52 protein-coding genes and 1 pseudogene are annotated in these 56563 nt (G+C 67.4%); 30 read left to right on the top strand and 23 right to left on the bottom strand.

Features of this window, described 5'->3' with window-relative positions; genetic code table 11:
• Positions 1-100: 100 nt before the first annotated feature.
• Both AC3FNH_RS20420 and AC3FNH_RS20415 read right to left on the bottom strand, forming a co-directional pair.
• A complete protein-coding gene (locus AC3FNH_RS20420) occupies positions 101-316 on the bottom strand; it encodes a hypothetical protein (RefSeq protein ID WP_276102192.1) in 216 nt (71 codons plus the stop codon).
• A 217-nt stretch (positions 317-533) separates the two neighbouring features.
• On the bottom strand, positions 534-1130 hold the full coding sequence (locus AC3FNH_RS20415; protein WP_276102191.1) for a helix-turn-helix domain-containing protein: 597 nt from the start codon (positions 1128-1130) through the stop codon (positions 534-536).
• 88 nt (positions 1131-1218) lie between these two features.
• Between AC3FNH_RS20415 and kbl the strand changes: the two genes are divergently transcribed.
• The 3 genes from kbl to AC3FNH_RS20400 all read left to right on the top strand — a co-directional run bounded on the left by kbl (position 1219) and on the right by AC3FNH_RS20400 (position 4275).
• Positions 1219-2421 carry a glycine C-acetyltransferase gene (gene kbl, locus AC3FNH_RS20410; RefSeq protein WP_276102190.1) on the top strand — a complete coding sequence of 401 codons (1203 nt, stop codon included), beginning with the start codon at positions 1219-1221 and terminating at the stop codon, positions 2419-2421.
• On the top strand, positions 2418-3365 hold the full coding sequence (locus tag AC3FNH_RS20405) for an L-threonine 3-dehydrogenase (protein ID WP_488721382.1): 948 nt from the start codon (positions 2418-2420) through the stop codon (positions 3363-3365). Before kbl ends, AC3FNH_RS20405 begins: the two co-directional genes overlap by 4 nt.
• Before the next feature lie 145 nt (positions 3366-3510).
• Positions 3511-4275 (top strand): GntR family transcriptional regulator, encoded by a 765-nt coding sequence (locus tag AC3FNH_RS20400; protein WP_276102188.1) that lies wholly within the window; start codon positions 3511-3513, stop codon positions 4273-4275.
• A gap of 89 nt (positions 4276-4364) precedes the next feature.
• Here AC3FNH_RS20400 and AC3FNH_RS20395 read toward each other — a convergent pair whose 3' ends face one another.
• From AC3FNH_RS20395 to AC3FNH_RS20350, 10 genes are all read right to left on the bottom strand, one after another.
• A complete protein-coding gene (locus tag AC3FNH_RS20395) occupies positions 4365-5435 on the bottom strand; it encodes a porin (RefSeq protein WP_488721381.1) in 1071 nt (356 codons plus the stop codon).
• Between the two features lie 159 nt (positions 5436-5594).
• Complete coding sequence (locus AC3FNH_RS20390; protein WP_488721380.1) at positions 5595-6950, bottom strand: 3-hydroxyacyl-CoA dehydrogenase; 1356 nt, start codon at positions 6948-6950, stop codon at positions 5595-5597.
• A 13-nt stretch (positions 6951-6963) separates the two neighbouring features.
• Positions 6964-7761 carry a crotonase/enoyl-CoA hydratase family protein gene (locus tag AC3FNH_RS20385; protein ID WP_488721379.1) on the bottom strand — a complete coding sequence of 266 codons (798 nt, stop codon included), beginning with the start codon at positions 7759-7761 and terminating at the stop codon, positions 6964-6966.
• A 42-nt stretch (positions 7762-7803) separates the two neighbouring features.
• Entirely contained in the window at positions 7804-8772 is a 969-nt protein-coding gene (locus AC3FNH_RS20380) for a PDR/VanB family oxidoreductase (RefSeq protein ID WP_488721378.1), read from the bottom strand.
• 61 nt (positions 8773-8833) lie between these two features.
• Positions 8834-10117: a Rieske 2Fe-2S domain-containing protein gene (locus AC3FNH_RS20375; RefSeq protein ID WP_488721377.1), complete on the bottom strand. Its 1284-nt coding sequence runs from the start codon at positions 10115-10117 to the stop codon at positions 8834-8836.
• A gap of 18 nt (positions 10118-10135) precedes the next feature.
• Positions 10136-11131, bottom strand: a complete 996-nt coding sequence (locus AC3FNH_RS20370) for a tripartite tricarboxylate transporter substrate-binding protein (protein ID WP_276102182.1) — start codon at positions 11129-11131, stop codon at positions 10136-10138.
• 38 nt (positions 11132-11169) lie between these two features.
• On the bottom strand, positions 11170-12408 hold the full coding sequence (locus tag AC3FNH_RS20365) for a Rieske 2Fe-2S domain-containing protein (protein WP_488721376.1): 1239 nt from the start codon (positions 12406-12408) through the stop codon (positions 11170-11172).
• Position 12409: 1 nt separating this feature from the next.
• Positions 12410-13414 carry an amidohydrolase family protein gene (locus tag AC3FNH_RS20360; RefSeq protein WP_276102180.1) on the bottom strand — a complete coding sequence of 335 codons (1005 nt, stop codon included), beginning with the start codon at positions 13412-13414 and terminating at the stop codon, positions 12410-12412.
• 5 nt (positions 13415-13419) lie between these two features.
• A complete protein-coding gene (locus tag AC3FNH_RS20355; RefSeq protein WP_276102178.1) occupies positions 13420-13821 on the bottom strand; it encodes a RidA family protein in 402 nt (133 codons plus the stop codon).
• A gap of 29 nt (positions 13822-13850) precedes the next feature.
• On the bottom strand, positions 13851-14570 hold the full coding sequence (locus tag AC3FNH_RS20350) for a GntR family transcriptional regulator (protein WP_488721375.1): 720 nt from the start codon (positions 14568-14570) through the stop codon (positions 13851-13853).
• A 431-nt stretch (positions 14571-15001) separates the two neighbouring features.
• Between AC3FNH_RS20350 and AC3FNH_RS20345 the strand changes: the two genes are divergently transcribed.
• From AC3FNH_RS20345 to AC3FNH_RS20285, 13 genes are read left to right on the top strand one after another with little or no spacing between them, the layout of a single operon-like run.
• A complete protein-coding gene (locus AC3FNH_RS20345) occupies positions 15002-17167 on the top strand; it encodes an acetate--CoA ligase family protein (protein WP_488721374.1) in 2166 nt (721 codons plus the stop codon).
• 18 nt (positions 17168-17185) lie between these two features.
• Complete coding sequence (locus AC3FNH_RS20340) at positions 17186-18373, top strand: acyl-CoA dehydrogenase family protein (RefSeq protein ID WP_488721373.1); 1188 nt, start codon at positions 17186-17188, stop codon at positions 18371-18373.
• A gap of 15 nt (positions 18374-18388) precedes the next feature.
• A complete protein-coding gene (locus AC3FNH_RS20335; protein ID WP_488721372.1) occupies positions 18389-19525 on the top strand; it encodes an acyl-CoA dehydrogenase family protein in 1137 nt (378 codons plus the stop codon).
• Between the two features lie 45 nt (positions 19526-19570).
• The gene (locus AC3FNH_RS20330; protein ID WP_488721371.1) at positions 19571-20557 is read left to right on the top strand and encodes a Bug family tripartite tricarboxylate transporter substrate binding protein; all 987 of its coding nucleotides are present in this window, start codon (positions 19571-19573) and stop codon (positions 20555-20557) included.
• A gap of 48 nt (positions 20558-20605) precedes the next feature.
• Entirely contained in the window at positions 20606-21769 is a 1164-nt protein-coding gene (locus AC3FNH_RS20325; protein ID WP_488721370.1) for a thiolase domain-containing protein, read from the top strand.
• A gap of 5 nt (positions 21770-21774) precedes the next feature.
• The gene (locus AC3FNH_RS20320) at positions 21775-22209 is read left to right on the top strand and encodes a Zn-ribbon domain-containing OB-fold protein (RefSeq protein ID WP_276102171.1); all 435 of its coding nucleotides are present in this window, start codon (positions 21775-21777) and stop codon (positions 22207-22209) included.
• Positions 22210-22227: 18 nt separating this feature from the next.
• Entirely contained in the window at positions 22228-23454 is a 1227-nt protein-coding gene (locus AC3FNH_RS20315; protein WP_488721369.1) for a CaiB/BaiF CoA transferase family protein, read from the top strand.
• Between the two features lie 15 nt (positions 23455-23469).
• The gene (locus AC3FNH_RS20310; RefSeq protein ID WP_488721368.1) at positions 23470-24468 is read left to right on the top strand and encodes a DODA-type extradiol aromatic ring-opening family dioxygenase; all 999 of its coding nucleotides are present in this window, start codon (positions 23470-23472) and stop codon (positions 24466-24468) included.
• A gap of 29 nt (positions 24469-24497) precedes the next feature.
• Complete coding sequence (locus tag AC3FNH_RS20305) at positions 24498-25160, top strand: RraA family protein (protein ID WP_276102168.1); 663 nt, start codon at positions 24498-24500, stop codon at positions 25158-25160.
• Positions 25161-25165: 5 nt separating this feature from the next.
• Complete coding sequence (locus AC3FNH_RS20300; RefSeq protein WP_488721367.1) at positions 25166-25828, top strand: RraA family protein; 663 nt, start codon at positions 25166-25168, stop codon at positions 25826-25828.
• A gap of 2 nt (positions 25829-25830) precedes the next feature.
• Positions 25831-26493 (top strand): 4-carboxy-4-hydroxy-2-oxoadipate aldolase/oxaloacetate decarboxylase, encoded by a 663-nt coding sequence (locus tag AC3FNH_RS20295; protein ID WP_488721366.1) that lies wholly within the window; start codon positions 25831-25833, stop codon positions 26491-26493.
• Positions 26494-26508: 15 nt separating this feature from the next.
• Entirely contained in the window at positions 26509-27279 is a 771-nt protein-coding gene (locus tag AC3FNH_RS20290; RefSeq protein ID WP_488721365.1) for an enoyl-CoA hydratase/isomerase family protein, read from the top strand.
• 13 nt (positions 27280-27292) lie between these two features.
• Positions 27293-27715 (top strand): PaaI family thioesterase, encoded by a 423-nt coding sequence (locus tag AC3FNH_RS20285; protein WP_488721364.1) that lies wholly within the window; start codon positions 27293-27295, stop codon positions 27713-27715.
• Between the two features lie 178 nt (positions 27716-27893).
• Here the strand turns inward: AC3FNH_RS20285 and AC3FNH_RS20280 are convergent, their stop codons facing one another.
• Together AC3FNH_RS20280 and AC3FNH_RS20275 are read right to left on the bottom strand one after the other, a co-directional pair.
• Positions 27894-30512: a winged helix-turn-helix domain-containing protein gene (locus AC3FNH_RS20280; protein WP_488721363.1), complete on the bottom strand. Its 2619-nt coding sequence runs from the start codon at positions 30510-30512 to the stop codon at positions 27894-27896.
• On the bottom strand, positions 30485-30634 hold the full coding sequence (locus AC3FNH_RS20275; protein ID WP_488721362.1) for a hypothetical protein: 150 nt from the start codon (positions 30632-30634) through the stop codon (positions 30485-30487). The genes AC3FNH_RS20280 and AC3FNH_RS20275 overlap by 28 nt, the downstream gene beginning before the upstream one ends.
• 291 nt (positions 30635-30925) lie before the next feature.
• Between AC3FNH_RS20275 and AC3FNH_RS20270 the strand changes: the two genes are divergently transcribed.
• From AC3FNH_RS20270 to AC3FNH_RS20225, 10 genes and pseudogenes are all read left to right on the top strand, one after another.
• Positions 30926-32482, top strand: coding sequence for a long-chain-fatty-acid--CoA ligase (locus tag AC3FNH_RS20270; protein WP_488721361.1), 1557 nt, complete (start codon positions 30926-30928; stop codon positions 32480-32482).
• 44 nt (positions 32483-32526) lie between these two features.
• Positions 32527-33714 (top strand): lipid-transfer protein, encoded by a 1188-nt coding sequence (locus AC3FNH_RS20265; RefSeq protein ID WP_488721360.1) that lies wholly within the window; start codon positions 32527-32529, stop codon positions 33712-33714.
• Positions 33715-33734: 20 nt separating this feature from the next.
• A complete protein-coding gene (locus tag AC3FNH_RS20260) occupies positions 33735-34178 on the top strand; it encodes a MaoC family dehydratase N-terminal domain-containing protein (RefSeq protein ID WP_488721359.1) in 444 nt (147 codons plus the stop codon).
• A 10-nt stretch (positions 34179-34188) separates the two neighbouring features.
• Positions 34189-34605 carry a MaoC family dehydratase gene (locus AC3FNH_RS20255; RefSeq protein WP_488721358.1) on the top strand — a complete coding sequence of 139 codons (417 nt, stop codon included), beginning with the start codon at positions 34189-34191 and terminating at the stop codon, positions 34603-34605.
• A gap of 53 nt (positions 34606-34658) precedes the next feature.
• Positions 34659-35489 carry an SDR family NAD(P)-dependent oxidoreductase gene (locus AC3FNH_RS20250; protein WP_488721357.1) on the top strand — a complete coding sequence of 277 codons (831 nt, stop codon included), beginning with the start codon at positions 34659-34661 and terminating at the stop codon, positions 35487-35489.
• An 18-nt stretch (positions 35490-35507) separates the two neighbouring features.
• Positions 35508-36651 (top strand): annotated as a pseudogene (locus AC3FNH_RS20245) (acyl-CoA dehydrogenase family protein).
• Between the two features lie 129 nt (positions 36652-36780).
• Complete coding sequence (locus tag AC3FNH_RS20240; protein WP_488721356.1) at positions 36781-37782, top strand: Bug family tripartite tricarboxylate transporter substrate binding protein; 1002 nt, start codon at positions 36781-36783, stop codon at positions 37780-37782.
• 101 nt (positions 37783-37883) lie between these two features.
• Complete coding sequence (locus AC3FNH_RS20235; protein ID WP_488721355.1) at positions 37884-38798, top strand: TauD/TfdA dioxygenase family protein; 915 nt, start codon at positions 37884-37886, stop codon at positions 38796-38798.
• A 29-nt stretch (positions 38799-38827) separates the two neighbouring features.
• The gene (locus AC3FNH_RS20230; RefSeq protein ID WP_488721354.1) at positions 38828-40264 is read left to right on the top strand and encodes an aldehyde dehydrogenase family protein; all 1437 of its coding nucleotides are present in this window, start codon (positions 38828-38830) and stop codon (positions 40262-40264) included.
• A gap of 16 nt (positions 40265-40280) precedes the next feature.
• Complete coding sequence (locus AC3FNH_RS20225) at positions 40281-41921, top strand: GMC family oxidoreductase (protein ID WP_488721353.1); 1641 nt, start codon at positions 40281-40283, stop codon at positions 41919-41921.
• A 593-nt stretch (positions 41922-42514) separates the two neighbouring features.
• Here the strand turns inward: AC3FNH_RS20225 and serA are convergent.
• The 4 genes from serA to AC3FNH_RS20205 form a co-directional block, all read right to left on the bottom strand.
• Positions 42515-43717 (bottom strand): phosphoglycerate dehydrogenase, encoded by a 1203-nt coding sequence (serA, locus tag AC3FNH_RS20220; protein ID WP_488721352.1) that lies wholly within the window; start codon positions 43715-43717, stop codon positions 42515-42517.
• A gap of 140 nt (positions 43718-43857) precedes the next feature.
• Complete coding sequence (locus AC3FNH_RS20215; RefSeq protein WP_488721388.1) at positions 43858-44382, bottom strand: hypothetical protein; 525 nt, start codon at positions 44380-44382, stop codon at positions 43858-43860.
• A 99-nt stretch (positions 44383-44481) separates the two neighbouring features.
• Complete coding sequence (locus tag AC3FNH_RS20210) at positions 44482-45483, bottom strand: zinc-dependent alcohol dehydrogenase family protein (RefSeq protein WP_488721351.1); 1002 nt, start codon at positions 45481-45483, stop codon at positions 44482-44484.
• A 25-nt stretch (positions 45484-45508) separates the two neighbouring features.
• Complete coding sequence (locus AC3FNH_RS20205) at positions 45509-45964, bottom strand: universal stress protein (protein ID WP_276102150.1); 456 nt, start codon at positions 45962-45964, stop codon at positions 45509-45511.
• Between the two features lie 316 nt (positions 45965-46280).
• On the opposite strand from AC3FNH_RS20205, the gene AC3FNH_RS20200 reads away from it, so the two are divergent.
• Positions 46281-47111, top strand: coding sequence for a universal stress protein (locus AC3FNH_RS20200; RefSeq protein WP_488721350.1), 831 nt, complete (start codon positions 46281-46283; stop codon positions 47109-47111).
• A gap of 68 nt (positions 47112-47179) precedes the next feature.
• Here AC3FNH_RS20200 and cysK read toward each other — a convergent pair whose 3' ends face one another.
• Both cysK and AC3FNH_RS20190 read right to left on the bottom strand, forming a co-directional pair.
• On the bottom strand, positions 47180-48097 hold the full coding sequence (gene cysK, locus AC3FNH_RS20195) for a cysteine synthase A (RefSeq protein ID WP_488721349.1): 918 nt from the start codon (positions 48095-48097) through the stop codon (positions 47180-47182).
• A 121-nt stretch (positions 48098-48218) separates the two neighbouring features.
• On the bottom strand, positions 48219-49958 hold the full coding sequence (locus tag AC3FNH_RS20190) for a cation:proton antiporter domain-containing protein (RefSeq protein ID WP_488721348.1): 1740 nt from the start codon (positions 49956-49958) through the stop codon (positions 48219-48221).
• A gap of 300 nt (positions 49959-50258) precedes the next feature.
• On the opposite strand from AC3FNH_RS20190, the gene AC3FNH_RS20185 reads away from it, so the two are divergent.
• The 3 genes from AC3FNH_RS20185 (at position 50259) to AC3FNH_RS20175 (ending at position 51943) form a co-directional block, all read left to right on the top strand.
• The gene (locus AC3FNH_RS20185; protein ID WP_488721347.1) at positions 50259-50855 is read left to right on the top strand and encodes an AraC family transcriptional regulator; all 597 of its coding nucleotides are present in this window, start codon (positions 50259-50261) and stop codon (positions 50853-50855) included.
• A 144-nt stretch (positions 50856-50999) separates the two neighbouring features.
• A complete protein-coding gene (locus AC3FNH_RS20180; protein WP_276102145.1) occupies positions 51000-51473 on the top strand; it encodes an OsmC family protein in 474 nt (157 codons plus the stop codon).
• A gap of 203 nt (positions 51474-51676) precedes the next feature.
• Positions 51677-51943 (top strand): hypothetical protein, encoded by a 267-nt coding sequence (locus AC3FNH_RS20175; protein ID WP_488721346.1) that lies wholly within the window; start codon positions 51677-51679, stop codon positions 51941-51943.
• Positions 51944-52228: 285 nt separating this feature from the next.
• Here AC3FNH_RS20175 and AC3FNH_RS20170 read toward each other — a convergent pair whose 3' ends face one another.
• The 3 genes from AC3FNH_RS20170 to AC3FNH_RS20160 form a co-directional block, all read right to left on the bottom strand.
• The gene (locus tag AC3FNH_RS20170; RefSeq protein WP_488721345.1) at positions 52229-53281 is read right to left on the bottom strand and encodes an alpha/beta fold hydrolase; all 1053 of its coding nucleotides are present in this window, start codon (positions 53279-53281) and stop codon (positions 52229-52231) included.
• A 146-nt stretch (positions 53282-53427) separates the two neighbouring features.
• Entirely contained in the window at positions 53428-54579 is a 1152-nt protein-coding gene (locus tag AC3FNH_RS20165) for an ABC transporter substrate-binding protein (protein ID WP_276102142.1), read from the bottom strand.
• A gap of 18 nt (positions 54580-54597) precedes the next feature.
• Positions 54598-55911 (bottom strand): CitMHS family transporter, encoded by a 1314-nt coding sequence (locus AC3FNH_RS20160; protein ID WP_488721344.1) that lies wholly within the window; start codon positions 55909-55911, stop codon positions 54598-54600.
• Positions 55912-56563 lie beyond the last annotated feature (652 nt).

Here is a 56563-nt window from a genome sequence, read left to right as displayed (position 1 = left end):
GCGGGTCAGTATAGGCGTTCGGTGATATGAGCCGGCGCGGGCGGACTGGCGAGGTCGGCGCCGCGCCGGGCGCCCTTCTGCGGACTGGAGCGCGAGTGGCTCAGCGGCCACAACCCATGGCGCGCAGCATCGAATGGCCGTTGCTCGTCAGGCGCGGACTCTGCCTGTGGCCATGCAGGATCTCGAGCTGGACGAGTTCCTTGTCTACAAGTGCGTGGAGGTCGACCGGGTCGATCTGCCGGGAGTCAGTGGTATCGAGGGATTCGGGGCCGCCGCTGATCAGCAGCAGTGTCGCGAGTTCATGCGGGCTCAGCACGTTCGTCTCCTTGGATGCAGGGGGTCGCTTTGCTGGGGACTGGCGCGGCGGAGTGCCGCGCGTTCGAAGCCACGGGGATTACGCAAGACGCATGCCTGCGCCATGCACCGATGCGGCGCGATGCTGCGGGCGCGTCGGCACATTCCGAGGACTAAGCCGTTTGACGCCGGGACAGTGGCCCGGTTCCGCATGTAATGACGTTCTGGGCTTGCCGCAGTTAAGCCGGGTGCACTACAACCAATAAAGCGGTCGATGTCGCCTTGCCGCCGTTGCGGATCGCGTGTGGCACGTCAGCCGCATAGCGTGCCGTTTCACCATGCCGCAGCTTCTTTTCTTCCGTTCCGGCCTGCACCGACATGGCGCCACTCAGCACCGAAAGATGCTCCTGCGTACCGGCCTCGTGGGCCTCGGACGCCAGTACGCCGCCGGCCTGGATCGTCAGCTCGTACCACTCGAAGCGCCCGGCCAGTTCGATCGGGCCGAGAATCTTCAGTTCGCAGTGCCCGTCGGGGCTCTTGAGCGAGGGGATGGCGTGCGGCTGCACCAGCGCGATACCGCTTGCCGCACGGCCGCCCGCGTCGGCGGACAGCAGCTCCGCGAGGTTGATGCCCAGCGCGTTCGCCAGGCGCCACAGCACCGCCACGGTCGGGTTGGTCAGGTTGCGTTCGATCTGCGACAGCATCGACTTGGACACGCCGGCCCGGCGCGACAGGTCGTCGAGCGAAAGCTGCTGCTGCTGGCGCAGCGCCTGCAGTGCGGCGCCAACGGCGGGCGGCCCATCGGCCTGCGAATTCTGGACGGGGGGTTGCGTCACGGCGTGTCGTTCGTTATATTGCACAAAACGTTCTTTATGACGAACGTGTTCGATTTATCGATCAGATCCTAGCATCGGGAGCCAAACCATGTCGAGTGCCGAGGCATTCTACGCATCCGTGCGTGCCGAGCTTGATGCCATCCGCCAGGCCGGGCTGTACAAGGAAGAGCGCGTCATCGCCACGCCGCAGGGCGCGCGCGTGCGCACCGTTGACGGCCGCGAGGTCATCAACCTGTGTGCCAACAACTACCTTGGCCTGTCCTCGCATCCGCGCGTGATCGAGGCCGCGCACGAGGCGCTGCGCACGCACGGCTTCGGCCTGAGTTCGGTGCGCTTCATCTGCGGCACGCAGGACCTGCACAAGACGCTGGAAGCCAGGCTGGCCAGTTTCCTCGGCACAGAGGACACCATCCTCTACGGCTCCGCGTTCGATGCCAACGGCGGGCTGTTCGAAACCCTGCTGGGCGCGGAAGACGCCATCATCAGCGACGAACTCAACCACGCCTCCATCATCGACGGCATCCGCCTGAGCAAGGCACGCCGCTACCGCTACAAGCACAACGACATGGATGATCTGCGCGCGCAACTGGCGCAGGCCGAGGCCGATGGCGTGCGCTACAAACTGGTGTTTACCGACGGCGTGTTCTCCATGGACGGCACCATTGCGCGCCTGGACAAGATGCGCACCCTCTGCGACGCGCATGGCGCGCTGCTCGGCATCGACGAATGCCATGCCACGGGTTTCCTGGGCGCGCGCGGGCGCGGCACGCATGAACTGCGCGGCCTGTTCGGCAAGATCGACATCATCACCGGCACGCTGGGCAAGGCGCTCGGCGGCGCGTCCGGCGGCTTCACCAGCGCGCGCAAGGAAGTGGTCGCGCTGCTGCGCCAGCGCTCGCGGCCGTACCTGTTCTCGAATACCGTCGCGCCGGCCATCGTGGGCGCGTCGATCGCCGTGCTCGACATCCTGGAAGGCAGCACGGAACTGCGCGACCGGCTGGAGCGCAACACCGCGTTCTTCCGCAAGGGCCTGGCAACGCTGGGCTTCGACGTGAAGCCGGGCGAGCACCCGATCATCCCGATCATGGTCTACGACGCGGAAAAGGCCCAGAAACTCGCGCAACGGCTGCTGGAGCTGGGTGTGTACGTGGTGGGCTTCTTCTATCCCGTGGTGCCGAAGGGGCAGGCGCGCATCCGCGTGCAGATGAGCGCGCTGCACGACGAAGCGGCATTGCAGGCCGCGCTCGATGCGTTCGGCCAGGCCGGCCGTGAACTGGGGCTGGTCCGATGAGCGACGCGGCACCGAAAATCCTGATCGTCGGCGCGAACGGGCAGATCGGCTCCGAGCTTGCGCTGGCGCTGGCCGAGCGTTATGGCAGGACCAGCGTCATCACGTCCGACGTGGTGCCGACCGGGCGCCATGTGCACCTGACGCACGAGATGCTCAACGCCACCGACCGCGGCGGGCTGGCGACGATCGTCGAACGCCATGGCATCACGCAGATCTACCTGCTCGCGGCAGCCTTGTCGGCCACCGGCGAGAAGGCGCCGCAATGGGCGTGGAACCTCAACATGACCAGCCTGCTGAACGTGCTCGAGCACGCGCGGCAGTTCGGCATCGAGCGCGTGTTCTGGCCGAGTTCCATTGCCGCCTTCGGTCCCACCACGCCGCGCGAGCACACGCCGCAGAAGACCGTGATGGAGCCGACGACCGTCTATGGCATTTCCAAGCAGGCGGGCGAGGGCTGGTGCCGCTGGTATCACGACAACCATGGCGTGGACGTGCGCAGCCTGCGCTATCCGGGCCTGATCTCGCACAAGACGCCGCCAGGCGGCGGCACCACCGACTACGCCGTGGACATCTTCCACTCGGCCGTGAAAGGCGAGCCCTATACCTGCTTCCTGCGCGAAGACGAGCGGCTGCCGATGATGTACATGCCCGACGCCATCCGCGCGACCATCGAACTGATGGAGGCGCCGGCGGACAAGCTCACCGAACGCGGCAGCTACAACATTGCCGGCGTCAGCTTCACGCCGGCCGAGATTGCCGCGGCGATTCGCAAGCAGGTGCCGGGGTTCGAGGTGCGCTACGAACCGGACTACCGGCAGGCGATCGCGCAGGGCTGGCCGGATTCGATCGATGATTCGGTGGCGCGCACCGACTGGGGCTGGGCACGGCAATACGGGCTGGAGGAAATGGTCCGGGACATGCTGGAGAACCTGCGCCACGCGTGATGCACAAACGTGCAGGGTGAGGCGGTCGGGACCAGCACGCGGGGCATGTCATGTCTGTTTCGTCTGTTTCTTTTCGGCGCCGGATGGCATGCCAGTATCCTGTTTCGGTATACTGTGCAGCAAAGACGGCTTACCCCCAGACCAGATGACACAGTCCGAGAAGAAGAGCATGGCCGGCGAGATCAAGGCCACGATCCAGCGCGAGATCGAGGATGGCGACATGCCGCCCGGTACCCCGCTGGACGAACGCATGCTGGCCGAGCGCTTCGGCGTTTCCCGCACGCCGGTGCGGGAGGCGCTGCAGCAGCTGTCCGTGCAGAACATGGTCCGCATCGTGCCGCGCGTGGGCGTATTCGTGTCGCGCCTGTCGATCACGCAGTTGCGCGAAACCCTGGAGCTGCTTGGCGAGCTGGAAGCCGTGGCGGCGAAGCTGGCCGCGCGCCGCATGGACGATGATCAGCGCGCCAGCCTGAAGGCGGCCCGCGCCGAATGCGAGCAGGCGCATGCCGAAGACGATGGCAAGCGCTTTGCCAAGGCCAATGCGGAGTTCCATGACACGGTCTATGCGGGTAGCCACAACGAATACCTGGTGGCGCAGATCCAGGGTATCCGCCGGCTGATGCAGCGCTACCGCCCGCGCATCTTCCAGACGCCGGCGCGCCGGCAGCGCGTGCTGGAAGACCACCAGCGGCTTGCCGAGGCCATCCTGAGCGGCGATGAAGCCGCCGCGCACGCGGCCATGCTTGAACACGCGCCGGTTGGCACGACCGGATTCTCGGAGTTCCTTTCCACCTTGCCGGCCAGCTACCTCGAGGGCGAGGGCGGCGGCGAGGCGACCACCGCCAAGAGCGCCGCACCCCGCGGCGGCGCCAGGCGTGGCCGCAAGCCCGCCGCCCCGCGGGCGGCCTGATCCGCCAGCGGGCGGCCCGAATGCTGCCCCTCTCTCATAGGCTCTCATAGGAGGGGTGAGCCCTTCGCGGCGCCCCCTCGGGCGGCAACTCAGAACTTGTGCCGCATGCCCATCGCGATGCCAAACTGGCTCTTCTCGTTCGGCGCGATCTGGTAAGCGGCTGCGGCGCCATTCAGGCTTTCGAAGTTCAGCGACGCATTCTTGGTGTATGCCGTGCTGAGGTAGACATCGGTGCGCTTGGACAATGAGTAATCCGCGATGAAGGTGACCTGCCACGGGTTGCTCGGATTGGTCTGGCTGGTTGTTGTGTACTGCGACTTGACGTTGTCGTAGTAGAACGCGCCCGTGAGCTGCAACGCCCCGGTTGCCTGGTAGTTCAGCGCAAACCACCACAGGTCGTCGCGCGCAGCGGTATTGGCCGCGCGCGTTCCGTTGTTGTTGTACCGGTACGCCGCCTGGGCCAGCAGCGCCGGCGTGATCTGGTAGCGCAGGCCCAGCGCTGCCTTCTGCGTGCGGGTGTAATCGGCGGTCTTGGCGCTGTTGAGGCTGTCATAGGCACCGGCAACGCCGAACGAGCCGAAACGGTAGTCGAAGCCGCCGCCGAAGGCCGACGAACCCGTGACCGTTCCGGGCTGCTCGCCAAAGGCCCAGTGTGCTTCGGCCGTCAGCGGGCCCAGGTCGACATGGTATTTCACCATGTTGTCTTCGCGCAGGTTCGCGCCGGCAATGCCGACCACCGGTTCATACGTGGTGGCATACGCCGTGGGCGAGTAGTTGGCCATCATCAGGAACAGCGAAGTATATTGCCGGCCCAGCGTCACTTGCTGCGTGCCGCTGCGCAGGCCGACCCATGCCTGGCGGCCGAACAGACGTCCGCCTTGCGTGGAAACGCCGTTATCCAGGCTGAACCCGCTTTCCAGTGCAAAGATCGCCTGATTACCGCCCCCCAAATCTTCAGTGCCGCGCAAGCCCCAACGGCTGGGGGATAAGCCCCCCGAGTTCACGCCGACCTTGGAATGGCCGTCAGGGCCAGTCCCGAGGTTGTTGTTGGTGTATTCCATGTTGGCATCGGCCACACCGTACAGCGTGACGCCCGACGTCTGCGCGGCCGCGGTGGCGCTGGCGATGACGCAGGCAAGGCCGACCAGGTTTCTTTTCATGCTGTTCTCCTCCATGTTTTGGCTGTCATTTCCGCGATTCGGGAAGTGGCAGAACTATCGCTTACTGGTATGTTTATAAAAAATAGTGGTATACGTTAGTCCGTATTAGGAATGCAACGAGAGTGCGGGACCAGGTCGTGAAAATGGCTGCCCGCGGCTTCACGCGTGACCGCGCTGGTAGTCGGCGAAAGTCTTCCCTGCGCGCGCCAGCCGGGCCAGCAGCGGTGCCGGTTCCCACCAGTAGCCGTGCTGCGCGTGGAAGCGCTCGATGTCGGCGTACACCTCGCGCAGCCCGATGCGGTCGGCGTAGTACATCGGGCCGCCATGGCGCGCGGGAAAGCCGTAGCCGGTCAGGTAGACGGTGTCGATGTCGCTGGGCCGCAGCGCCACGCCGGCTTCGAGCAGCTTCGCGCCCTCGTTGACCATGCCGTAGACGCAGCGCTTGATGATTTCCTCGGCGCCGATGGGGCGCCGTGCGATGCCGAGCCGCGCGGATTCCTGTTCGATGAAGGCTTCGACCTCCGGATCGCGCAGCGGCTGGCGGCTGCCGGGTTCATAGCGGTACCAGCCTTTGCCGCTTTTCTGTCCCAGGCGCCCAAGTTCGGTCAGCTTGAGGATCAGGTCGTTCCAGCGCCGGTCCTGCGGCCGTGTCGCCATCTGCGCCTTGCGGGTCTGGTAGCCCACGTCATTGCCGGCCATGTCGTGCACGGCGAAGATGCCCATGGCATAGCCGAAACCGGTGAGGGCCTGGTCGACCTCATGAGGAAGCGCTCCCTCCTCGAGCAGGAAATGCGCTTCGCGCGTGTAGTTGCGGAACAGCGCATTGCCGATGAAGCCGGGGTAGACACGGGCCAGCACGGCGGTCTTTCCCATGCGCCGTCCCAGGTCCATCAGCGTGGCGATCACGTCCGGCGCGGTGTCGCGGGCACGCACCACTTCGAGCAGGCGCATCACGTGTGCCGGGCTGAAGAAATGGGCGCCGACCACGTCTTGCGGGCGGCGCGTGACCGCCGCGATGGCATCGACGTCCAGCCCCGATGTATTGGTCGCCAGGATGGCGCCGGGCTTGCACCGCGCGTCGAGTTCGCGGAACACTTGCTGCTTCAGCGACATGTCCTCGAAGACGGCTTCGATCACCATGTCGGCGGACGCGGCATCGGCCAGGGTAACGGAGCCTTTTATGAGCGAAAGCCTGGCTTCCATGGCTGACGCTTCCAGCTTGCCGCGCGAGACGCTGCCGGCGTAGTTGTCGCGCACGCGGCGCAGGCCGGTATCCAGCCCTTGCTGGCTGCTGTCGATCAGCGTGACCGGAATGCCGATATTGGCCAGCGCCATCGCAATGCCGCCGCCCATGGTGCCTGCGCCAATCACGGCAACGTGGTTGACGGGGCGCAGCGGCAGGTCCTGCGGGAAGTCCGGGATATGGGCCGCTTCAGCCTGGGCGAAGCGGACATAGTCTGCCGTGGCCTGTGCTTCGGCATCGGCGCTCGATGGAATCGTGGTGGTGGTCGTCATGGCGTTGCTTGGCTCATTCTGATTTCGCGCCGGAGGCGGCGAGGGGTTTGGCACGGCCTTCGACGAAATCGCGCAGGCGTTCTGCCGCCTCTGGCGGGCGCGGGATGTTCGAGGTCAGGTACTCGACGAACAGCCCGTCGTCGTGCGACAGGTCGTTGATGCGCGGCAGCACGTTGGTGATGCGCCAGTTCGTGTCGGCGGTATTGCGCGCGGCCAGCGCGGCCAGTTCGCGCGCCTTGGCCAGCGCCTGGCCCTGCGGTACCACGTAGCGCACGATGTGTTCGCGCTCGCCTTCCTGCGCATTGAGCAGGCGGCCGGTCAGCATCATGTCGGCCATGACGGTGTAGCCCACCACGCGCTGGATGCGCACGGTGCCCCCGCCGCCGACAAAGATGCCGCGCTGTCCTTCCGGCAGGCCGAACAGCGCCGATTCGTCCGCGACGCGGATATGCGCGGCCGTGGCCAGTTCCAGCCCGCCGCCCACCACTGCGCCGTGCAGCGCCGCGACGAACGGGATGGGGCCGCGCGCGATGCCGTCGAACACGGTGTGCCAGGAATGGCGCGTGCGCTTGCGCGGACGCGGCTGCTCGCCCGAGGCGCGCGCCAGCGCTTCCTTCAGGTCCAGTCCTGCGCAGAAGTTGCTGCCGTGGCCGAACAGCACGCCCACGTCGGCTTCCTCGCCGGCGCGCACCACGGCGTCGTGCAGGGCCCACACCACGTCTTCGTTGATGGCATTGCGCTTGTCGGGGCGGTTAAGGCCGATCAGGGCGACGTTGCCGTCGAGTTCATAGGTCACCAGTTCATTGCTCATGGTCTTGCTTCCTTCTTGAATATGGGGGCTGCCGCGCACCGCTCAGAGATCCAGCACGAGCTTGCGGCTCTTGGCGCCGGAGCAGCAGATCATCATGCGCTGGTTGGTGGCGCGCTCGGCTTCGCTCAGCACGAGGTCGCGGTGATCCGGCACACCTTCCAGCACGCGCACCTCGCAGGTGCCGCATACGCCTTCCTGACACGAGTAGGGTGGTTCGATGCCCTCGCTGAGCAGGCAGTCCAGGATGGTCTTTCCGCTTGGCACTTCGAGGCTGCGCTTGCTGTGCGCCAGTTCCACGACGAAGCCCCCCTCGGTGGCGGCGGCCTCGCGCGCGGCGAAGTACTCGCGGTGTACGCGCGCTGGTGGAAGCGCCTGGGTTGCCGCCTCGAAGGCGTCGAGCATTGGCACCGGGCCGCAGCAATAGATGTGGGCGTTGCCTGGCAGGTCGGCTGCAATGGCAGGGATGTCCAGCATCTTGCCCCCCGCCTCGCGGTCGAAGGCGACGTGCACGTTGGCGCAGTCGCGGCCATCCATGGCCTCCAGTGCGTCGATGAAGGCAGCCTGCTTGCGCGTGCGCGCCGCGTAGTGCAGGCGCCAGGGCCGGCCGAGCGTGCGCAGGCGCTGGATCATGCCGAAGATCGGCGTGATGCCGATGCCGCCCGCGATGAACACGCTCAGCGGCGCGCCTTCTTCCAGCGGGAAGTTGTTGCGTGGCGGGGAGACGGTGAGGATGTCGCCGGGGCGTAGCGTTTCGTGCAGGTAGCGCGAGCCACCGCGGCTCTGGGGATCTTTGTTGACGCCAATGACGTAGCGGTGCCGCTCGTCGGGCCTGTTCAGCAGTGAGTAGCTGCGGATCAGCCCGTTGGGCAGGTGCAGGTCGATGTGGGCGCCGGCGTCGAAGACTGGCAGTTCCTTGAGCGGCGGCTCGGCGCGCAGTTCGTAGCTGAGGATGCCATCGGCCTCCCAGGTAATCGACCTGACGCGCAGTTGCAGGGTTTCGGTAGGGTTCATTGATTCTCTCCAGGCTTGGCACCAGCGGCCATGGGCTTCGCAGCGGGGCAGGTGCCGGCGCTCAGATATCCACGACGTCGATGTCCTCGATCGCGACGCCAGTGGCGGCCTCGTAGGCACGCCGGACGGCTTCCGGCTGTCCGGCGTGGAAGATGAAGTGGCGTAGCAGCTTGTTCCACTTCGGATGGCACTCGTATTCGGCGCGCGGCAGCCCGTTGAGGAAGAAGTCGCGTGAATCGCACGGCAGCACCAGACGGTGGTTGGCCTGCGCGTCGCGGATGACGCCCTTGGGGTCGCGCCCTTGCGCTACCGAGTCGATATCGTCGAGCAGCCGCCGGCGGATCATGGCGATGCCCTTGTCGCTGGCGCCCAGGTTCTCGCGCGTGCGGTCCGTCACCGGTCCTTGCCCGACCCAGGCGATGATGTCCTGGTTGATGACGTGGCTGGAGATCCAGCGCCCCGTGGCCGGATCATGGGTGGGGCTCGTCCAGCTTGGAATCTCCCGCTGCACGAAGGGCTCCGCTTCGCGCGGGACACGGATGAAGGACCAGGTGACGCTCAGCGTGTTGGTGTCGTCGACCGGCACGCGCCATTCGAAGTGGTCGCCGAGGAAGAAGCCGTTCGGCCACAGGCAGACGCGTCCGATGGTCCACAGCGGGTGGCACTCGTCGGTATCCTCGCTGATGCGCTTGTAGAGAAAGCCGTGCTCGAACTCTTCGAAGGCGAGCTGCAGGTGCCGCGGCGCCCGCTGTCCCAGGTCGCCGCGCAGCCGCCGTCCCCAGTTCGCATGCATCCACTCGAAGTGCACGGGGTCGATGGAGTTTTCCTGCGCCTGCAGCCAGTTGCAGGGGACCTCGGCAAATACCACCTGGACGAAGCCATTGGCCCAGCTGAAGGGCTCCCAGTCCGGCAGTTGCGGAGCCGGGTCCGGCCCCAGATACGCCCACAGCATGCCGGCCTTGGCGGCAACGCGATAGGCCTTGAGGCGCACGCGGTCCAGTAGCCTGCCCGCCGGATCGACCACTTGCTCGAAGGGCTGCTCGACGCAGCGGCCGCGATGGTCGTAACACCAGCCATGGTAGTTGCAGCGCAAGCCGTCAGTTTCCACGTAACCATAGGCCAGATCGGCCCGGCGATGGGCGCAGTGCCTGTCCACCAAGCCGTAGTTACCGCTCAGGTCCTTGTAGAGCACCAAGTCCTCGCCCATCAGCCGAACAGGCTTGATCGGCTCGCGCTCCAGTTCATCGATGCCCGCGATCGGGTGCCAGTGGCGACGCAGCACCTCGCCCATGGGTGTACCCGCGCCGACATTGGTCAAGAGGCGATTCTTTTCCTCGCTCAGCATATCGTGTCCCTCTTGCCTCTAGAGCTCTGCGCGGAAGCCGGAGGCCTTGATGACAGGCGCCCAGGTTTCAAGTTCGGCGCGCTGGCGGCGAGCCATCTGCTGGCCATCCAGGTAGTCTGGTACGACCGCAAGCTGCTTCATCAGAAAATCGCGCGATTGCGGCGAAGACAGGATGGTGCGCAGCGCCGTCTGTATGCGCGCGATCTCCCTTGCCGGCGTGCGGGCCGGCGCCCACATCGCAGTCCAGCCGTCACCTTGGGTAACGTCGAAGCCTTGTTCGGCCATCGTGGGGATGTCTGGCGCCAACACGGAACGTTTGTCGCTGAAAATGCCGAGCAGCCGGACGCGCCCCGATTGGTGGTACTTGCGCAAATCCTCCAGCAGTGTGATAGCGCTAGCGATGTGGTCTCCGAGGAGATCGGTAATCATCGGAGGCGTACCCTTGTATGGAGCCACTGGCAGGTCAATTCCCGCGCTCCTGGCGAACTGGATGCCAAGGAAATGGTTCTGGCCTCCGAGTCCGGGCACACCGAAGTTGGCCTTGTCCGGATTGGCCTTGGCCCAGCGTACAAAGCCTGCAGCATTGCTCGCCTGCGTCCTGGTGCCGGCCGCCATGCCACATGGGAAGGAGACAAGTCCTGCCACCGGCTCGAAGTCCTTCCACAGATCCCATTTGAGTTGTTTGCCGAATACCAGCGTCTGGAAGGTCGGTGTCGCATTTGGCGCGATCATGTAGGTGAGACCGTCCGGCTGGGCTGTTTTCAGCGCATCGGCTGCCAGCCTGCCACCGGCACCAACACGGTTCTCAATGATCACCGGCTGATCGAGCAGCGCAGGCAGCGAATCAGCGAAGAACCGCGCGATGGCATCGGTGCCGCCACCGGGCGGCAGGCCCAACAGGATGCGGATGGCGGGTTTGCCGCGCAACTGTGCGAACGAAGCCGCGGGCGCGGCGAGTCCTGCGCACGCCGCCAGCAACAGCTGGCGGCGCGAGCGGAAGCGGGGGCTGGTCATTGTTGTCTCCGTCTTCTTTTCAGTCTTGCGCCGGCCGCTCAGGGCGCCGTGGTCAGCGAACGCCAGTCTTCGCCCGCGGGCAGCACGCCGCCGACCGAGACGATCCGGCTGTAGTCGAGGTCCGGGTTGTCGGCGAGCATCGGGGTCTTGCCGGCCACGAACTCGCGGACCGACTTCAACAGTGCCTGGCGCACGCGCAGCACCGCGCCGTCGGCCGAGCAGAGCTGCTCGGTGGTGCGGTCGGCAATCGGCCCTTGTCCGATGAACATGGCGAAGTCCTCGGTGCCCAGGTGCTGCGGAAACCCGGTGGCGTGGCCGCGGCGCATCAGGTCGCGGTTCTGGCCCCAGTTGTCGGCGGGCGTGCCCGGCGGCAGCGGCGGGAAGTTCCACACATCAGGCGTGGCCGACATGACGGTCATGCCGAGCGGGCGGTGCGGATTGAAATGCACGAACCAAGCGCGGTGCGTGACATCGTCCACCGGCGTCGAGAAGAACACCGTGCTCGGACCCTTTTCATCGGGCGCGCAGATGATGCCGTACCACGGCATGACGAAGTTGTTCACGCGCGCATAGAACTGGTCGTCGGGCAGCGGCCGCAACGCGGCATAGCGGTAGCCGTAAGGGCGGTCTTCGAATTCCAGCCGCGGCGCGAGTGCCTTCGTCATGTGCAGGCGCTGGTTGCCAGAGCCCGCGGTGATCTGCGTGGTGGATTCATGCAGCACGCCGACGTGGGACGAATCCATCGACGCTTCCACGCCCTGCACCCAGTTGGTCGGTACTTCCTGGCTGGTGACCGAACGCTGGTCTTCGTGCAGCGAAGTGAAGGGCAGGTCCGGGAACTTCGGCGGTGTTTCGCCCTTGCCCAGCCATACCCACACGATGCCGCCGCGCTCCTGCACGCCGTAGCGGTTCACGCGCACGTGCTTGCAGAACTGCGCCTGGTCGCCGACGTGGTTCGGCGCCTCGATGACCTCGCCGCTGGTGTCGAGCTTCCAGCCGTGGAAGATGCAGCGCAGGCCGTTGTCCTCGTTGCGCGCCATCAGCAGCGAGGTCTTGCGGTGTGGGCATAGTTCGTCGAGCACGCCCACCGTGCCGTCAGTGCGGCGAAACGCCACGTAGTTGCTGCCCAGCAGGCGTACGCGCACCGGCGCGCCGTCGGCCACCAGCTTGGCCGAGGGCACGGCCGGAATCCAGTAATGCTGGCGGATCATCTCGCCCATCGGCGCGCCATTCTCCACGCGCGTGAGCAGGTCGTTGTCTTCGCGGGTCAGTGGCATGTCAGCACTCCTCGTCGGTGCGGAAGGCGCGCGAGTACAGGCGCCTGCAGTTGCATTCGAAGATGTTCTTGCGCTGCGCATCGGTCAGCCACGAGATGCCTTCGATCACCGGCTTCATGTCGTCGTAGTCGCGGTCGGTCAGCGGGTCGCGCGCGCTGCCGGTGCCGGGCTTCTCGGTGCCGAACAGCACGTTGTCGGTGCCGGCCACCTTCAGCAGCAGGTCGATCGCTTCGGTCGAGTAGTTGCAGGTGTCGAAGTACAGCTTGCGCAGTTGCTCGTCGAACGTGACGGTCTCGCCCTTGCGCACCGACCACGAGCGGAAGCGGCCCATCTGGTAGGGAATCGCGCCACCGCCGTGCGCCACCACGATCTTCAGGGTCGGGAAGTCCTGGAATACCTTCGAATTCAGCAGCGAGATGACGGCGATGCTTTCCTCGTTGATGAACTTGAGCGTGTACGACTCGCGCGCGCTGCAGCTGCCGGCGGAATGGATCAGGCCCGGCACGTCCAGGCGCGTCATGGCCTCGTAGAGCGGATACCAGAACGGATCGCCAAGACCCGGCGGCGTCGGGCCTTCGCTCTCGGTCGGATCCGGATTGATCAGGCAGCCGACGAAGCCCAGTTCATTCACGCAGCGTTCCAGTTCCGGCACGGCGCGCTCGGCCGGCGATTCCAGCATGTGCTGCGGCAGGCCGGCCACGCCGCGGAAGCGGTCCGGGAACATGGCGACGAAGCGCGCGATGATGTCGTTGCAGTGGCGTGACCACAGCTCCGTCACGCGGCCCGGCTTGACCGAATGCATCTGCAGGTAGGGGCGCGGAGAAATGAACTGCACGTCGGTGCCGACGGCGTCCATGCTGCGCACCAGTTCTTCGGCCGCCTTGCGTACGGAGGCATCCGGAATCTTCGGCGTGGTGGACGGATTGGCGCGTCCGCCGATGAGTTCCGCCATGTAGCGGAAGCTCTCCGGGGGCATGACGACGTGGGCGTGGGAATCGATGATCATGGTGTTCAGCCTTGGTTGGCACCGGCCAGGACGGCCAGGCATTCGAGTTGCAGGAGCATGCCGTGCTGCAGGTCATGCACGACGATGTGCCGCGCGGGGCGGTCTTCGGGGTTGGGGAAGCACTGCAGCCATTCGGCATTGATGGCGTCGCGCACGCTGTTGTCCTTCACGTAGACAGTGAGCTTCACCACGTCCGCCACGCTGCCGCCGCCGGCCGCCAGCACGCCGGCGAGATTGCGGAACGCGTGCGCGGCCTGTGCGTCCGCTCCGGCGGGCAGTTCACCGGTGGCCGCATCCTTGCCCGAGATGGCGGAGGTGCAGATGACATTGCCCACGCGGGCGCCGGTGGGAATGGGAGCGTTGTGCGCAAGGCCGGGCACATCGAGCGAGCGGAGAGGTCTGGTCATGGGATGCCTGGGGTATTGGGGGACTGTGGTCAGGACGCGGCGGCATGGCCGCCTTCGAAGAAATGGGCCGGCACGGTCGCCAGGAATTCGGCAAAGCCGGTGGTGCCCGCGGGCACATGGAAGGCCATGGCGGCGGCAGCCTGCTGCTCGTCGCCGGCGCGGATCGCATCGGCGATGCGCTGGTGGTCCTCCAGGGACTTCGCCACTTGCTGCCCGGAGGCAAAGTCGCGCATGCGATAGCGTTGCAGGCACCGCCGCGCCACGCGGATATGGCCGGCGAGGATTTCGTTGCGGCAGCCCTGGTAGATGGCTTCGTGAAAGGCCGCATTCGCGGCGGCGTAGCCGATTGCACCGGGCGTCGCCGCGACGCGCCGGCACAGCGACAGGCCGGCGTCGAGCGCAGCATGCAGCGCTTCGTCGCCGCGGCGGGCGGCCAGCCGCGCTGCCAGGGATTCCAGCTCGCCCACGTATTCCAGCATTGCCCGTACCTTGCCGACGGACAGGCGCGCGACCGCCGCGCCCTGGCGCGGGGTAATGCTGACCAGTTCGTGCGCGGCCAGCTGCTGCAGCGCTTCACGCACCGGTGTGCGCGATACACCGAAGCGCTGCGCCAGTTCGCGCTCGTCAAGCGGCGCGCCGGGACACAGGACACCGGCTTCGATCTCGGCCTCCAGCGTGGCACGGATGTCCTCTGCCCGGCTCGGGCGGACGGCAGGCGTGGGTATGGGCATCGGAAGGGGTGGTTGCATACGGTAAAACGCGTATAAGCATCTCGTTGTTGCGTAAAAATATACAACAAAAAAATACTGGTATGCAAAGGCGTCATCGATGGTGCCGGTGAGTGGCGTTCGCGATCGTGCGCCGTTTGTTCCCTATGCTGAAGAGCGAGACAGTGCCTTCGGTCTCCTCGCACGAGGCTGGAAATTTTCCGAAATCCGGCGCCAGATATGGATTCCAGCCCAATGCAGAGCAGCGGAGAAAGGGGCTTTAAGGGCCTTTCGGTAGCGGTGTTGCCGACTTCCCCGCTTGCTTTTAAAAAGGCTGGAGATACCGCCCGTCTAAGGGAAACTCCCTATGATTGTTCGAGATAAAGTGTTTTCTGGTGTATTGAAACTACGGTTCTGGTATGCCAGAATTCTTTCAACGCAAGGCAAACGCCATTTCCAGGAAGACTCAACCCATGAAGACCTCTGATTTTCCGCAGGCCGGACGGCCTACACCGGCGGCGCAAGCCACGGTGGCCGCCGTGACCAGCGTCCTCAGTCCGGGCTCCGTTTGTATCGTCGGCGCTTCGGCGGACCCGCGGTCCTTTGGCGGGTTCGTGCTGGCTAACCTCGAGCGCTTCGGCTACGCCGGCGTCATTCACCTGGTCAGCCGCAGCAGTACCGAGATCAGCGGCCGCGCCTGTGTGAAAACGGTGGATGAACTTCCCGCCGGGATCGACCTGGCCGTGCTGGCGATTCCCGAGGCGGGCGTGCTCGATGCCGTGCGCAGCCTGGCCGCGAAGGGCACCCGCGCGGCGGTCCTGTTCGCGTCCGGCTATGCGGAGACCGGCGAGGCCGGCCGTGAGCGGCAGGACCAGCTGGCCGCCGCGGCGCGCGACGCCGGCATGCTGCTGCTCGGGCCGAACTGCATGGGCTTCACGAATTTCGAGGCCGGCGTGCCCGTGACCTTCGAGGCCGTCCAGCCCTATCCGTGCGGCGGTCGCCCGGGTATCGGCGTGGTGGCGCAAAGCGGGGCGATGGCAGCGAACATGCGCGACGCCTTCGTCGGGCGCGCACTGCCGCTGACCGCCGTGGTATCCACGGGCAATGAGGCGTCGCTCGGCGTCGAGGATTTCGTTGCCCACTACATCGACGACCCGCAGACCCGTGTGCTGGCCGTGTACGCCGAACAGGTGCGGCGCCCTCGTACCTTCCTCGCGCTGGCGCGCAAGGCGCGCCAGGCCGGCAAGCCCATCGTGATGCTGATGCCGGGCCGCAGCGAGAAGGCGCGCGAAGCGGCCCAGTCCCACACTGGCGCGCTGGCCGGCGATCACGCCACCGCCTGCGTGGCGCTGGCGCGCGAGGCGGTCGTGCTCGTCGACACCCCTGACGAGCTTGTCGACGCTGCAGCGATCCTGCTGCGTTTCCCGGTGCCGCCTGCTGGCGGCCCGGCTTTTATGACCGGGTCCGGCGCGATGAAGAACGTCGCGCTGGACTTCTGCGACGGGCTGGGACTGGAGTTGCCGCCCCTCGGCGAGGAGACGACGGCACGCCTCAAGGCCATGCTGCCGGACTACGCGGTGGCCGAGAACCCGCTCGACTACACCACCATCGGCGTGCGCAACCCCGGCCTGGTCGGCGAAGTGCTGCTGACCATGCTGTCCGACGCGGCCGTGGGCAGCATCGTGCTCAGCATTCCCGCCGGGCCCGAAGTAGCGCAGCGCGACAAGGCCGAGCACATCGTCCCGGCGCTGGCCCGCGCCGGCAAGCCGGCAGTGCTGGTCGTGACCGGCGACAGCGGCCCCATCGAGCCTTTCTTTGTCGACGCCATCCGCGCCAGCGGCGTGCCGTTCTTCCGTTCGCCCGACCGCGCGCTGCGCGCGCTTGCCCGGGTGTCGGCCTATGGCGAAGCGCTGCAGCGCGCCGATCGGGCCAGCCAGTCGCTTCCCGCGGCGGTGCGGTTGCCCGGCACGGTTCCGCCTTCGGGCGTGTTCGCGGAATATCAGGGCAAGGCGTGGCTGGCCGCGGCCGGGTTGACTGTGCCCGAAGGTGCATTGGCAACGAGTGCCGACGAAGCGGCGGCGATTGCCGCGCGCATCGGCTACCCGGTGGTGATCAAGGCGCAGGCAAGCGAGCTGCCGCACAAGAGCGATGTGGGCGGCGTGATCGTCGGCCTGACCGATGAAGCTGCGCTGCGTGCGGGCTGGAGCCGCCTGCAGGAAAACATCGCCACCCACCGTCCAGGGCTGACGCTCGACGGTGTGCTGGTCGAGGCGATGGGCCCGCGCGGGCTGGAGTTGGTGGTTGGCGCACGACGCGATGAAGGCTGGGGGCCGGTCGTACTGGTGGGCCTGGGCGGTGTGTGGATCGAGGCGCTGAAGGATGTGCGGCTGATTCCGGCGGATCTCGCTGAAGCTGATGTGATCGCGGAACTGGGCCGGCTCAAGGCGGCGTCCCTGTTGCGTGGCATCCGTGGCGCGGCGGCAGTCGACGTGGCGGCCATTGCGCGGGCCGTGACGCTGATCGGCGCGCAGATGCGTGCCAACCCCGCGATCACCGAGATCGATGTCAACCCGCTGGTGGCCTATCCCGACCGCGTGCTCGCGCTCGATGCGCTGGTCGTCTGCGTCCCGCAAGCCTGAACCCGCAGCATAGACACCATGAAGCTGACTTTTTCCCCTGCCGACGAAGCGTTCCGCCAGGAGGTGCGCGCCTTCGTCAAGGCGAAGCTGCCCTCGGACATCCGGCGCAAGGTCGAACTCGGCCTGCGCCTGGAGCATGCCGACTATGTGACCTGGTTCCGTATTCTCGAAGCGCGCGGCTGGCTGACGCCGGGCTGGCCCGTGGAACATGGCGGACCGGGCTGGAGCCACGTGCAGCGCTATATCTTCGACGAGGAAACCATGCTGGGCGGCGCGCCGCGCATCATCGCCAGCGGCATCCAGATGCTGGGGCCGGTGCTGATCGCCTTCGGCACGCCCGAGCAGAAGGCGAAGTACCTGCCGGACATCCGCCAGAGCAATACGTGGTGGGCGCAGGGCTTTTCCGAGCCCGGCGCCGGCTCCGACCTGGCGGCGGTGCGGACCACCGCGGTGCTGGAACCGGACGGCAAGCATTTCGTGGTCAATGGCCACAAGGTGTGGACCTCATATGCGCACTGGTGCTCGATGATGTTCGCGCTGGTGCGCACCGACCCGAACGCGGCCAAGCCGCAGGAGGGCATCTCGTTCCTGCTGATCGACATGAATACCCCGGGCGTTGAGGTCCGGCCCATCCGCATGCTCGAAGGCGGCACCGACCTGAATGAGTGCTACCTCGACAATGTGCGGGTGCCGGTGGAGAACTTGGTGGGCGAGCTGAACAAGGGCTGGTCCTATGGCAAATACCTGCTGGGCCATGAGCGCACCGGCATCGCGGGCATCGGCTCGTGCAAGCAGCAATTGCAACGCGCCCGAGCGCTCGCGGCCAGCGAGGGGCTGGACGGCGATCCGGTGCTGCAGTCGCGCCTGGCGCAGTTCGAGATCGAACTGCTGGCGCTGGAATTCACCGCGCTGCGCCTGCTCAGCGCCAACCAGCAGAGCCGGGTGCCGGCGGTGGAGGCGTCGATGCTCAAGGTGCGCGGCACCGAGCTGCGCCAGGCCATCTACGAACTGCTCGTGGAAGTGGCGGGCCCGCATGCCGTGCCCTTCGAGGAGTCGGCGCTGCGCGGCGAGCTGGACGAACCCGCCAGCCCGCTCGAACTGTCGGCGCTGGCGGCCAACTACCTCGACGCGCGCAAGCTGTCGATCTATGGCGGCGTCAACGAAGTGCAGCGCAACCTGATCAGCAAGGCCTTCCTCGCGGCCTGACACCGTACCGAGACCATGGATTTTTCACTCAACGACGAACATATCGCGCTGCGCGATGCGGTGCGCCGCTTCTGCGACGGCGAGTACCCCGCGCATCGACGTGGCGACGCCGAGACCGCCGAGGAGGCCGCCGCGCGCTGGGCCGCCATGGCCGACCTTGGCCTGCTCGGCTTGCCGCTCGCGGCAGACATGGGCGGCAGCGAGCAGGGGCCGACCGAAATGATGCTCGTGGCGCAGGAACTAGGCCGGGCGCTTGGTGGCGGTGCGTGGCTGTCAAGCGTGGTGCTGGCCGGGCAACTGCTCGACGAGGCCGGCACGCCAACGCAGCGGCAGCAGTGGCTGCCGGCCCTGGCAGAGGGCGAGGCACGGTTGGCCCTGGCCATTGGCGAGGCAGACGCCCGCTATGAGCTGTCGCGCGTCAGCACGCTGGCGCGCCCTGATGGCGACGGCTGGGTTCTCGACGGTGCCAAGTCGCTCGTGCTCGATGGCGCGCAGGCCGATGCCTTCATCGTGGCGGCGCGCACCGCCGGCGATGCCGCCGACGAGCAGGGTGTGACGCTTTTCCTGGTGCCGGCCGACGCGCCAGGCCTGGCCGTGCGCGAGTTCCGCACGCTGGATGGCCGCAGCGCCGCGCACCTCACGCTGCGCGAAGTCGGCGCCGGTGCCGACGCGGTACTGGGCCAGGCTGGCGCCGCGCTGCCGGTGATCGTTGCCGCCGCTGACCGCGCGAATGCCGTGCTATGCGCGGAGGCCGTCGGCGCGCTCGAAGCCCTGCTGGACCTGACCGCGGAGCAACTGAAAACGCGCAAGCAGTTCGGTTCGCTGCTGGCGAAGTTCCAGGTGCTGCAGCACCGTGTCGCGGACATGCTGATCGCGCTCGAACAGTGCAAGTCGATGGCCTGCGTGGCCGCCATGGCGGTCGCCGACGGCGATCCGGTGCAGCGCCGTCGGCTGGTCTCGGCGGCCAAGACGGTGATCGGCCAGGCGAGCCGGCAGGTCGGGCAGTGGGCAATCCAGATGCACGGCGCCATGGGCATGACCGACGAATGCCGCGTCGGCCACTACGCCAAGCGCCTGATGGTCATCAACCAGCTGTTCGGCGATGCCGGGTACCACCTGGCGAGTTTCGCCAGGCAGGCCAGGCAAAGCTAAGCGGCGCCTGGCCGGTTCAAAAAATACACACAGGAGACAAAGACGATGGCCCTCATCCATACCCTAAGGTCAGCTTGCGGTGTGCTGGCACTCGGCCTGGCATTCGCCTGCGGCGCGCAGGCGCAGGAGAAGCAGCCAATCAAGTTCCTGGTCGGCTTCCCGCCAGGCGGCTCCACCGATACCGTCGCGCGCGTGCTGGCCGAGAAGCTGCAGGGCGAACTCGGCCAGACCGTGATCGTCGACAACCGTCCCGGCGCGGGTGGCCGCGTGGCGACCGGCATGCTCAAGCACAGCGCGCCGGACGGATTGACCTATATGGTCGCGCCGAATGCCACCGCCATTTTCCCCACGCTGCTGTACCCGCCCGCCACGCTCAAGTACGACCTGCTGGCTGACCTGACGCCCGTCGCGGTGGTGATTTCCTATCCGTTGGCGCTGGTGGTCAGCAGCCAGACGGGCGTCACCGACATGAAGGGCTTCGTGGAATGGGTGAAGGCGCACCCCGGCAAGGCCATGTTTGGCACCGCCGGCCTGGGCGGGCAGACGCACTTCACCGGCCTGCAGTTTGGCAAGGCCATTGGTGTCCCGATGAACGTCGTGCCTTACAAGGGCAACGGCCCGCTCGTCACCGACCTGCTCGGCGGGCAGCTTTCATCGGCCGTGATGACCGCGGGGGACATCCTGCCGCATGCCAAGAGCGGCAAGGTTCGCATCATTGCCGTATTCGGCGCGGCGCGCTCGCCGCTGCTGCCGGGCGTGCCCACGGCGACGGAGCAGGGCGTGGCGGTCGACAGCGGCGAAGCCTGGGCCGGCATCTGGGCTCCGGCTCGCACGCCCAAGGCAGAACTGGACCGCATGCAGGCGGCGCTCGGCAAGGTCCTTGCCATGCCTGACGTGCGCGCCACGCTGCAGACGCGCGCCACGCTGCACCCCGACTTCCGGCCGGCCGCGGAGCTGGAACGCCTCCAGCGCAAGGAACTCGCCTATTGGGGGCCGGTGATCAAGGCCAGTGGCTTCACCCCCGACCAGTGACGCCCGGAACGGCGCCCGGCATCTCTTCCCAAGTACCTGCCTTTCATCATGACCCTGAACGGATCCGCCTACATCGTGGGAGCGTACGAGCATCCCACACGCAAAGCCGATGACCTGTCGGTCGCGCGACTGCATGCCGATGTGGCCCGCGGCGCGCTGGCCGACGCCGGCCTCACCGCCGCCGATGTCGACGGCTACTTCTGCGCTGGCGATGCGCCCGGCCTCGGGACCACCACGATCGTGGAATACCTCGGCCTGAAGCCGCGCCACGTGGATTCCACCGAATGCGGCGGTTCCGCGCCGATTCTGCACGTCGCGCATGCCGCCGAGGCCATCGCCGCGGGGCGCTGCAACGTCGCGCTGATCACGCTGGCGGGGCGCCCCCGCGCAGCCGGTGCCGCGCTGGCGCTGAGGGCGCCGGACCCGGACGCGCCCGACGTGGCCTTCGAGCTGCCCTTCGGCCCGGCCACGCAGAACCTCTACGGGATGGTGGCGAAACGCCATATGTACGAGTTCGGCACCACCAGCGAGCAGCTCGCGTGGATCAAGGTGGCCGCGTCGCATCACGCCCAGCACAATCCGTACGCCATGCTGCGCAACGTGGTGACGGTGGAAGACGTAGTCAATTCACCGATGGTCGCCGACCCCTTGCACCGCCTGGACTGCTGCGTGATGAGCGACGGCGGCGGGGCGCTGATCGTGGCGCGCCCCGAGATCGCGCGCCAGCTCAAGCGCCCGCTGGTGAAGGTGCGCGGCACCGGCGAAGCGCCCAAGCACGCCATGGGCGGCAATATCGACCTGACGTGGTCTGCCGCCGCGTGGTCGGGCCCGGCCGCATTCGCCGAGGCCGGTGTCACGCCCGCCGACATCAAGTACGCGTCGCTGTACGACAGCTTCACCATCACCGTGTTGATGCAGCTCGAAGACCTGGGCTTCTGCAAGAAGGGCGAGGGCGGCAAGTTCGTTGCCGACGGCGGCCTGATTTCCGGCGTGGGACGCCTGCCATTCAACACCGATGGCGGCGGCCTGTGCAACAACCATCCGGCCAACCGCGGCGGCGTCACCAAGGTGATCGAGGCGGTGCGCCAGCTGCGCGGCGAGGCGCATCCCGCGGTGCAGGTCGGCAACTGCGACCTCGCACTGGCCAGCGGCATCGGCGGCGCGCTGGCTTCGCGCCATACCGCGGCCACGCTGATTCTTGAAAGGGAATGAACACCATGAACACACCCGCCACTCCGGCCAACGCCGCGGCCAAGGCGCCGCCCGCCGGCCCGCGCAAGATCCCCGCGCCGCGCACGCTGCCGGAAAGCCAGGCGTTCTGGGAAGCCGCGGACGCCGGCCGCCTGCTGCTGAAATCGTGCCTGGACTGCCACGCACCGCACTACTACCCGCGCGACATCTGCCCGCACTGCCAGTCCGACCGCACCGAATGGCGCGATGCCAGCGGCTTCGGCACGGTCTACTCGTTCAGCACCATGGGCAAGGGCGAGGCCGCGTGGACGCTCGCCTACGTCCGGCTGGACGAAGGCGTGACGATGATGACCAACCTGGTGGACTGCGACCCGCGCGAGATCGAGATCGGCCAGCGCGTGAAGGTCGTGTTCAAGCCGAGCGATGGCGGCTACGCCGTGCCGATGTTCACCCCGGCATAAAGACCAGAGGCAACGACCATGGCTGACACCCGACACAACGAACACGGCACGGGCGAGCGCAAGGGCCCGCTGTCCCGCTTCACCATCCTCGACGCCTCGCGCGTGCGTGCCGGCCCTACCGCGGTGCGCTTGTTCGCCGACATGGGCGCGCGCGTGATCAAGCTGGAGATCCCGCCGGGCGCGCCGGGCGGCGACGACATGATCGGCGGACGCGACCATAACCGCGCTGACTACGAGAACCTGCACCGCAACAAGGAAAGCCTCACGCTCAACATGAAGACGCCCGAGGGCGTGCGGATCCTGCATGAGCTGGTCAGCCGCGCCGACGTCTTTATCGAGAACTACCGCCCCGACGTGAAGCACCGCCTCGGCATCGGCCCGGACGCGCTGCGCGCGGTGAACCCGCGGCTGATCTACGCCAGCATTTCCGGCTTCGGCCAGGATGGCCCTTACGCGGGCTGGCCCGGCTTCGACTCCATTGCGCAGGGCATGGGCGGGCTGATGAGCGTGACCGGCAAGCCGGGCGAAGGCCCGATGCGCGTCGGTATCCCGCTCGCCGACCTGTGCGCGGGCCACTTCTGCGCGATGGGCATCCTCACGGCGCTGCTGGAGCGCGAGGCATCGGGCGAGGGGCAGTGGGTGCAGACCTCGCTGCTGGAAGCGCAGATCGCCATGCTGGACTTCCAGGCCGCGCAGTGGCTGGTCGACCGCAAGATTCCCGAACAGACCGGCAACGAGCATCCGCTGACCGTGCCCACGGGCGTGTTCGCCACCAGCGACGGCTACCTGAACATCGCCGCGATCGGCCAGACCATGTGGAAGCGCCTGTGCGAGGCGCTGGAAGTGCCGCACCTTGTCGACGAGCCCGGCCTGGGTTCCGATCCGGAGCGCGTGCGCAACCGCGACAAGGTCAATGCCGCGATCGAGGCGGCGCTGCGCACGCGCACCACCGCCGAATGGACCGAGCGCTTGCTGAAGGCCGGCGTGCCGTGCGGCCCGATCCATCGCGTGGACCAGGTGTTTGCCGATCCGCAGGTGAAGCACCTTGGCGTGGCCTGGCCGATGCAGCACGCCGAGCTTGGCGATGTCGCTCTGGTCGGCCAGCCGATGCGCCTGTCGCGCTATCCGCGCGACCTGCCGCCGCAGCCCGCGCCGGAGCAGGGCGCCAATACCGACGACATCCTGCGCGAGCTTGGCTACAGCGCGGCACAGGTGGGCGAGCTGCGCGCCGCCTACATTGTTTGAACGAAGGACACTTCCATGGCAAGACTCGTCGCCGCTTTCGGTTCCTCCCACAGCATCATGCTGGTGTGCCAGCGTGAAGACTGGCAACACGGCTTCCGCCAGGTCGATCCGAAGAACCCGCACTACTTCGACCGCGCCGGCAACCCGACTACCTATGAAGCGCTGCTCGCGATCGCCCCGGACGATGCCGAGTCCATGGTGACGCCCGAGCGCATGGGCGAGCGCTACGACCAGGCCGAAGCGGCCATGGACGAACTGCGTGACCGCATCCGCGCCGCCCGGCTCGACGTGCTGCTGGTGGTTGGCGATGACCAGACCGAGCTGTTTCGCACGACCAACAACCCGGCTTTCGCGATCTACTACGGCAATACCATCCGCAATGCGAAGCGCGACGAAAGCGCCTCCGACGGCTGGTACAAGAAGGCCCGCATGGCTCGCCAGGAGCCCGACGCCGACCGCGACTACCCGGTCAACGCCGACATGGGCCGCTGGATGATCCGCGAGCTGTGCGACCGCGACTTCGACATCACCGCGATGGACGGGCTCGAGCGCGGCCAGTTCGAAGGCCATGCGTTCTCGTTCATCCACCGCCGCTACCTGCAAGGGCTGGACTTGCCGGTGGTGCCGGTCATCGTCAATACCTTTGACCCGCCCAACCAGCCGACGCCGCGCCGATGCATCCAGCTTGGCGCCGCGCTGCGCGAGCTGATCGCCGCCTATCCCGAAGACCTGCGCGTGGGCGTGCTGGCCTCGGGCGGCCTGAGCCACTTCGTGGTCGATGCCGAGCTCGACAACGCGATCATCGACGCCATCCGCCGCAAGGACACCGGCTTCCTCGCCTCGCTGGATCCGCGCCAGCTCCAGGCGGGCAGCTCCGAAATCCGCAACTGGCTGATCGCCGTCGAGGCCGTGCGCGACCTCGACCTTGAATGGGTTTCCTATGTCCCGGGCTACCGCACGCCTGCGCTGACCGGCACGGGCCTGTGCTTCGCGGCCTGGCAGACGCTGGATTGAATAACCGAACCAAAGCCATACCAACGACCATGAGTGAAACCGAATCCAACGTACAACGCCTGCGCCGGCTCGATTGCTGCGCGGTATCCGACGCGCTCGACAAGCTCCAGCTGCCAGGCACCGTGACGGGCCTGCCGCAGCGCTCCGGCGCGGGGCGCATTGCCGGCCGGGCCATCACCGTCAAGCTCGGCACCGGCGCGCCGCCGCCCGGCCCGACGCGCCATCTCGGCTGCACGGCCATCGAACAGGCGGGCCCGGACAACATCATCGTCGTCGAGCAGCGCACCGGCGTGGAGGCGGGAAGCTGGGGCGGGCTGCTGTCGCTCGGGGCCAAGGCGCGCGGCGTCGCCGGCGTCGTGGCGGACGGCCCGGTGCGCGATATCGATGAAGCGCTCGATTTCGACTTCCCCGTGTTCAGCCGCGCATTGACCGCGTTCACTGCGCGCAGCCGAGTGGTGGAGCAAGGCACCAACGTGCCTGTGCAGATTGGCAACGTGACGGTGGAAGAGGGCGATTACGTGGTCGCCGACCGCAGTGCCGTGATCTTCATCGCCGCCCGTGACATCGCGCGCGTGCTGGAGACGGCCGAAGCCATCGTGCGCAAGGAGTCCGTGATGGCAAAGGCCATCCTGGGCGGCACGCCCATCGGGGAAGTCATGGGCGGCAACTACGAACACATGCTGAAGGGTTGAGAGAGATGAGCGAACCACAGGACATCAACGTCGCGCGCGCGGCGAAGCTGGATACCGCCACGCTGAGCGACGCGCTGGACAAGCACGGCATCGCCGGCCAGTGCTACCGCATCAAGGCCCGTGGCGAGGGCTTCGCCACGGCTGGCCGCGCTTACACACTGCTGTATGGCCCGGCATCGAACCCGCCGGGCACCGTGGGCGACTACATAGACGACGTGCCCCCGGGCAGCATCCTCGTGCTCGACAATGGCGGCCGCGACAATGCCACGGTCTGGGGCGACATCCTGACCGAGATCGCGCACCGCCGCGGCATTGCCGGCACCGTGATCGACGGTGTGTGCCGCGATGTTGCGCTGTGCCGCCAGCTCGGCTACCCGGTGTTCAGCAAGGACCACTGGATGCGCACGGGCAAGGACCGCGTGCAGGTGGAAGCCACCAACGTGGTGGTCAATATCGGCGATGCGCGCGTGCAGCCCGGCGACATCCTGCGTGGTGACGCCGATGGCGTGGTGGTCATCCCGCGCGAGCACGAAGCCGCGGTGCTCGACACCGCCGAGCAGATCGAGCACGCCGAAAACGCGATCCGCGAAGCCGTGCGTGGCGGCATGCGTCTGGACGAGGCGCGCCGCCAGTTCCGCTACCACCAGCTGCAGACCAAGGGAGCCTGACCATGGCGGAACACGACGCAAGCAGCACCATGATCCGTGAATTCGAGCGGGTCAGCGCCGGGATCGTGAACGATGCGCGCGCGCTGCCCACCGCCACGCTGCATGAAGCGGGCGGCAAGATCGGCGTAGTGTCGCCGGCCATCAAGCCCGTGGCACCGGAGTTCCGCATCTGCGGCCCGGCACTGACGGTCCATTCGCCTGGCGGCGACAACCTTTGGCTGCACCGCGCCATCGACATCGCGCAGCCCGGCGACGTGCTGGTGGTGCATGTGAGCGGTGCCTACGAGCACGGCTACTGGGGCGAGATCATGACCACTGCCGCCAAGGTGAAGCACCTCGGCGGGCTGGTCATCGACGGCTGCGTGCGCGACGGCGTGCTGCTCGAGGAGATCGGCTTTCCGGTGTTCGCGCGCGGCCTGTGCATCCGCGGTACCGGCAAGGACTACGGCGCGATCGGCTGGCTCAATGCGCCGGTGCTGGTCGGCGGTGCTCGTGTGGAGGCGGGTGACCTGGTCGTGGGCGACCGTGACGGCGTGGTGGTGGTGCCGCGCGGCCGCGCGGCGGAGGTTGTTCGCAAGGCACAGGACCGCGAGGCCACCGAAGCCGCCATTCTCAGGCGGGTGGAGGCGGGCGAGACCACCATGCGGATCTACGGCTTTCACTGAGCGAGGCCGGATGCCATGAGCGAGACCCCGCAAGGACAGCCGCCGGAACTGGCCGTCGACGGCCATATCGCAGTCATCACCCTGCGCCGCCCCGAGGTGGCGAACCGGCTGGAGCCGGAGGACCTTGACCTGTTGCGCCAGTACCTGCAGACCGTGGACGCGGACAGCCGCATACGCGTGCTGCGCATCGAGGGACAGGGCCGGCATTTCTGCAGCGGGTTCAATATCGGCCGCCTTGGCGGCGCCGATGCCGGTGCCCGCTTCGAGGCACTGGCCAACGCGCTCGAACAGGCGCGGCCGGTCACGATTGCCGTGCTGCATGGCGGCGTCTATGGCGGCGCCACCGACCTGGCGCTGGCGTGCGACTTCCGCTTCGGCGCGGTCGGCACGGAAATGTCCGTGCCTGCCGCGCGCCTGGGCCTGCTGTTCTACCGCGGCGGCATGGAGCGCTATGTCACGCGGCTGGGCCTGGCCACGGCCAAGCGCATCCTGCTGATGGCCGACAAGTTCGACGCGGCCGCCATGCTGGCGTGCGGGTACCTGGATCGGCTGGAAGAATGTCCCGAAGCGCTGCGCGCACTGACGGCGCACTGGAGCGAGGCACTGGCGGGCATGGCGCCGCTGGCGCTGCTTGGCATGAAGAAGCACCTGAACCGCATTGCCCGCGGCGAGCTCGATACCGACGGGCTGGCGCAAGACATCGCCGCGGCCGATGCTTCCGACGACCTGCGCGAAGGCGCACTGGCATGGCGGGAAAAGCGCGTGCCGCGCTTTTCCGGCCGTTGACCCTATGCATACGATGAGCAACGTCAACTATTTCACGAGGATGCTGCGCGGCGAAGCCCCGCTGCCGGCTGTCGCCGGCCTGCTGGGGGGAGTGGTCCGCTGCGCCGATCCGGAGGCCGGCTCGCTCGAATCCGACTACGTGGCCACCGAGGCCTTCCTCAATCCGGCTGGCCAGGTGCAGGGCGGCATGCTGGGCGCCATGCTGGACGATGTGACCGCGATGCTTGTCACCGCGACGCTGGCCGATGGCGAATTCTGCTCGACGCTGAACCTGAATCTCTCGTTCCTGCGGCCCGCGCAGGCTGGCCCGCTGCAAGGGCGCGCGCGGCTGGAGCGGCGCGGCCGCAATGTCTGCAACGTGGTCGGGGAACTGCGCCAGGACGGGGAACTGGTGGCGACTGCCACGGCTACCTGCATGGTGCTTCGTCGGACATGAGCGCATTCAGGTACGCCGCCGGGGTAAGTGTGCTCAATGCGGACAGCGGTTACGGCTTCAATCCGATTATCCGATGATGATCTGAACATCCTGCGTCGAGCAGGCGGCGCGCAAGTTCGCCGCGCGCGCGCGTGCGTGCGGGGCTCAGCATACCGGTACGCAGGCCGGCGTCCTGCCCTCAGGGAATCAGCCCGCGCGCGCGGCCGATGGCAACCGCTTCGGTACGGTTCTGTGCGCCGAGCTTCGTATTGATCTTGCGCAGGTGTGACTTGACCGTCAGTTCGGACAGGAACAGCCGCTCCGCGATGGCGCGGTTGCGCAGGCCCGCCGACAGCATCTGCAGCACCTCCAGTTCGCGCGCCGTGAGGCTGTCCGACAGGCCGGCCACCAGCGCGGGCTCGGCGTCGTGGCCGGGGGAGGCGCCGGGCAGCTTGCCGAGCAGCCGGGTGACGAACTGGGGTGCGATGCCCAGGCTGGCTGCGTGCGCCTGGTGTGCCGATGCCCAGTTGCGCACGAGCGCGGCCACCCGGTCGCCTTCATCCAGGAACGTGCGCAGGAAGCCTTCATGGCTCGCCAGGCGCAACGCTTCGGTGATCTCCTGCAGCGCATCGTCATGCCGCGCCAGGCCGTCCAGCGCCGCGGCGCGCAGGATGCGCAGCTTGATCAGGCGCCAGTAGCGTTGCTGCGCCGTGGCGGCGGCAATGGCCGCGTCCAGCGCGGCGAGTGCCTGGGCATGCTGTCCCTGCGCGATCTCCAGCCGGCGCCGCGCGATCGACGGCCGGTCGATGTCGCTGGCGTGGCCGGCGGTATCGAGCGCTTCCCAGCCGCCATAGAGATCGACCGCGCGCAGCGCCTGCTCGGCGGCCTCGAGCCGGCCCTCGAGCGTGGCCACGCGGGCCCGCTCCAGCCATGCCGAGCACACCGAACGTTCGGCGTTGACCTGCTGGCCGAGCTGCTCCAGCTCCGCCAGCACGCGCAGCCATTGCTCCTTGTCGCCGCGCAGCAGCGCCAGGCGCGCGCTCATCACGTGGCAGCCGATGACCGAGTCGGGCGGTCCGTTGGCCTTGGTGTAGGGCAGTGCGTCGGCCAGCAGCCGGGCCATCTCGTCGAGCGCGTCGTTCTCATACAGGGCCAGCGCCCATGAGGTGTCGATGGCGGGCTTGTCGCCGGTAATGTCGCCGCGCGCGTCGTCCCAGGTGCGCGTGGAGGCGGTGTGGAAGCGCGCCAGCGCGTTGCCCAGGCGGCCCTGCACCAGGTCGATGATGCCCTCGAGGCAATCGGCGATGCTGCGCATGAATACCGAGCGCTCATCGGCGCCGCGCTGGATCGCGCGCGACAGCACGCCGCGCGCGTCGTCGTAGCGGTGCGTGCAGATCAGGCTGTACGCGAGCGAATTGGCCAGGATGCAGGACTGGAACAGGTCCTCCGGCCCGAGCCGGTTGATCTGGCCCATGCTGGCCTGGCGGCAGGCTTCCACCTGGTCGGTCATGACCAGCAGTACGCAGCGGATGGTTTCCGCCTCCACGGCGAGCCGCTGGCTGGCGGCGCTGTCGTCGAGTTCCGCCTGGATGGATTCGATGGCCTGCTGGGCATCGGGGTAGCGCCGGTTGAGCAGCAGCGCCCACGCACGCGCCAGCCGCAGGCGCGGATAGCGCGCCAGCGCTTGTGGCGGGATCTGGTCCAGCCAGCGCACCAGCAGCCGCACGCGCCCGGCGCTGAGCAGCGCATCGGCATGGCGCGCGATCTCGTGCAGCGCTTCCTCGTGCAGCCCGTCCTGGAGCAGGTGGTCCACCGCCGGCACCGGCCGGTTCTGCTCGAGATACCAGTGTGCGGCGGCGCGGTGCAGCGCCGTGGCGCGTCCGGGCTGCTGCAGGTCCAGGCGGTGCTGCAGGAAGCTGGCGAAAAGCTGGTGATAGCGATACCAGGTCCGGTCGCCGTCCAGCGGGAACAGCAGCAGGTTGGCGCGCTCGAGATAGTCGATCATCGCGCGGCTGTCCTGCCGGCCCGTGACCGCGTCGCATAACGGCGCGCTGAGCTGGCCCAGCACGCTGGTCTCGAGCAGGAAGGTGCGGCAGGCCTCGGTTTGCTGCGCCAGGATGTCCTCGGCCAGGTATTCGGCCAGCTCGAGGTTGGTGCCCGAGAACGAGGCGACGAAGGCCGCGTGGTCCGTGCGGGTCTGCAGCGACAGCGTGGCCAGGTAGATCGCCGTGGCCCAGCCTTCGGTGCAGCGATGCAAGGTGGCGATCTCGTTGTCTCTCAGGGGCAGGTGGCAGCGTTCGCGGATCAGGGCGGTGGCTTCCTCCAGCGTAAAGCGCAGTTGCGCCGGATGGATCTCGAGCAGGTGCCCGCGCGCGCGGATGCGCCCCAGGCCGATCTCGGGAGTCACGCGCGAGGCGATCACCAGCGTCCCGCATGGCGGCATGGCCTCGATGAGCTGCTGCACGAAATTGAGGACCGAGGCGCTCTGCACGGCCTCGAAGTCGTCGAGCAGGATGCTGAACGGCAGCACGGCGCCCGCGACTTGTTCGATGATGCGGTGCGCCAGCCACGGCCCGGCCGGCTCACTGGCGGGAGCGGGGGGCCGCGCGGCCTTGCGCTTGCCATGCAGGGCCTGGAGGCCGGCGTCCAGGTGGACCAGGAAACGCTGCAGGTCGTTGTCGCCGCTGTCCACGCGCAGCCATGCCGTGCCGCGCTGGCGCGCCGCGCACTGGGCGGCGTACTGCTGCATCAGCGTGGTCTTGCCAAAGCCGGCGGCCGCGCGGATCAGGATCAGGCGTGCGGCGCTGGCATCGAGCATGCACTGCACCAGCTGCGGCCGCGCGAGCGTCGCCGGCTGGCCGGAGGCACCAGCTTGGACGCCACCAGCCCCGGCAGGCCAGGTTCGCTGATGGTTCCGGTCGAGGCGGGGTCGGCGGGCAAGGGAATCTCCTCTACTCCTGTGCGCATGGCTGATTCGGCGAGTCGCCCTGCGATATTGCGTGATTTGTGATGAATCATACGCATTTCAGGTGTCTGACTCAGGAAAAACGCGATTGTTCCACGGTGATGTACGCCTGTCGTAGTTCTTTCGGACGATTTGGCGGCTGGCGGGATTTTCCTCCCTTCGGCGGACGACAGGCGAGCGGGCGGCTCCTAAAGTGGCCGACTACAGCGGGGCGCCACGTCCGCCGCCGCGACACCGCGCCACCGCGCCACCGGAGACTTCGCAGTATGTACCTGACCCAGGGGCTGCACCGCTGCCTGCAGCAAACGCCCGACCGCACCGCCACCGTTTTCCGTACCCGCCGCCAGACCTTCCGCCAGCTTGGCGACCGCGTCGCGCGCCTGGCCGGCGCCCTGCGCCAGCTCGGCATGGCCGAAGGAGACCGCGTCAGCATGCTGGCGCTGAACTCCGACCGCTACATCGAATACATGCTGTCCGTCTGGTGGGGCGGCGGCGTGCTCAATCCCGTCAATACCCGCTGGAGCGTGCCGGAGATCGTCTACTCGCTGGACGACTGCGACACCGGCATCCTGATCGTCGACGACCACTTCCTGCCCATGGTGGCGGGCATTGTGGCAGGCGCCAGCCGCAAGCCGCTGCTGATCCACGCCGGCGACGGCCCGGCGCCGGACGGCATGCTGTCGTACGAGCAGCTGGTGGCCGATGCCGAGCCGGTCGATGACGCGCTGCGCGGCGGCGACGACCTTGCCGCCATCATGTACACCGGCGGTACCACGGGCAAGCCCAAGGGCGTGATGCAGTCGCACATGAACCTGTGGTCATCGGCGATCTCGCGCATGGCCCAGTACCCGTGCCCCGAAGACACCATCACCCTCCACGCCTGCCCGCTGTTCCATACCGCGGCCATGGCCAAGGCCGTGACGCTGTTCATCGCCGGCGCCACGCACGCGCTGATCCCGGCCTTCGATGCCAGGGAGGTGTTGGAGACCATGGTGAGCGAGAAGGTCAACGAGATCCTGCTGGTGCCGACCATGCTGCAGGCAGTGTTGTCCCATCCCGACTTCGCGAGCCATGACCTGAGCGGCCTGCAGCGCATCAACTACGGCGCCTCGCCGATCAGCGCCGGCCTGCTCGACGCGGCGCTGGCCGCGCTGCCGCAGGTGCAGTTCTATCACGCCTACGGCCTGACCGAGGCTGCCCCGGTGGTCTCCGTGAATCCGCCGGCCAACCATGGCCCGGAAGGCCGCGCCAGCGGCCTGTACCGCTCGGCCGGTCGCCCCGGCTTCGGCGTCACCGTGAAGATCGTCGACGAGCAGGGGATTGAAGTCCCGCGCAATTCCGTGGGCGAGATCGTGGTGCGCGGCCCCAATGTCATGCAGGGCTACTGGAACAAGCCCGCCGAAACAGCCGAGACCTTGCGCGGCGGCTGGCTGCACACCGGCGACGGCGCCTACATGGATGAAAACGGCTACCTGTTCATCGTCGACCGCCTCAAGGACATGATCGTCAGCGGGGGCGAGAACGTCTATTCGGCGGAAGTCGAGAACGTGCTCTCGCGCCATCCGGCGGTGGCGTCGTGCGCCGTGATCGGCATGCCCGATGCGCGCTGGGGCGAAGCCGTGCACGCCGTGGTCGTGCTCAAGCCCGGCGCGCAGGCGGACGAAGCCGCGCTGCGCGAGCACTGCCGCCAGTTCATTGCCGGCTACAAGTGCCCGAAGAGCATCGAGTTCCGTGGCGAGATGCCGCTGTCCGCGGCCGGCAAGATCCTCAAGCGCGACCTGCGCGCTCCCTACTGGCAAGACAACGCCCGGCAGGTCAACTGAAGCGGCCGCCTCCCTTCAATTTCCATTCTCAGCAGGAGCTCGACATGAGCAACAAAGTGGTAGTAGCCGGCGTCGGCATGATTCCCTTCACCAAGCCGGGCGCCAGCGATGATTATGGCGTGATGGGCGCCAACGCCGCCAAGGCCGCGCTGGCCGACGCCGGCATCGACTACGCGCTGGTCGAGCAGGCCTATGTGGGCTACGTGTTCGGCGACTCCACGTCCGGCCAGGCAGCCATCTACGGCGTCGGCCTGACGGGTATCCCGGTCATCAACGTCAACAACAATTGCGCCACCGGCTCGACCGCGCTGTTCCTGGCACGCCAGGCGGTGGAAAGCGGCGCGATCGAATGCGCGATCGCGGTCGGCTTCGAGCAGATGGTGCCGGGCGCGCTCAAGGGCGCCTATACCGACCGCCCGGGTCCGATGGAGCGTTTCGCGAAGACCATGGCGCAGGTCCAGGGCTTCGACGAGCAGGCGCCGCGCGCGGCCCAGTTCTTCGGCGGTGCGGGCCGCGCGTACATGAAGGAATATGGCATCCGCCCCGACACCTTCGCGCGCATTTCGGTCAAGGCCCGCCAGCACGCCGCGCGCAATCCGTTCGCGGTGTTCCGCAACACCGTGACGCTGGAAGAGGTGATGGCGGCGCCGACCGTGTTCGATCCGCTCACGCGCCTGCAGTGCTGTCCGCCGACCTGCGGCGCGGCCGCCGCGATCCTGTGCTCGGAGGCGTTCGCGCGCAAGCATGGCCTGGACACCCGCGCGAGGATCGCCGCGCAGGCCATGACCACGGACCGCAACAGCACCTTCGACGAAGGCGACATGCGCAAGGTGGTGGGCTACGACATGACCGCCGCCGCCGCGGCTGCCGTGTACGAGAAGGCCGGCGTGGCGCCGACCGACATCGACGTGGTCGAACTGCACGACTGCTTCACGGCCAACGAGCTGATCACCTATGAAGGCCTTGGCCTGACGCCGGTCGGCACCGCCGAGAAGTTCATCGTCGACGGCGACAACACCTACGGCGGCCGCGTGGTCACCAATCCGTCCGGCGGCCTGCTGTCCAAGGGCCACCCGCTCGGCGCCACCGGTCTCGCGCAATGCGCCGAACTGGTCTGGCAACTGCGTGGCAAGGCCGGCGACCGCCAGGTCGACGGCGCGCGCCTGGCGCTGCAGCACAACCTCGGCCTCGGCGGCGCCTGCGTGGTGACGCTGTACGAGCGCCAGCAGTAAGCAGGAAAGGAAGCCGCAAGATGATTGACAAGATGCATATCGGCGCAGTGATCTCGCGCCACTCCGTCGACGTGGAGGCCGGGCGCCTGCGCTTCTTCGCCAAGGCGACGGGCCAGGCCGACGCACGCTACACCGACCTGGCAGCGGCCGAGGCCGCGGGCTATCCGGGCCTGCCGGTGCCGCCGACCTTCCTGTTCTGCCTGGAAATGGAGTCGCCCAATCCGCGCGCGATGATCGAGCGGCTGAACATCGACATCGGCAAGGTCCTGCACGGCCAGCAGCACTTCGAGTATCACCGCATGGCCTATGCGGGTGAGCGCCTGACCTTCGAGACCCGCGTGGCCGACATCTACGACAAGAAAGGCGGCGCGCTGGAATTCGTGGTGCGCGAAACCCGCGTGACCGATGCCAAGGGCGACCCGGTCGCCGACCTGCGCAGCACCATCGTCGTGCGCAACAGCTAAGGAGACAGCCATGCAGACCCTCCGGTTTGATGAGATCGCGGTCGGTACGGAACTGCCGTCCTTCACTGCGCCGCCGCTGAGCCGGCTCACGCTGGCGCTGTATGCGGGCGCCTCGGGCGACCACAACCCCATCCACGTCGATATCGACTTCGCGCGCCAGGCCGGCATGCCCGACGTGTTCGCGCACGGCATGCTGTCGATGGCCTACCTCGGCCGCCTGCTGACCAACTGGGTGCCGCAGCAGGCCATCCGCAGCTTTTCGGTGCGCTTTGCCGCCATCACGCACGTCGGCGATGAAATCGCGTGCACCGGCAAGGTCGTGGAGAAGGACGACGCCACGCGCACCGTGCGCTTGGAACTGCAGACCCGCAACCAGGCAGGCGAAACCAAGCTGTCGGGCGAGGCACTGATCGCCCTCGCCGCCTGACGCGGCGCCGCACCGCCGGGACATTCAACAGATCAGCAAAGGAGCATAGGGAAATGAGCAAGCTTGTCGACAAGGCCGCCATCGTTTCGGGTTCGGGCCGCGGTATCGGCCGCGAGATCGCACTGAAGCTCGCCAGCGAAGGCGCGGCCGTGGTCATCAACGACCTCGACGCCGAGCCGGCGCAGGCCGTGGTGCAGGAAATCGTCGCCGCCGGCGGCAAGGCAGTGGCGTGCGTGGGCAGCGTCACCGAAGCCGACTTCGGCACCCGCTTCGTGGGTACCGCGCTGCAGACCTTCGGGCGGCTGGACATCATCGTCAACAATGCCGGCTATACGTGGGACAACGTGATCCAGAAGATGACCGACGAGCAATGGTCGGCCATCATGGACGTGCACGTTACCGCGCCGTTCCGCATCCTGCGCGCGGCCGCCGACTACTTCCGCGAAGCCGCGAAGAAGGAAGCCGAGGCCGGCCAGGAAGTGTTCCGCAAGGTTGTCAATATCTCGTCGGTCTCGGGCGTGATGGGCAACGCCGGCCAGGCCAACTACTCGGCCGGCAAGGCCGCCATCAACGGCCTGACCAAGGCGCTCGCCAAGGAGTGGGGCCGCTACAAGGTCAACGTCAACAGCGTGGCCTTCGGCCTGATCAAGACCCGCCTGACCGAGGCCACCGCCGGCGCGGACAATACCTCGACGCTGAACATCGGCGGCAACGAGATCAAGGTCGGCGTGAATCCGCAGCTGATGAAGAATATCGAGGCGATGATCCCGCTGGGCCGCGGCGGCACCCCGGCCGAAGCGGCTGGCTCCGTGTACCTGCTGTGCATTCCGGAATCCAACTACATCACCGGCCAGGTGCTGATCTGCGGCGGCGGCCGTCCCTGATCGGGCAGGAGCGACATCATGGCATTCAATCAACGACCCTGGATCACGGATGACCTGACCATGTTCCAGGACGCCATCCGCAAGTTCATCGAGCGCGAACTGGTTCCGCACGAGGACCGCTGGTCAGCAGCACGTGGACCGCGAGGTCTGGCGCAAGGCCGGCGAGATGGGCATGCTGTGCGCGAGCATTCCCGAGGAGTACGGCGGTGGCGGCGGCAACTTCGCGCATGAGGCCATCATCACGCTGGAGCAGTCGCGCGCCGGCGTGAGCAGCCTGGGCACCAACGTCCATAGCGGCATCGTGGCGCACTACATCCTGCGCTATGGCACCGAAGCGCAGAAGCGCCACTGGCTGCCGAAGATGGCCAGCGGCGAGATGGTCGCGGCCATTGCCATGTCGGAGCCGGGCGCCGGCTCCGACCTCAAGAGCATCAAGGCCCGGGCGGTGCGCGACGGCGACCACTACGTGCTCAACGGCTCGAAGACGTTCATTACCAACGGCTTCCTGGCCGACCTGATCCTGGTGGTCTGCAAGACCGATCCGGACAAGGGCGCCAAGGGCGTGTCGATCGTGGTGGTCGAGACCGAGAACCTGCCCGGCTTCCGCCGCGGCCGCATCCTCGAGAAGATCGGCCAGAAGGGGCAGGACACCGCCGAGCTGTTCTTCGACGACGTGCGCGTGCCATGCGCAAACCTGCTCGGCACGGAAGAGGGCAAGGGTTTCTACCAGCTCATGCAGCAGCTGCCCCAGGAACGCATGATCATCGCGCTCGGCGCGCTGTCGGCGATGGAGCGCGCGGTCGAGCTGACTACCGAGTATGTGCGCGAACGCAAGGTCTTCGGCGCCACGCTGCTCGACATGCAGCACACCCGCTTCAAGCTGGCCGAGTGCAAGACCAAGGCCGTGATCGCGGGCGCCTTCGTCGATGACTGCATGGCCAAGGTCCTGCGCGAAGAACTCGATGCCGAGACGGCGGCCATGGCCAAGTGGTGGGGCACGCAGACCAGCTGCGAGATCATCGACGAATGCCTGCAGCTGCACGGCGGCTACGGCTACATGATGGAATACCCGATCGCGCGCATGTATGTGAATGCCCGTGTCGGCAAGATCTACGGCGGCTCGAACGAGATCATGAAGGAGATCATCGCGCGCACGCTCTGACCTGCATGGTATGCAGGACCGCGGCTGCACGACCAGGCCCGCCAGAGGCCGGCTGCAGCCGCAGCGCAGTCCGTCGAACCCGTGCCGCCCGGCACGCGGAAGAACAAAAGACAATGTGGAGACAGCAAGATGCAGCAGCAAAGACGAAAGGTTTTGCGGCAGTTGGGACTCGGGCTGGCGGGCACTGCGCTCGGAGGGCTCGGCTTCCATGCCAGGGCGCAGGCGAATGGGACCGGCTATCCGTCGCGTGCGGTGCGCGTGGTGTACCCCTACCAGGCGGGCGGCACCGGCGACGTGGTCGCGCGCCAGATTGCCGAGGGTCTCGCCAAGGCCTGGGGCAAGCCGGTCATCGTCGACAACCGGCCTGGCGCCGGCGGCATGATCGGCGCCGACATGGTGGCCAAGGCCGAGCCCGATGGCCACACGCTGCTGCTGACGCTGACCGGCATGGTGCAGGCGCCAAGCCTGTACAGCAAGGCACCGTACAACCCGGTGCGCGACTTCGCGCCGATTTCGGAACTGGCAACCTCGAACCTTGCGCTGGTCGTGCAGCCCTCGCTGGGCGTGAACAGCGTGAAGCAGCTCATCGACTATATCGGCAAGCAGGGCAAGCCGCTCGCCTATGGATCGTACGGACTGGGTTCCAGCGGCCATCTGTACATGGAGATCTTCGCGCGCAATACGAACGTCGCGCTGACGCATGTGCCCTACAAGGGGGAAGCGCCGTTGATCAATGACCTGCTGGGCGGGCAGCTTCCGGCCGGCATGATCGCCGCGGTCAGTGCGCGCCAGCATGCCGCCACCGGCAAGCTGCGTGTGCTGGCCGTGGCCGGCGCGGCGCGCTCGCCCTTGCTGCCCGATGTGCCGACATTCGCCGAAGCCGGCGTGCGTGGGCTGGAGCGGCAGGGATGGGTCGGCATGTTCGCGCCGGCCGCGACGCCGCGCGCGATCGTCGAGAAGGTCTCGGTGGATGTCAACCGCACGCTCGCCAACCCGGATTTCCGCGCGCGCATGGTGGATCTGGGCATCGTCCTGAAGGGCAGCACGCCCGCGGCCTTTGCCGATGTCGTCAAGGCCGAGCAAACGTACTGGGCCGAAGCGATCCGTGCTTCGAACATCCGCCTGGACTGACGCGAGGGCCGCCGGGAACCCTGCCGTGGCGCGGCATTTCCTTGCCACGGTCCTGCACCCTTATCCGAGTATCCGAGTATCCGAGTATCCGAGGAGACCAGATGACCAATAGCAATGCTGCAATCCAGCGGAAGGAAGTATCCGCAGAGCCCGCCGCCGCGGGCTACCATGGGTTCTCCGTCACCCGCATGACGCCCACGATCGGTGTCGAGGTCGACGGGATCGACCTGCGCGAGCCGCTCGACGACGCGACCCTTACCTCGCTGCGCCAGGCGCTGGTGCGCCACAAGGTGCTGTTCTTCCGCGACCAGGACATCACCCCGGCCCAGCACGTCCAGCTCGCGCGCCGCTTCGGGGAACTCGAAGTCCATCCGGTGTTCCCGCACCACGCCGATCATCCGGAACTGGTCCTGCTGGGCGGCAGCAAGGACATGCGCGGCCGCGAGAACATCTACCACTCCGACGTTTCCTGGCGCGAGGTGCCGTCGATGGCATCGATGCTGCGCTGTGTGGAATGCCCGGAGTCCGGCGGCGACACGATCTGGGTCGACATGGCGCGTGCCTATGCGGCGCTGCCGGACGCGGTCAAGGAACGGATCGAAGGCCTCTACGCCGTGCACGACATCATGCCAGGCTTCGGCGCGCGCATGACGCCCGAGGAGCGCGAGATCAACCGCAAGAAGTTCCCGGCGGTCACGCACCCGGTCGTGCGCACGCACCCGGAGAGCGGCGAAAAGATCCTCTATGTCAACGAAGGCTTCGTCACGCACCTCGCCAATTTCGGCGAGAAGGCGCAGTTCCGCGTGGGCTTCGACTTCCGCTACGGCGAGCTGGACCTGCTGCAGTACCTGTTCCGCCAGGCCGCGGTGCCCGAATACCAGGTCCGCCTGAAGTGGCGGCCCAACACCATTGCGTTCTGGGACAACCGTTCGACGCAGCACTACGCCGTGCAGGACTATTTCCCGGCGGTGCGCCGCATGATGCGCGCGACCATCATCGGCGACAAACCTTTCTGAAGCGCCCCCACTTTCAGGAGCTACGATCGATGCACCATCTCAATACGTTCTATATCGGGGGCGAGTGGGTGACTCCCGCCGACGGTTTCTCGCTGGCGGATATCGTCAACCCCGCGACGGAGGCTGTGATCGGCACGGTCGCCATGGGCGGCGCGGCCGATGTGGACCGCGCCGTGGCCGCCGCGCGCGACGCCTTCCCGTCGTGGTCCAGGTCCAGCCACGAGGAGCGCCTGGCGCTGCTGCGCCGCATTGCCGATGGCTACAAGGCGCGCATCGGCGAGATCGCCCAGGCCATCAGCACGGAGATCGGTGCCCCGCTGTGGTTGTGCCGCGAGTACCAGGCGCCGATGGGCCTGGTGCAGCTGCAGTCGGCCATCGCCGCGCTGGAAGCCTTTGAGTTCGTCATCATCAGCGGCACCACGCAGGTGGTGCGCGAGCCGGTTGGCGTGACGGCGCTGATCACGCCATGGAACTGGCCGGTCAATCAGATCGCTGCCAAGGTTGCCCCCGCGCTGGCGGCGGGCTGCACGGTGGTGCTCAAGCCGTCGGAGATCGCGCCGCTGGATGCGCGCATCTTTGCCGAGATCGTGCACGAAGCCGGCGCGCCGGCAGGCGTGTTCAATATGCTTTTCGGGACCGGTCCCGCGGTGGGCGCGGCGCTGTCGCGCCATCCGGGCGTGGATATGGTCTCGATCACGGGTTCGACGCGCGCCGGCGTCGACGTAGCCGTGCAGGCCGCGCCCACGGTCAAGCGCGTGGCGCAGGAACTTGGCGGCAAGTCGCCCAACGTGATCCTGGATGACGCCGATCTCAAGGCAGCGGTGTCGACGGGCGTGGTGAGCTGCATGCTCAACTCGGGCCAGACCTGCACGGCGCCCACGCGCATGCTGGTGCCGCGCGCGCAATACCAGGCGGCCATCGCCATTGCGCAGGCGACGGCGCAGGCGCTGACGGTGGGCGACCCCGCCTCGCCGGACAGCAAGCTGGGCCCCAGCTCGAACCGGGCCCAGCATGAACGTGTGCAGCGCATGATCGAAGCAGGTATCGGCGAGGGCGCGCGTGTCATCGCGGGCGGTCCCGGCCGGCCTGACGGGCTCGCGCAGGGCTACTACAACCGCCCGACCGTGTTCGCCGACGTCGACAACGACATGACCATTGCCCGCGAAGAGATCTTCGGGCCGGTGCTGGTCATGATTCCCTATGACGACGAGGCGGAGGCCATCCGCATTGCCAACGACACGCCGTACGGACTGGCCGCCTATGTCTGGTCGGGCGACCCGGCGCGCGCGCGCCGCGTGGCGGGTGAGCTGCGTGCGGGCTCGGTGCAGATCAATGGTGCCCGGATGGACTTCAACGCGCCGTTCGGCGGCTACAAGGCGTCGGGCAACGGCCGCGAATTTGGCGCCTATGGCCTGGCAGAGTTCCTGGAGTACAAGTCGGTCGCCGGCTGTGCCGTGGATGCATGAGGGAGTGAACGCATACATGGAAACCTTTGACTATCTGGTGGTGGGCGCGGGCTCGGCGGGCTGCGCCATTGCAGCGCGGCTGGCCGAGGATCCCGCCGTGACCGTGGCCCTGATCGAGTCCGGTCCGAGCGATCACCACATCAGCGTCTGGATGCCCATCGGCATGGCATCCACTGTGCGCAATCCCGGGCCGCGCAACTACGGCTATTACACTGCGCCGCAGCCAGGCTTCAACGGCCGCCAGGGCTACCAGCCGCGCGGCAAGGGCCTGGGCGGCAGCTCGTCGATCAACGGCATGGTCTATATCCGTGGCCACCGCAACGACTTTGACGACTGGGCGCGTCTGGGCTGCACCGGCTGGAGCTATGAAGAGGTGCTGCCATACTTCCGGCGCAGCGAACACCATGAGGACTACAGCGGCCGCGACGACAACCGCTGGCACGGCGGCTCGGGCCCGCTGCGGGTCAGCAACCTGCGCTCGCCCAATCCGTTCTCGATCCGCTTTGTCCAGGCCGCGATCCAGGCCGGCTACCCGGCGAACGGCGACTTCAATGGGGCGGAGCAGGAGGGCGCGGGCCTGTACCACGTCACGCAGCACCGGGGCGAGCGCTGGAACACGGCGCGCGCCTACCTGCACCAGGGCAATGCCGGCGACAAGACCCTGAGCGGTGGCCGGCGCAACCTGACGGTGCTGGTCGAGACGCAGGTGCTGCGCATCGACTTCGAGGGCACGCGTGCGACAGGCCTCACCGTGGTGCGCGGCGGCGTGGAACAGAAGCTCGCGGCACGGCGTGAAGTCGTTGTCAGCGCGGGCGCCTTCAACTCGCCGCAACTCCTGCTCGCATCGGGCGTGGGACCGGCACAGGAGCTGCGCGAACTGGGCATCGGTGTCGTGGCCGACCTGCCGGGCGTGGGCAAGAACCTGCAGGACCATCCGGACGTCATTCTCAACAAGCAGGTGCGTTCGCTGGACCTGTTCGGCCATTCGCTGCCCGGCTTTGCAAAGCTTTCGATGGAGCTGCTGCGCTACCGCCGCAAGCGTACCGGCATGGCCAGCAGCAACTTCGCGGAAGCCGGCGCCTTTGTCCGGAGCCGGCCGGGCCTGGCCGTACCGGACCTCCAGCTGCACTTCATTCCGGCACTGCTCAACCATGGCAGCGACAGGAAGAAGCTGGGCCACGGCTATTCGTGCCACGCCTGCGTGCTGCGTCCGAAGAGCCGCGGTGAAGTGCGCCTGCGTTCGCGGGACATGCGCGAGGCGCCGCTGATCGATCCGCGCTTCCTGAGCGATGAAGAGGACATGACCGGCATGGTGGCAGGCGTGCGCGCGATCCGCCGGATCTTTGCCCAGGAGGCGCTGGCCAGTGCCGGCGGCCGCGAGCTGTTCACCGACGACTTCGGTCCGGGCGAGGGCAGCCAGCAGGCCATCGAGGCCTTTGTGCGCGAGCGTACCGACAGCGTCTACCATCCGGTCGGCACCTGCAAGATGGGGGTGGACGAGATGGCCGTGGTGGATCCGGCGCTGCGCGTGCGCGGCGTGCAGGGGCTGCGCGTGGTCGACGCTTCCATCATGCCCACGCTGGTCGCGGGCAATACCAACGCGCCGGCGATCATGATCGCCGAGAAGGCGGCCGACCTGATCCGGGCGAGCCGCTAGCGGGCAGCCAGTCACGTCGGGGACCGCCACGCGTGCCCTCGGCGCAAGCCTGCGACGCGCCTTTACAGGTACGTAGCTAAGACGACGTAGGCGTCTGCGGCGCCATGACGGCCGGGAACCGGCTCCAGCCTCAGTAGGGCGGCACCCACCCTGGTGCTCGCTTCACTGCCGGCATTGGCGGTGCTGAGATCCATGCTGACGGGCTGCCCCGTTGCCTCCAGACAGGTGGCGCGGACCATCTGTTCGCCCCGTTGGAACCCGCAGGAGGGCTCCGTAATGGCCCCCTGGAATCTGATGGTGCCGGATTGCGCGGCCGCGGTTCCGGCAATGCCGGCCGCGAGCCACAAAGATAGTCCGAGCCGGCGCACCCGCGCGGGCCCGCGTCTTCCTTTTCGGTCCATATCGACTCCTTCCATGGTGGATGCGACCCGGCCGCCTCGGTGTGGCACTGAGCGCGGCTGCTGTGTATCAGGCGCTCCTATCCCGGATAGCGGCTGGGCCGGGCAGGGCTTTAGTAATTTCCTCAAAAATATTGCAGGTTGTTGATGTCGGCCCGGCGACCTTGCCACCCGCGGCCCGACAGGCGGAACGGCTTACCGCACCAGCAGGCGCGAACGCACGAAGCCGGCGTGGGTGCGCAAGGCTTCCATCATCGCGTCGGACGGTACCCGGTCGAGGTCCGTGACCACGTAGCCGGTATGGCCGCGCGTCTGCAGGTGCTGGCCGTTGATGTTGACGCCGTCCTGCGCCAGCAGCGTGTTGAGCGCGGCCAGCGCGCCGGGCGCGTTGCTGTGGATGTTGAGCAGGCGTGCCGGCGCCTGCAGCGGACCAGGGTCGACCTCAGGAAAATTCACCGCGCCGATGGTGCCGCCGGTTTCCAGGAAGTTCAGCAGCTTGGCGGCCACCTCGGTACCGATATTCTCCTGGGCTTCCTCGGTGCTGCCGCCGATATGCGGCGTCAGCAGGACATTGGGCAGTTGCTGCAGCGGACTGGAGAACGGATCGCTGTTGGTCTTGGGCTCCTGCGGGAACACGTCGATCGCGGCGCCGCCCAGGCGCTTGTCGCGCAGCGCCGCGGCCAGCGCTTCGATGTCCACCACGGTCCCGCGCGAGGCATTGATGAGGATCGCCCCTGGCTTGAAGCGGGCGAGCACGTGCGCGTCGATCATATTTCGCGTGCGCGCGGTGGCTGGCACGTGCAGCGTGACGACATCCGCCTGCGACACGGCTTCCTCGAGCGTACCGGCGGCGCGCGCCGAGCCGAGCGACAGCCTGGCCAGCACGTCGTAGTACACCACGCGCATGCCCATCGATTCGGCCAGTACGCCGACCTGGGAGCCGATGTTGCCGTAGCCGACGATGGCAATGGTCTTGCCGCGCGCCTCGAACGCACTGCTGGCGCCCTTGGCCCACTTGCCTGCATGCGCGAGTGCATTCTTCTCCGGAATCCTGCGCAGCAGCATCACGGCTTCGGACACGACCAGTTCCGCCACCGAGCGCGTATTGGAGAACGGTGCGTTGAAGACCGGAATGCCCGCTGCCGTTGCGGCATCCAGGTCGACCTGGGAGGTGCCGATGCAGAAGCAGCCGATGCTGAGCAGGTCTGGCGCGCTGCGGATGTCGTCCGCGCGCAGGTGCGTGGCGGAGCGGATGCCCACCAGGTCATGGCTGGACAGCGCTTCGCGCAGTTCGTCGCCGGCCAGTGCACCGCTGCGGCGTTCGACCGTCAGGCCGGCTTCGCCGAGGCGCGCCGTGGCGCTTGGATGGATGTTTTCGAGCAGGATCGCAGTGGTCACGTTCGGGTTCCGCGCAAGAAGAGAGCAAGGGAGCCGCGTGCGGTCTCTGCTGCATCGCGGCGAGTTCTATTCTGCGCGAAAACACCGCCGTGGTCCCGGTGACCCTTCCGCCAACGTTGGCTCCCCCGGGACGCGGACGGCTAGCGCGAATGCCCGCGGCGGTCGCCACCCAGCGGGTCGACGATGATCATGGACTGCTGCAGCACGCCGTTCTCGTCGAAGTAGCAGCTGAAATGCGCGGTCTGGTAGCCGTCCTTGTACATCCGGTAGGTCCAGGCCTCGCGCTTCATCAGCGGGTAATACTGGGTGGGCTCGCGCGGCTTGCCGAAGCGCTCGAGCACATCCTGCTTGGTCCAGACGCCCACCTGCGCCTGATAGATTTCTGCTTCCGTCAGCATCTGCCGATAGCCGACAAGCTTGCCTGTGGCGTCAAAGTCCGCAGCATAGACCGTATGCCCGAGTGGCTGCCCGGAGTAGAGCCAGCGCGACGTACCGTTCGGAAAACTGAAGGTGTCGGTGGGTTCGCCGAATGTACTGCGGACCGCACCCTGGTCGCTGCCGATCAGCCGCTGCCCGGTCTGTTCCGGTTGCAGTGCCGAGCAGGCGCCCAGGGTCAGGCCTGCCACGCACGCCAGCGAGGCTACGATTGCCAGGCGGATTCTCATCATGGGCTCCGGGCGGGGAAATCCCGCATGGCGGAATTGTCCGGCCAGTGGCGCGAAGTGTGCAATAGCCACGCGCCGCCTCGGCGACGCTGGCGCCGGTCAGGCGTGGACGCGCAGGACTGCCGCGCCGGCAAGGCGGCCGCCGCGCAGGTCGGCCAGGGCCTGGTTGGCTGCGTCGAGCGGATAGGCGGTTGTATGCGTATGCAAGGGCGTGCGGGCGGCGATCCCCATCAGCGCCTCGCCGTCGGCGCGGGTCAGGTTCGCGACGGAGACGACGCGTCGCTCTTCCCACAGCAGCCGGTAGGGGAACGCGGGGATGTCGCTCATATGGATACCGCCGCAGACCACCGTGGCGCCCTTGCCGACTGCCTGCAGCGCCAGCGGCACCAGCGCCCCCACCGGAGCGAAGATCAGCGCCGCGTCCAGCGTGTCGGGCGGCGCCTGCTCGCTGGCGCCGGTCCAGCAGGCGCCCGTATCGCGCGCGAGCTGTTGCGCGCCCGCATCGCCGGCCCGGGTGAAGGCATAGACTTGCCGGCCTTCCGCGACGGCGATCTGTGCCACCAGGTGCGCGGCCGCGCCAAAGCCGTAGATGCCGACACGGCGGGCATCGCCGGCCATGCGCAAGGTGCGCAGGCCGATCAGGCCGGCGCACAGCAGCGGTGCGGCATGTTCGTCGTCGTAGCCCTCCGGAATCCGGAAACAGTAGCGGCTGTCGGCAATGGTGTATTCAGCGTAGCCGCCGTTGCGCGTGTAGCCGGTGAAGGCCGGCGTGTCGCACAGGTTCTCGCGCCCGGACGTGCAGTAGCGGCAGTGGCCACAGGTATGGCCCAGCCACGGCACGCCCACGCGCTCGCCGAGCGTGAATGCATCGACGCCCGCACCGCAGGCGTCGATGCGGCCGACAATCTCGTGGCCGGGAATCAGGTGGGACTTCGGGTGCGCCAGCTCGCCGTCGGCGATATGCAGGTCGGTGCGGCAGACCCCGCACGCGCTGACGGCAATGCGGACCTCGCCGGGGCCCGGTTCGGGCACCGGCACCTGGCGCAGCCGCAGTGGCTGGCCGGCTTGTTCCAGGACCATGGCGCGCATGGTTTCAGGCATCGTGCGCCTGCGCATGTGCTGCTCGCTAGCCTTCCACTTCGCTGCGGATCAGCAGCACCGGCCGGCTGGTCTTGCTGACCACGCCCTCGGAAACGCTGCCCATCAGCATGCGCCGCACGCCGCGCCGGCCATGCGTGCCGAGTACGATCAGGTCGGCGCTCCAGGTATCGGCCTGGGCGACGATGGTCGACGAGATCTGCCCGGGGGCCACCGGCTTCTCGACCAGCTGGGTCGTATGCCTGATGCCCGCCGCCTCCAGCTTGTCCGCGGCCTCTGCCAGGGCCTTGCGGCCGTAGGCGAGGATGCCCTCCATCACGGCCCTGGCGTCGAAATAGGCGGCATCGAAGAACGCATCGCTGTCATCGGCAACGAACAAGGCCTTGACCTCGGCGCCGGTTGCGCTGGCGAGGATGATGGCCTGGCTCAGGGCGAGGTCGGAAGACTGGCTGCCGTCTACGGCGAGCAGGATGCGCTGGTACATGGTGAACCTCCAGTGAGTCGCGGCGAATGGTCGGAAAACGGCAAATCGGATGAGGCAACGCGTGGCCCTTCTGATTCAGGGTAGTCGCAGCGGACGATCTCAGCTTGACCGGCATCAAGATTTGAGCTGGCGGAGGGGGAACTAAGGCCGTCAGAACCGCGGCAGGCCCGAGCCCGCCCGGAAGTCTCTGGTACGCTTCCCCGAGGTATGGCATCAAGCGGAATCATGCTGTCTTGATGCCGATCACGCACCTGGCGCACCAATGTCTACACTGGTTCACGCCGGATGGCACCCGATTCCACGGAGCAAAGAGCGAATGGACTACAAGACGATCCTTGTCGCGCTGGACGACGACCCCGCGCGCGCGGCGCGCCTGGAAGCCGCACTGGCCTTGTGCCGGCGCTTTGGCGCCGGGCTGGTGGGCCTGACCGCAACCGGCACGCGGCTGGAGCCGTTCCGCGGCGCCGGCGAGGAAGCCGGAAAGTACGCCGCGCGGGCAGCGGCGGACCTGCAGCGCACCATCGACGAGAACCTGGCCACACTGCAAGCCGCGGTGGCATCGCCGGACGCCACCCTAGCCTGCCGCCATGTGGTGGTCGAAGCCGAAGCCGGCTGGGCGCTGGCCACGGAAGGCCGCTTCGCGGACCTGATCCTGCCGCCGCCCTTGCAGGCCGGCGACAACGCGCCGGCGCTGATGGCGGAGGAAGCCGAGTATGCGCTGCTGAATGCGGGGCGCCCGGTCCTGCTGGTGCCTGCCGGCGCCAAGCTGGCGCCGCAAGCGCATGTGCTGGTGGGCTGGGACGGGAGCCAGCCGGCGGCGCGCGCGGTGAGCGACGCGCTGCCGTTGCTGGCGAAGGCTTCTGCCGTGACGGTCGTGGTGGTGGCCGGCGACAGTGGTGAAGACGAGCAGCAAGCGGGTGGCGAACGCCTGCTGCAGTGGCTGGCCGCCCACGGGGTGACCGCCTGGCTGCGGGTCCAGCGTGGTGGACAGCCGGGGGAGGTGCTGCTGCGGCTGACGCAGGAACTGAATGCGGGCTTGCTGGTGGCAGGCGGCTACGGCCGCAGCCGCCTGCGCGAGCGCATGCTGGGCGGCACCACGCGCACGCTGGTACGGCAGGCCGGCGTGCCGCTGTTGCTGTCGCACTGACCCGATTCAGCCCGTTCAACCCGTTCAACCGCGCGCCGGCGTTGCCACCCGGCGCGCGGGTGCGAGCCTCAGGCGGGCAGGAAGCCTTCGACCGTCAGGTAACGCTCGCCGGTGTCGTAGTTGAAGCCGAGCACGCGCGTGCCGGCCGCGAGCTCGGACAGCTTGGCGGCAATGGCGGCGAGAGTCGCGCCCGACGAAATGCCGACCAGGATGCCTTCTTCGCTCGCGCAGCGGCGCGCCATGTCGCGGGCCGGTTCGGCATCCACCTGGATCACGCCATCGAGCAGGCCGGTCTTCAGGTTGGCCGGGATAAAGCCGGCGCCGATGCCCTGGATCGGATGAGGCGCGGGAGCGCCCCCGGAAATCACCGGTGAAGCCGTGGGCTCGACGGCGAATACCTTGAGCTGCGGCCACTGCTGCTTGAGCACCTGTGCGCAGCCGGAAATATGGCCGCCAGTGCCGACGCCGGTGACCAGCACATCTAGACCCTCCGGAAAGTCCGCGATGATTTCCTGGGCCGTGGTGCGTGCGTGGACATCGATGTTGGCCGGATTCTCGAACTGCTGGGGCATCCAGGCGCCCGGAATGGAGGCGATCAGTTCCTCGGCGCGCGCAATCGCGCCCTTCATGCCTTTCTCGCGCGGGGTCAGGTCGAAGGTCGCGCCGTAAGCCAGCATCAGGCGGCGCCGCTCGATGGACATGCTCTCCGGCATCACCAGGATCAGCTTGTAGCCCTTGACCGCCGCCACCATCGCCAGGCCGATGCCGGTATTGCCCGAGGTCGGCTCGACAATGGTGCCGCCTGGCTTGAGCACGCCACGGCGTTCGGCATCTTCCACCATCGCCAGCGCGATGCGGTCCTTGATCGAGCCGCCCGGGTTAGACCGTTCCGACTTGATCCAGACCTCGTGGTCCTTGCCGAACAGCCGGTTGATGCGGATATGCGGCGTATTGCCGATGGTTTGCAGGATATTGACTGCCTTCATGTTTTTCTCCGGAGGGGCGCGCGGCAAGCCGCTGCGCGAATGCTTGCGGCCGGGATTCTATTGAAGAAGTCCGCGGCCGGCTTATGCCAAGTTATGCCACGTTAAGCCACGTTAAGCCGCGTTAAGCCGCGTGGCCCGCCGCATGGCCTGCGGCGTGAACCTGCGGGCCCGGCGCGAAGCGTTCCAGCACATGGGCGGTCATGCCCCTGGCCAGTTCCTCTTCACCGTAGAAGACCGTGCCGATCGCTTCCTTGCGCAGCATGACGGACTCGTCCTCGTTGTGCGTGCGCAGGACGATCTCGATCGACGGATTGAGCGTGCGCGCGATACTGGCCATTTGCCGGACATCGAGCGGATCGGCAACGGCCACCACCAGCATCGCGGCACGCGCGATATGGGCCTGGATCAGCACCGCGGGGTCGGCGGCATTGCCGGAGACCGCCGCGATGCCGCGGTTGCGCAGGCTCTCCACCAGTTCCCGGTTCTGCTCCGCGACCACGAACGGGATGCCGCGCGCCTGCAGCGCGCTGGCGATGCGCCGGCCCACGCGGCCGTGGCCGATCAGCACCACCTGGCCTTCCAGGTACTTGCGCTCGGTGCTCGTCGGCAGTTCGGCGTAGGGGTCGCCACGCTGCTCCAGGCGCCTGGCCAGTGCCGAGCGCTTGAGGATCCAGCGGCGCAACGGTTCGCTGAGGGCGAACAGCACCGGGTTCAATGCAATCGAGATCAGCGCGGCGGCCAGCACCAGGCTCATGCCCTCGGCGGGCAGCAGCCCGAGCGTAAGGCCGAGGCCGGCGAGGATGAACGAGAACTCGCCGATCTGCGCCAGGCTTGCCGACACCGTCAGCGCGGTATTGAGCGGATAGCGGAAGGCCAGCACCAGCGCAAAGGCCGCGGCCGACTTGCCGAGGATGATGATGGCCACCGTGCCCAGCACGTGCAAGGGCTGCTCGACCAGGATCGCCGGCTTGAACAGCATGCCCACCGAGACGAAGAACAGCACCGAGAACGCGTCGCGCAGCGGCAGCGATTCCTGCGCGGCGCGATGGCTGAACTCGGATTCGCGCATGACCATGCCGGCGAAGAAGGCGCCCAGCGCGAACGAGACGCTGAACAGTTGGGCCGCGCCATAGGCAATGCCGATCGCCGCGGCAATGACCGACAGCGTGAACAGCTCGCGCGAGCCGGTGCGCGCGACCAGCCACAGGAACCACGGCAGCACGCGGCGGCCCGCCACCAGCATCAGCGCGATGAAGGCGCCGACCTGCAGCAGCGTCAGCGCGATGGTGGTCCACAGCGGCGTGGCTTGCGCCGCTTCGGCACCTGTCGATCCGCCGAGAATCCCGGCCAGCGGCGGCAGCAGGACCAGCACGAGCACCGTGGCCAGGTCCTCGACCACCAGCCAGCCCACGGCGATGCGGCCGTTCATGCTTTCGAGCACGCCGCGCGTCTCCAGCGCCTTGAGCAGCACCACGGTGCTGGCGCACGACAGCGACAGCCCGAAGATCAGCCCGCTGCCCCAATGCCAGTCCCACAGCCACGCCACGCCGGCACCGAGCGCCGTGGCCAGCGCCATCTGCACCACCGCGCCGGGCACCGCGATGCGCTTGACCGCCAGCAGGTCCTTCAGCGAGAAATGCAGCCCGACGCCGAACATCAGCAGCATCACGCCGATCTCGGAAAGCTGGGACGCCAGGTGGACGTCGGCGACGAAGCCCGGCGTGCCCGGGCCGATGATGATGCCGGCGACCAGGTAGCCGACCAGCGCCGGCACCTTGATCCGCTCGGCCAGGTAGCCAAGGGCCAGGGCAATGCCGAAGCCGGCCGCAAGCGTGGTGATAAGGGGAATGTTGTGTTCCATGCAGGACGATTGGGAGCGGCGGATTGAAAACGGGGGCGGTCCTGCGGCGGACCCGGCAGCCCGTTGCCGTGGTGGCAACGATGGGTCTGCCGTGCGCCGGCAGACATACCAGGCCCCCTCATGATAACGGCATCCGGCGGCGGGCCTGTCGGACAGATTCGCGCAGCGCACCCTGCGAAGTGCCGGGCCTGTGGTGCAAGCGTGTGGTGCAGGCAAACGGTGCGTTCGGGAATTGCAGATGGTGCGCCGCCCGGTTAACAGCGATGATCCTGCCCGACATCGACCGATTTCCGCTCCACCATGCGCGTCCACCTGCAGTCCCACTCGCACGTCAGCCTGCAGCGCCTGTTCCTGGCGTTTCCGCTGACGGTCGCGCCCACGCAGGGCAGGTCGGTGATCAGGCGGCGTGGCCATGAGCGGCTGCTGGTGCCCGGGCAGGCAGTCACGATCGAGCCGTTCGAGGCCATCGACATGCACCTGGATGGCAGCTGCGTGCAGCCGTCGGCGTGTACCGTCGAAATCCGCCACGGCATGCCCGGTACCGCGCAGGATGGCCTGCATCACCGCATCTCCCGTCGCGTATTCCTGCAGCCCCAATATGCGTGGAGCGCCGGCTTCATCGCCGAACGGCTGGACATGCCCGCGGCGCAGCTGCGCCGGCTGCTGTTCTCGCAAGGCACGGCGCTCACGGATCTGTGCCGCACGCAAAGGCTGATGCGCCTGTTGTTCGAAGCCATGAGCGCAGACGTTGCCATGGGGGACCTGAAGCGCTTTGTCGGCTGGCCGCCTGCCGGCGACGTGGAGTCCGCGTTCTATGACCGCTTCGGCGTCTCCATGCAGACCGCGAGGCGGCTGGCGGGCCAACCGGCGCGCGAGCTGCGGCGATCGATCGCCTGAGCAGTTCCCGGCACCCGTGGTCGAGGTCGGCGGCCTCAGCCTGGTTTCCGTGCGATTTGGAATAATGGTGTCCTGCGACGCAGCGCGGGACGGGCCTGCGGTGCGTCGCGCGTCAACGGAATCCACCCAGGGAGCTGCGCGAACATGGCCAAGCGTGAACATCACTATCGGGTCTCGGTCGAATGGACCGGCAACAAGGGCAGCGGAACATCGGGCTACCGGGCCTATGCGCGCGATTACACGATCCGCTCCGGAGCCAAGCCAGCCATTCCCGGCTCATCGGACCCGGCGTTCCTTGGCGACGCGGCACGCTGGAATCCCGAAGACCTGCTGGTGGCGTCGGTGTCGGCCTGCCACAAGCTCTGGTACCTGCACCTCTGCTCTGAAGCGGGCATCGTCGTGCTGGCCTACGCCGATGACGCGCAAGGCACGATGGTCGAGGGCGAGACCGGCCACTTCACGCAGATCGTGCTGCGCCCGCGTGTCACCCTGCGCGCAACGGACGATCTCGAACTGGCCGGGCGGCTGCACCATGCGGCGCACGAGCAATGCTTCATTGCCAACTCGCTCAACTTTCCCATCCTGTGCGAGCCGTCGTTTGAACAGGTCGACGCTTAGACGGGCGGCCGCCGGCAGACGGATGCGGTTGTTCGGGCCGCCCTGACGTTTCGCGCGGCTGTTGGTCGCCGCCCACCACATTCTCTCCGTACAAGGCCGTAGCGCGCACCTGGCGACGCGCGCGAGCCGTGGCACGGCATCTGCATAGTCTCGATCGAACGTCGTTTCCCGCCGTTCGCTTTCCATGACTACAGGAGATTCCCATGTCCAAGCTACTGATCGAGAACCTGGCACGTGTCCGCGAACTGGATCTGGCCGCGCGCGTCGCCATCCGCGGCGGCTATGCCACCATGTCGTCCATTGCCGTGGGTGAGCCCGACCCAAACGGGTCGTTGCCGCCGCTGCCTTCGATGCCGCCATTGCCATCGTTCCCACCGATGCCGCCGATGCCGCCAATGCCGGCGCTGCCCGAGTTTCCGCCGGGATTTCCGTTCCAGCCGAAAGCCCAGCCGAAGGTCGTGCCGCTGTAGTTGGCGCGCTCGCCGTCGCGCCCGGGACATTGTCAACAGCGCCGTGCCGAACCGGTACAGCGCGTTGACGATGTCGATGCGCCGCCTGCTCGCCACGCCGGCTTCGAGCGTGAGCCGTGCCGGACTAAGGTACTAAGGGCGTTCCGGGTCCTCCCTTCTGACACGTTCCTGCCGGGGTATCCCCGTCCATGTGCAACGATGCGCCGCGCCGCCGAGCTCCGAGGCAAGCGCCGACAGCGTCATGGCAAGCAATATCAGCAATCTTTGCATCCACTGTTCCGCGCCTCAGCGCCGGTCGACGTCAAGGACTGCCTGCGCGAAGGCGGCAGGCGCTTCCTGCGGCAGGTTGTGGCCGATGCCGCCGGCCAGGTCGCGGTGCTCATACCGGCCGGTGAACTTGCTGGCATAGGCGCGGGGTTCGGGATGGGGCGCGCCGTTGGCATCGCCTTCCATGGTGATCGTCGGCACGGTGATCGCGGGCGCCGTGCCGAGCTTCCTCTCGATGTCGTCGAAGCGCGCTTCGCCCGTGGCCAGTCCTTGCCGCCAGCGGTAGTTGTGAATGGTGATTGCCACATGATCCGGGTTGTCGAACGCGGCCGCACTGCGCTCGAACGTGGCGTCGTCGAAGTTCCATTGCGGCGATGCCAGCTTCCAGATCAGTCTGGCGAACTGCCGCGTGTACTTCTGATAGCCAGCCGCACCGCGGTCCGTGGCGAAATAAAACTGGTACCACCATTGCAGTTCGGCCTCCGGTGGCAGCGGCTGCTTGCCGGCCGCCTGGCTGCCGATCAGGTAGCCGCTGACCGACACCAGCCCGCGGCAGCGGTCCGGCCACAGTGCGGCCATGATGCCGGCGGTACGTGCGCCCCAGTCAAAGCCGGCCACGACGGCGTTGCGGATGCCGAGTGCGTCCATCAGCGCGATCATGTCGGCCGCGATGGCCGATGGCTGGCCGTTGCGCGGGGTGTCGGCCGACAGGAAGGTGGTCGAGCCATAGCCGCGCAGGTAGGGGATGATCACGCGATAGCCACGCGCCGCCAGCAGGGGCGCCACGTCGACGAAGCTGTAGATGTCGTACGGCCAGCCGTGCAGCAGCAACGCGACCGGCCCGTCGGCCGGACCGGCCTCGGCGTAGCCGACGTTCAGCACGCCGGCATTGACATGCCGGATCGGTGCGAAGGTCGTATGGGTACCGGGTTTGGTCGGGGGCAGGGGTGCCGCCTTCGCCACGCCGGTCTGTGCCCGGGCAGCCTGCGACAGGCCCAGCTGCGCTGCGGCCAGCGTTGCGGCCGCGGCGCCCAGAAAGCCCCGGCGGGGCAGATCGATTCTTTCCGACATCTCTTTCTCCTGTGTACGTGATCAACTTGAACACGAGTCTAGGAGGCCGCGGCAAGCGGCATGTGTCGGGAACCCCGGGGCTTTGTATCGCTGTGTATCTGCGCATGGTTGCCCGATACGCCGATACAAGAAGCTGGCCTGACGCGCTACTTCTGCCCGGTTGCCGTGCGCCAGCGCGCGACGAATTCGCGATAAGCCGCGATGTCGAGGTGCCGCGTCAGGTCCGCGTCGTTCAGGATCGGCCGCATGCTGGGGCCAAGCTGCGTCACCAGCCGGGCAGCGGTGGTATCGCCGCCGACATCGCTGCGCACGGCGTACAGCCCGGCGCGCTGCGCCATCAGGGTCTGGCCGCGCCGCGACAGCGTGTAGTCGACCCACAAGCGGGCCGCGTTCGGGTGGCGCGCGCGCTGGCTGATCAGCTGGATGCGCGACAGCACCAGCGTGTAGTCCGTCAGGAAGGCGACACCGATGGCGGCGTTGTTCTGCGCCTGGCCAATCGCGTATGCGCCGAGCACGTTGTAGGCGAGCGTCATGCTGCCATTGGCAACCTGGCGCAGCATGGCGGCGGTCGTCGGCACATAGCGGGCGTCGAGCTTGCCCAGTTCCGCGGCGATGTCCCAGAAGGCCGGGCCTGCGGTGGCGTCCTGCGTGGCCAGCAGGAACCCGAGGCCCGACTTCTCGATGTCGTAGGTGATGACCTTGCGGCGCAGCTGGCTGGCCTGCGTCGCCAGCAGCTTTGCCAGCTCGGCGTGGGTGCGCGGTACCTGGGCGGCGCGCAGCAGCTTGCGGTTGTAGGCGATCGCCACCGGGTCGATGCTGGTGGCCCAGGCCTGGTCCTGCCAGCGGGCCCAGGCCGGCAGCCCGGGCGCTTCTGGCGAGGCGTAGGACATGGCATAGCCGCGCCTGACCAGGCTGGCCTGCAGGTCCATCGCCGAACTCCACAGTACGTCCGCGGACTCGGTCCCGAGCTGGGTCTCGGCCAGGTAGCGGTGATAAAGCTCGGTGCTGGTCAGGTCGTCGTACTCGATCCGGACGCGCGGATACATCGAGCGGAAGTCGGAAAGCAGCGGCCTGACCAGGTCGGCATCCGTGGTGGCGTAGATCACCAGGCGGCCTTCATCCTCGGCCGCGCGGACCACGCTGGCGTAGTCCGGCGCGTAGCCGGGCGGCACCGTCGCCCTGGGTGCGTAGTCCAGCAGTTCGTTGGCGTCCTGCGCGGTCGATACCAGGGGCCAGCCCAGCGCCAGCGCCAGCAGGGCGCGTCGCCGGGGGAGCCGTTGCGTGCGGTGATTTCGCATGGCGGTGCCTCAGGTCCCTCAGGTCCGGCCCATGACCGGGATGACGCCGAAGACGATGCAGGCGGCCAGCATCACCACCGCCGCCGACAGCGCCCACAGCAGCGTATAGCGCTGATGGTCGCCGAACTCGACCTCGGCCAGGCCGACCAGCAGGTAGGTCGACGCCACCAGCGGGCTGAGCAGGTGGACCTGCTGGCCGATCAGCGAAGCGCGCCCCAGTTCCGCCGCGGTAATGCCATGCACGGCGCCGGCCTTGGCGAGGATCGGCAGGATGCCGAAGTAGAAGGCATCGTTGGAGATGAAGAACGTGAACGGCACGCTCAGCACTGCGGTGACGACCGCCAGGTACGGCTCCAGCCAGTTGGGCAGGCCCGCGATCACGCTGGCGGCGATGGCATCCACCATCTTGGTCCCCGACAGGATGCCCACGAAAATGCCGGCGGCGAAAATCAGCGAGACCACCGGCACGATGTTGCCGGCATGCTCGGCGATCCGCTCCTTCTGGTCCTGCATGTTCGGATAGTTGACCATCAGCGCGATCGCCGAGGCGACCATGAACAGCACCTGGAGCGGGATCGCGCCGTGGATGAGCAGCGCCATCAGCGCTACGGTCAGCGCGAAGTTGAACCACAGCAGCCGGGGCCGCGAGGTAGTCGGGTTGCTGGCCGTGACCGCCGGGGCGTCGTCGGCCGGTGCGCCCGCCTGCTGCAGCGCAAGGGCGCCGAGCCGCGTCTTCTCGCGGCGCCCCAGCAGGCCCGCGACGAAGATGCCCCACATGCCGGTGACGATCATCGGCAGGATCATCGGCACGAACAACTGGCCCACGTCCACGCCGAGCGAGCTGGCCGCGCGCGCGGTCGGGCCGCCCCACGGCAGGATATTCATGAGCCCGCCGGCCATCATGATGACGCAGGCCAGCACCAGGCGGCTCAGGCCCAGGCGCTTGTACAGCGGCAGCATCGCGGCGCAGGTGATCATGTAGGTGGTCGAGCCGTCGCCATCGAGCGATACCACCGTCGCCAGCACGAAGGTGCCGATCACGATCTTGGTCGGGTCGTTGCCGACCAGCCTGAGGATGACCCGCACCGCCGGGTCGAACAGTCCGGCATCGATCATGATCCCGAAATACAGGATCGCGAACATCAGCATGACGCCGGTAGGGGCCAGCTTCTTGATGCCTTCCAGCATCATCGGGCCCAGTTCAATTCCGAAGCCCGCCAGCAGACCGAAGGCGATCGGCACCAGGATCAGGGCGACCATCGCCGACAGGCGCTTGGTCATGATCAGCGCCATGAAGACGATGATCATCGTATAGGCGATGGCGGTCAGCATGCACGAACCTCCGGCGATGCGCACGTCACGAACCGGTAGTCCGATGCGGCAGCCGATGGCGTGCATCGCATCCGGGGCTGCGACGCCGCGATCACTGCGTCGATACGGTCGCAGTATATGTTGCGCGAGAGGCCTGCGTGAAACCGCGCTTTGTTCTCTTCCGCACGCGCCCTGGCGCCGGCGGCTTGCGCCGCGCAAAGGCCGGCGAACTCGATTTGCCGTGATCTGTAAACCATGCCGGAGAGGCGCATGACAAGTGTCTCCTTGACCAAACTGTGCCCACCGAAGGGTCTGGGAGGGGGATGCTAGAGACCCAAGCTGTCATTTTGCCGTCACAGGCGCCTAGGGTAATCACGGAGGGGTGAGGCGTGGAGCGACAGCTTCACGCCAATGCGTTGGCCGGTGCGGACGCGCTGATCCGTTCAGGCCTTGGCCTCGCGCCACAGCAGTTCGCGCTTGCGGTCCACGCCCCAGCTTGCTTCGAAGACGGGTAAACCCCAGTTCCAACTAACTTGTATATACAATACCGTACAACCATATAAGACCTCGCTGCGGCGAGGTCGAGTTTTTGAGCAAATTGTGGACAAGGAATAACAGCGAGCCCCGCCCCCGCGGCTGCCCGCATTGCCCGCGTCCTGAACAATGACCCATC

The sequence above is a fragment of the Cupriavidus sp. 22TCCZM01-5 genome, from assembly GCF_057798915.1.
This window is presented reverse-complemented; position numbering and strand designations above follow the sequence as displayed.

Coding starts and splice junctions, on each gene's coding strand:
- AC3FNH_RS20380 (WP_488721378.1), bottom strand. CDS start 8,772: ATGAACCCTACCGAAACCCTGCAACTGCGCGTCAGGTCGATTACCTGG.
- AC3FNH_RS20400 (WP_276102188.1), top strand. CDS start 3,511: ATGACACAGTCCGAGAAGAAGAGCATGGCCGGCGAGATCAAGGCCACG.
- AC3FNH_RS20360 (WP_276102180.1), bottom strand. CDS start 13,414: ATGATCATCGATTCCCACGCCCACGTCGTCATGCCCCCGGAGAGCTTC.
- AC3FNH_RS20395 (WP_488721381.1), bottom strand. CDS start 5,435: ATGAAAAGAAACCTGGTCGGCCTTGCCTGCGTCATCGCCAGCGCCACC.
- AC3FNH_RS20165 (WP_276102142.1), bottom strand. CDS start 54,579: ATGCGAAATCACCGCACGCAACGGCTCCCCCGGCGACGCGCCCTGCTG.
- AC3FNH_RS20175 (WP_488721346.1), top strand. CDS start 51,677: ATGTCCAAGCTACTGATCGAGAACCTGGCACGTGTCCGCGAACTGGAT.
- cysK (WP_488721349.1), bottom strand. CDS start 48,097: ATGAAGGCAGTCAATATCCTGCAAACCATCGGCAATACGCCGCATATC.
- AC3FNH_RS20290 (WP_488721365.1), top strand. CDS start 26,509: ATGAGCGAGACCCCGCAAGGACAGCCGCCGGAACTGGCCGTCGACGGC.
- AC3FNH_RS20215 (WP_488721388.1), bottom strand. CDS start 44,382: ATGAGAATCCGCCTGGCAATCGTAGCCTCGCTGGCGTGCGTGGCAGGC.
- AC3FNH_RS20315 (WP_488721369.1), top strand. CDS start 22,228: ATGGCTGACACCCGACACAACGAACACGGCACGGGCGAGCGCAAGGGC.
- AC3FNH_RS20265 (WP_488721360.1), top strand. CDS start 32,527: ATGAGCAACAAAGTGGTAGTAGCCGGCGTCGGCATGATTCCCTTCACC.
- AC3FNH_RS20325 (WP_488721370.1), top strand. CDS start 20,606: ATGACCCTGAACGGATCCGCCTACATCGTGGGAGCGTACGAGCATCCC.
- AC3FNH_RS20305 (WP_276102168.1), top strand. CDS start 24,498: ATGAGTGAAACCGAATCCAACGTACAACGCCTGCGCCGGCTCGATTGC.
- AC3FNH_RS20355 (WP_276102178.1), bottom strand. CDS start 13,821: ATGACCAGACCTCTCCGCTCGCTCGATGTGCCCGGCCTTGCGCACAAC.
- AC3FNH_RS20280 (WP_488721363.1), bottom strand. CDS start 30,512: ATGCTCGATGCCAGCGCCGCACGCCTGATCCTGATCCGCGCGGCCGCC.
- kbl (WP_276102190.1), top strand. CDS start 1,219: ATGTCGAGTGCCGAGGCATTCTACGCATCCGTGCGTGCCGAGCTTGAT.
- AC3FNH_RS20255 (WP_488721358.1), top strand. CDS start 34,189: ATGCAGACCCTCCGGTTTGATGAGATCGCGGTCGGTACGGAACTGCCG.
- AC3FNH_RS20270 (WP_488721361.1), top strand. CDS start 30,926: ATGTACCTGACCCAGGGGCTGCACCGCTGCCTGCAGCAAACGCCCGAC.
- AC3FNH_RS20370 (WP_276102182.1), bottom strand. CDS start 11,131: ATGACCAGCCCCCGCTTCCGCTCGCGCCGCCAGCTGTTGCTGGCGGCG.
- AC3FNH_RS20205 (WP_276102150.1), bottom strand. CDS start 45,964: ATGTACCAGCGCATCCTGCTCGCCGTAGACGGCAGCCAGTCTTCCGAC.
- AC3FNH_RS20335 (WP_488721372.1), top strand. CDS start 18,389: ATGGATTTTTCACTCAACGACGAACATATCGCGCTGCGCGATGCGGTG.
- AC3FNH_RS20200 (WP_488721350.1), top strand. CDS start 46,281: ATGGACTACAAGACGATCCTTGTCGCGCTGGACGACGACCCCGCGCGC.
- AC3FNH_RS20240 (WP_488721356.1), top strand. CDS start 36,781: ATGCAGCAGCAAAGACGAAAGGTTTTGCGGCAGTTGGGACTCGGGCTG.
- AC3FNH_RS20405 (WP_488721382.1), top strand. CDS start 2,418: ATGAGCGACGCGGCACCGAAAATCCTGATCGTCGGCGCGAACGGGCAG.
- AC3FNH_RS20260 (WP_488721359.1), top strand. CDS start 33,735: ATGATTGACAAGATGCATATCGGCGCAGTGATCTCGCGCCACTCCGTC.
- AC3FNH_RS20300 (WP_488721367.1), top strand. CDS start 25,166: ATGAGCGAACCACAGGACATCAACGTCGCGCGCGCGGCGAAGCTGGAT.
- AC3FNH_RS20345 (WP_488721374.1), top strand. CDS start 15,002: ATGAAGACCTCTGATTTTCCGCAGGCCGGACGGCCTACACCGGCGGCG.
- AC3FNH_RS20180 (WP_276102145.1), top strand. CDS start 51,000: ATGGCCAAGCGTGAACATCACTATCGGGTCTCGGTCGAATGGACCGGC.
- AC3FNH_RS20230 (WP_488721354.1), top strand. CDS start 38,828: ATGCACCATCTCAATACGTTCTATATCGGGGGCGAGTGGGTGACTCCC.
- AC3FNH_RS20235 (WP_488721355.1), top strand. CDS start 37,884: ATGACCAATAGCAATGCTGCAATCCAGCGGAAGGAAGTATCCGCAGAG.
- AC3FNH_RS20210 (WP_488721351.1), bottom strand. CDS start 45,483: ATGCCTGAAACCATGCGCGCCATGGTCCTGGAACAAGCCGGCCAGCCA.
- AC3FNH_RS20190 (WP_488721348.1), bottom strand. CDS start 49,958: ATGGAACACAACATTCCCCTTATCACCACGCTTGCGGCCGGCTTCGGC.
- AC3FNH_RS20390 (WP_488721380.1), bottom strand. CDS start 6,950: ATGACGACCACCACCACGATTCCATCGAGCGCCGATGCCGAAGCACAG.
- AC3FNH_RS20285 (WP_488721364.1), top strand. CDS start 27,293: ATGAGCAACGTCAACTATTTCACGAGGATGCTGCGCGGCGAAGCCCCG.
- AC3FNH_RS20160 (WP_488721344.1), bottom strand. CDS start 55,911: ATGCTGACCGCCATCGCCTATACGATGATCATCGTCTTCATGGCGCTG.
- AC3FNH_RS20170 (WP_488721345.1), bottom strand. CDS start 53,281: ATGTCGGAAAGAATCGATCTGCCCCGCCGGGGCTTTCTGGGCGCCGCG.
- AC3FNH_RS20185 (WP_488721347.1), top strand. CDS start 50,259: ATGCGCGTCCACCTGCAGTCCCACTCGCACGTCAGCCTGCAGCGCCTG.
- AC3FNH_RS20350 (WP_488721375.1), bottom strand. CDS start 14,570: ATGCAACCACCCCTTCCGATGCCCATACCCACGCCTGCCGTCCGCCCG.
- AC3FNH_RS20310 (WP_488721368.1), top strand. CDS start 23,470: ATGGCAAGACTCGTCGCCGCTTTCGGTTCCTCCCACAGCATCATGCTG.
- AC3FNH_RS20295 (WP_488721366.1), top strand. CDS start 25,831: ATGGCGGAACACGACGCAAGCAGCACCATGATCCGTGAATTCGAGCGG.
- AC3FNH_RS20320 (WP_276102171.1), top strand. CDS start 21,775: ATGAACACACCCGCCACTCCGGCCAACGCCGCGGCCAAGGCGCCGCCC.
- AC3FNH_RS20385 (WP_488721379.1), bottom strand. CDS start 7,761: ATGAGCAATGAACTGGTGACCTATGAACTCGACGGCAACGTCGCCCTG.
- AC3FNH_RS20330 (WP_488721371.1), top strand. CDS start 19,571: ATGGCCCTCATCCATACCCTAAGGTCAGCTTGCGGTGTGCTGGCACTC.
- AC3FNH_RS20375 (WP_488721377.1), bottom strand. CDS start 10,117: ATGCTGAGCGAGGAAAAGAATCGCCTCTTGACCAATGTCGGCGCGGGT.
- AC3FNH_RS20365 (WP_488721376.1), bottom strand. CDS start 12,408: ATGCCACTGACCCGCGAAGACAACGACCTGCTCACGCGCGTGGAGAAT.
- AC3FNH_RS20250 (WP_488721357.1), top strand. CDS start 34,659: ATGAGCAAGCTTGTCGACAAGGCCGCCATCGTTTCGGGTTCGGGCCGC.
- AC3FNH_RS20340 (WP_488721373.1), top strand. CDS start 17,186: ATGAAGCTGACTTTTTCCCCTGCCGACGAAGCGTTCCGCCAGGAGGTG.
- AC3FNH_RS20225 (WP_488721353.1), top strand. CDS start 40,281: ATGGAAACCTTTGACTATCTGGTGGTGGGCGCGGGCTCGGCGGGCTGC.